General features: G+C 46.9%; 50 protein-coding genes (1 of these 50 running past the window's edge). 38 read left to right on the top strand and 12 right to left on the bottom strand.

Going from position 1 to position 57,671, the window contains the following annotated elements:
* Positions 1–260 precede the first annotated feature (260 nt).
* From VIM72_RS29180 to VIM72_RS29190, 3 genes are all read left to right on the top strand, one after another.
* Complete coding sequence (locus VIM72_RS29180) at positions 261–1,784, top strand: ArnT family glycosyltransferase (RefSeq protein WP_332006331.1); 1,524 nt, start codon at positions 261–263, stop codon at positions 1,782–1,784.
* 182 nt (positions 1,785–1,966) lie between these two features.
* Positions 1,967–2,653 (top strand): hypothetical protein, encoded by a 687-nt coding sequence (locus VIM72_RS29185; RefSeq protein WP_332006332.1) that lies wholly within the window; start codon positions 1,967–1,969, stop codon positions 2,651–2,653.
* An 11-nt stretch (positions 2,654–2,664) separates the two neighbouring features.
* Positions 2,665–3,045, top strand: coding sequence for a hypothetical protein (locus VIM72_RS29190; RefSeq protein ID WP_332006333.1), 381 nt, complete (start codon positions 2,665–2,667; stop codon positions 3,043–3,045).
* 5 nt (positions 3,046–3,050) lie between these two features.
* Here VIM72_RS29190 and VIM72_RS29195 read toward each other — a convergent pair whose 3' ends face one another.
* The 3 genes from VIM72_RS29195 to VIM72_RS29205 all read right to left on the bottom strand — a co-directional run bounded on the left by VIM72_RS29195 (position 3,051) and on the right by VIM72_RS29205 (position 6,482).
* Positions 3,051–4,109, bottom strand: a complete 1,059-nt coding sequence (locus VIM72_RS29195; protein WP_332006334.1) for a response regulator — start codon at positions 4,107–4,109, stop codon at positions 3,051–3,053.
* Entirely contained in the window at positions 4,087–5,628 is a 1,542-nt protein-coding gene (locus VIM72_RS29200; protein ID WP_332006335.1) for a PAS domain-containing sensor histidine kinase, read from the bottom strand. Before VIM72_RS29200 ends, VIM72_RS29195 begins: the two co-directional genes overlap by 23 nt.
* 140 nt (positions 5,629–5,768) lie before the next feature.
* Positions 5,769–6,482: a pirin family protein gene (locus VIM72_RS29205; RefSeq protein WP_332006336.1), complete on the bottom strand. Its 714-nt coding sequence runs from the start codon at positions 6,480–6,482 to the stop codon at positions 5,769–5,771.
* A 423-nt stretch (positions 6,483–6,905) separates the two neighbouring features.
* On the opposite strand from VIM72_RS29205, the gene VIM72_RS29210 reads away from it, so the two are divergent.
* From VIM72_RS29210 to VIM72_RS29240, 7 genes are all read left to right on the top strand, one after another.
* Positions 6,906–7,487: an RNA polymerase sigma-70 factor gene (locus VIM72_RS29210; RefSeq protein ID WP_332006337.1), complete on the top strand. Its 582-nt coding sequence runs from the start codon at positions 6,906–6,908 to the stop codon at positions 7,485–7,487.
* A gap of 111 nt (positions 7,488–7,598) precedes the next feature.
* Entirely contained in the window at positions 7,599–8,648 is a 1,050-nt protein-coding gene (locus VIM72_RS29215; protein WP_332006338.1) for a FecR family protein, read from the top strand.
* A gap of 223 nt (positions 8,649–8,871) precedes the next feature.
* Positions 8,872–12,264, top strand: a complete 3,393-nt coding sequence (locus VIM72_RS29220; RefSeq protein WP_332006339.1) for a SusC/RagA family TonB-linked outer membrane protein — start codon at positions 8,872–8,874, stop codon at positions 12,262–12,264.
* 18 nt (positions 12,265–12,282) lie between these two features.
* A complete protein-coding gene (locus VIM72_RS29225) occupies positions 12,283–13,713 on the top strand; it encodes a RagB/SusD family nutrient uptake outer membrane protein (protein WP_332006340.1) in 1,431 nt (476 codons plus the stop codon).
* Between the two features lie 30 nt (positions 13,714–13,743).
* Complete coding sequence (locus VIM72_RS29230; protein WP_332006341.1) at positions 13,744–14,442, top strand: DUF4843 domain-containing protein; 699 nt, start codon at positions 13,744–13,746, stop codon at positions 14,440–14,442.
* Positions 14,443–14,478: 36 nt separating this feature from the next.
* Positions 14,479–15,933 carry a PKD-like family lipoprotein gene (locus tag VIM72_RS29235; RefSeq protein ID WP_332006342.1) on the top strand — a complete coding sequence of 485 codons (1,455 nt, stop codon included), beginning with the start codon at positions 14,479–14,481 and terminating at the stop codon, positions 15,931–15,933.
* Between the two features lie 21 nt (positions 15,934–15,954).
* Positions 15,955–17,055: a TlpA disulfide reductase family protein gene (locus tag VIM72_RS29240; RefSeq protein WP_332006343.1), complete on the top strand. Its 1,101-nt coding sequence runs from the start codon at positions 15,955–15,957 to the stop codon at positions 17,053–17,055.
* 55 nt (positions 17,056–17,110) lie between these two features.
* Here VIM72_RS29240 and VIM72_RS29245 read toward each other — a convergent pair whose 3' ends face one another.
* Positions 17,111–18,061, bottom strand: a complete 951-nt coding sequence (locus VIM72_RS29245) for a DUF3829 domain-containing protein (RefSeq protein WP_332006344.1) — start codon at positions 18,059–18,061, stop codon at positions 17,111–17,113.
* 177 nt (positions 18,062–18,238) lie between these two features.
* Between VIM72_RS29245 and VIM72_RS29250 the strand changes: the two genes are divergently transcribed.
* Positions 18,239–19,339: a gliding motility-associated C-terminal domain-containing protein gene (locus VIM72_RS29250; protein WP_332006345.1), complete on the top strand. Its 1,101-nt coding sequence runs from the start codon at positions 18,239–18,241 to the stop codon at positions 19,337–19,339.
* Here VIM72_RS29250 and VIM72_RS29255 read toward each other — a convergent pair.
* Positions 19,336–20,052 carry a HAMP domain-containing sensor histidine kinase gene (locus VIM72_RS29255; RefSeq protein ID WP_332006346.1) on the bottom strand — a complete coding sequence of 239 codons (717 nt, stop codon included), beginning with the start codon at positions 20,050–20,052 and terminating at the stop codon, positions 19,336–19,338. The genes VIM72_RS29250 and VIM72_RS29255 overlap by 4 nt on opposite strands.
* Before the next feature lie 332 nt (positions 20,053–20,384).
* Between VIM72_RS29255 and VIM72_RS29260 the strand changes: the two genes are divergently transcribed.
* The 25 genes from VIM72_RS29260 (at position 20,385) to VIM72_RS29380 (ending at position 47,741) form a co-directional block, all read left to right on the top strand.
* A complete protein-coding gene (locus VIM72_RS29260) occupies positions 20,385–21,104 on the top strand; it encodes a response regulator transcription factor (RefSeq protein WP_332006347.1) in 720 nt (239 codons plus the stop codon).
* Between the two features lie 199 nt (positions 21,105–21,303).
* The gene (locus VIM72_RS29265; RefSeq protein ID WP_332006348.1) at positions 21,304–22,038 is read left to right on the top strand and encodes a polysaccharide biosynthesis/export family protein; all 735 of its coding nucleotides are present in this window, start codon (positions 21,304–21,306) and stop codon (positions 22,036–22,038) included.
* A gap of 3 nt (positions 22,039–22,041) precedes the next feature.
* Positions 22,042–24,393 (top strand): GumC family protein, encoded by a 2,352-nt coding sequence (locus VIM72_RS29270; RefSeq protein ID WP_332006349.1) that lies wholly within the window; start codon positions 22,042–22,044, stop codon positions 24,391–24,393.
* Between the two features lie 101 nt (positions 24,394–24,494).
* Positions 24,495–25,004, top strand: a complete 510-nt coding sequence (locus tag VIM72_RS29275; RefSeq protein ID WP_332006350.1) for a transcription termination/antitermination NusG family protein — start codon at positions 24,495–24,497, stop codon at positions 25,002–25,004.
* An 18-nt stretch (positions 25,005–25,022) separates the two neighbouring features.
* The gene (locus VIM72_RS29280) at positions 25,023–26,045 is read left to right on the top strand and encodes a mannose-1-phosphate guanylyltransferase (protein WP_332006351.1); all 1,023 of its coding nucleotides are present in this window, start codon (positions 25,023–25,025) and stop codon (positions 26,043–26,045) included.
* A 25-nt stretch (positions 26,046–26,070) separates the two neighbouring features.
* Positions 26,071–27,015, top strand: coding sequence for a GDP-L-fucose synthase (fcl, locus tag VIM72_RS29285; protein WP_332006352.1), 945 nt, complete (start codon positions 26,071–26,073; stop codon positions 27,013–27,015).
* A 12-nt stretch (positions 27,016–27,027) separates the two neighbouring features.
* Entirely contained in the window at positions 27,028–28,374 is a 1,347-nt protein-coding gene (locus VIM72_RS29290) for a UDP-glucose/GDP-mannose dehydrogenase family protein (protein WP_332006353.1), read from the top strand.
* A gap of 30 nt (positions 28,375–28,404) precedes the next feature.
* The gene (gene gmd, locus VIM72_RS29295) at positions 28,405–29,502 is read left to right on the top strand and encodes a GDP-mannose 4,6-dehydratase (protein WP_332006354.1); all 1,098 of its coding nucleotides are present in this window, start codon (positions 28,405–28,407) and stop codon (positions 29,500–29,502) included.
* Positions 29,503–29,512: 10 nt separating this feature from the next.
* Positions 29,513–31,066, top strand: a complete 1,554-nt coding sequence (locus tag VIM72_RS29300; protein WP_332006355.1) for a hypothetical protein — start codon at positions 29,513–29,515, stop codon at positions 31,064–31,066.
* Positions 31,067–31,069: 3 nt separating this feature from the next.
* Positions 31,070–32,224: a glycosyltransferase family 4 protein gene (locus VIM72_RS29305; RefSeq protein WP_332006356.1), complete on the top strand. Its 1,155-nt coding sequence runs from the start codon at positions 31,070–31,072 to the stop codon at positions 32,222–32,224.
* Positions 32,217–33,482, top strand: a complete 1,266-nt coding sequence (locus tag VIM72_RS29310) for a hypothetical protein (RefSeq protein ID WP_332006357.1) — start codon at positions 32,217–32,219, stop codon at positions 33,480–33,482. The genes VIM72_RS29305 and VIM72_RS29310 overlap by 8 nt, the downstream gene beginning before the upstream one ends.
* 19 nt (positions 33,483–33,501) lie before the next feature.
* The gene (locus tag VIM72_RS29315; protein WP_332006358.1) at positions 33,502–34,647 is read left to right on the top strand and encodes a glycosyltransferase family 4 protein; all 1,146 of its coding nucleotides are present in this window, start codon (positions 33,502–33,504) and stop codon (positions 34,645–34,647) included.
* A gap of 11 nt (positions 34,648–34,658) precedes the next feature.
* Complete coding sequence (locus tag VIM72_RS29320; RefSeq protein WP_332006359.1) at positions 34,659–35,585, top strand: polysaccharide pyruvyl transferase family protein; 927 nt, start codon at positions 34,659–34,661, stop codon at positions 35,583–35,585.
* 4 nt (positions 35,586–35,589) lie between these two features.
* Complete coding sequence (locus VIM72_RS29325) at positions 35,590–36,948, top strand: hypothetical protein (RefSeq protein ID WP_332006360.1); 1,359 nt, start codon at positions 35,590–35,592, stop codon at positions 36,946–36,948.
* Positions 36,945–38,021, top strand: a complete 1,077-nt coding sequence (locus VIM72_RS29330; protein ID WP_332006361.1) for a glycosyltransferase — start codon at positions 36,945–36,947, stop codon at positions 38,019–38,021. The genes VIM72_RS29325 and VIM72_RS29330 overlap by 4 nt, the downstream gene beginning before the upstream one ends.
* Before the next feature lie 9 nt (positions 38,022–38,030).
* Positions 38,031–39,161, top strand: a complete 1,131-nt coding sequence (locus VIM72_RS29335) for an XrtY-associated glycosyltransferase XYAG1 (RefSeq protein ID WP_332006362.1) — start codon at positions 38,031–38,033, stop codon at positions 39,159–39,161.
* Entirely contained in the window at positions 39,162–40,067 is a 906-nt protein-coding gene (locus VIM72_RS29340) for a glycosyltransferase family 2 protein (RefSeq protein WP_332006363.1), read from the top strand.
* Positions 40,068–40,073: 6 nt separating this feature from the next.
* A complete protein-coding gene (locus VIM72_RS29345; protein WP_332006364.1) occupies positions 40,074–40,655 on the top strand; it encodes a WcaF family extracellular polysaccharide biosynthesis acetyltransferase in 582 nt (193 codons plus the stop codon).
* Positions 40,652–42,085, top strand: a complete 1,434-nt coding sequence (locus VIM72_RS29350; RefSeq protein ID WP_332006365.1) for a capsule assembly Wzi family protein — start codon at positions 40,652–40,654, stop codon at positions 42,083–42,085. Before VIM72_RS29345 ends, VIM72_RS29350 begins: the two co-directional genes overlap by 4 nt.
* A gap of 16 nt (positions 42,086–42,101) precedes the next feature.
* Complete coding sequence (locus tag VIM72_RS29355; RefSeq protein ID WP_332006366.1) at positions 42,102–43,337, top strand: WcaI family glycosyltransferase; 1,236 nt, start codon at positions 42,102–42,104, stop codon at positions 43,335–43,337.
* A gap of 32 nt (positions 43,338–43,369) precedes the next feature.
* Positions 43,370–44,755: an undecaprenyl-phosphate glucose phosphotransferase gene (locus VIM72_RS29360; protein ID WP_332006367.1), complete on the top strand. Its 1,386-nt coding sequence runs from the start codon at positions 43,370–43,372 to the stop codon at positions 44,753–44,755.
* A gap of 95 nt (positions 44,756–44,850) precedes the next feature.
* Positions 44,851–45,516, top strand: coding sequence for an epimerase (locus tag VIM72_RS29365; protein WP_332006368.1), 666 nt, complete (start codon positions 44,851–44,853; stop codon positions 45,514–45,516).
* A 245-nt stretch (positions 45,517–45,761) separates the two neighbouring features.
* Complete coding sequence (locus VIM72_RS29370) at positions 45,762–46,451, top strand: NUDIX hydrolase (protein WP_332006369.1); 690 nt, start codon at positions 45,762–45,764, stop codon at positions 46,449–46,451.
* A 4-nt stretch (positions 46,452–46,455) separates the two neighbouring features.
* Entirely contained in the window at positions 46,456–47,001 is a 546-nt protein-coding gene (locus VIM72_RS29375) for a 2OG-Fe(II) oxygenase (protein WP_332006370.1), read from the top strand.
* A gap of 8 nt (positions 47,002–47,009) precedes the next feature.
* Positions 47,010–47,741, top strand: a complete 732-nt coding sequence (locus VIM72_RS29380) for a metallophosphoesterase family protein (protein ID WP_332006371.1) — start codon at positions 47,010–47,012, stop codon at positions 47,739–47,741.
* Positions 47,742–47,759: 18 nt separating this feature from the next.
* Here the strand turns inward: VIM72_RS29380 and VIM72_RS29385 are convergent, their stop codons facing one another.
* From VIM72_RS29385 to VIM72_RS29415, 7 genes are all read right to left on the bottom strand, one after another.
* Positions 47,760–48,851, bottom strand: coding sequence for a hypothetical protein (locus VIM72_RS29385; RefSeq protein ID WP_332006372.1), 1,092 nt, complete (start codon positions 48,849–48,851; stop codon positions 47,760–47,762).
* Between the two features lie 128 nt (positions 48,852–48,979).
* The gene (locus VIM72_RS29390; protein WP_332006373.1) at positions 48,980–51,487 is read right to left on the bottom strand and encodes an outer membrane beta-barrel protein; all 2,508 of its coding nucleotides are present in this window, start codon (positions 51,485–51,487) and stop codon (positions 48,980–48,982) included.
* 140 nt (positions 51,488–51,627) lie between these two features.
* Positions 51,628–52,338: a response regulator transcription factor gene (locus VIM72_RS29395; RefSeq protein WP_332006374.1), complete on the bottom strand. Its 711-nt coding sequence runs from the start codon at positions 52,336–52,338 to the stop codon at positions 51,628–51,630.
* Positions 52,338–53,378: a sensor histidine kinase gene (locus VIM72_RS29400; protein ID WP_332006375.1), complete on the bottom strand. Its 1,041-nt coding sequence runs from the start codon at positions 53,376–53,378 to the stop codon at positions 52,338–52,340. The genes VIM72_RS29395 and VIM72_RS29400 overlap by 1 nt, the downstream gene beginning before the upstream one ends.
* 121 nt (positions 53,379–53,499) lie before the next feature.
* Positions 53,500–54,831 (bottom strand): AarF/ABC1/UbiB kinase family protein, encoded by a 1,332-nt coding sequence (locus VIM72_RS29405; protein WP_332006376.1) that lies wholly within the window; start codon positions 54,829–54,831, stop codon positions 53,500–53,502.
* Between the two features lie 5 nt (positions 54,832–54,836).
* Positions 54,837–55,463 carry a TetR family transcriptional regulator C-terminal domain-containing protein gene (locus VIM72_RS29410; protein WP_332006377.1) on the bottom strand — a complete coding sequence of 209 codons (627 nt, stop codon included), beginning with the start codon at positions 55,461–55,463 and terminating at the stop codon, positions 54,837–54,839.
* Between the two features lie 452 nt (positions 55,464–55,915).
* Entirely contained in the window at positions 55,916–56,041 is a 126-nt protein-coding gene (locus tag VIM72_RS29415; protein WP_332006378.1) for a hypothetical protein, read from the bottom strand.
* Between the two features lie 14 nt (positions 56,042–56,055).
* Here VIM72_RS29415 and VIM72_RS29420 point away from each other — a divergent pair, with 14 nt between their 5' ends.
* Positions 56,056–57,456, top strand: a complete 1,401-nt coding sequence (locus tag VIM72_RS29420; protein ID WP_332006379.1) for an RtcB family protein — start codon at positions 56,056–56,058, stop codon at positions 57,454–57,456.
* Between the two features lie 5 nt (positions 57,457–57,461).
* A protein-coding gene (prfH, locus tag VIM72_RS29425; RefSeq protein ID WP_332006380.1) for a peptide chain release factor H crosses the window boundary here: on the top strand, positions 57,462–57,671 show its start. 405 nt of this gene lie beyond the right edge of the window; the window shows 210 of its 615 coding nt (coding positions 1–210); its start codon is at positions 57,462–57,464; the stop codon falls past the right edge of the window.

A 57,671-nucleotide genomic window follows, 5' to 3' on the forward strand; every position in this document is an offset into this window, starting at 1 on the left:
AATTATCAGCAGGTACCTGTTTACCATAGCGCCAGCCGGCGCATTTTTCAAAGCCTTTGCCATTACAGGTTTACACCTGCTGCGGACCGCCGGGATCAACCCGGCCGGTAACCTGATGGTCCTGTTTAAAGCTGAAAAGAAGCCGTAGAGTTGTGTTAATTATAGTTAAGCCCGCTGGTAAAATTACCAAGCGGCACAGAGATTGTGGAATACGGGGGATCTGATCACAACATCTGTTACAATTAACTGTCAGCCTATATATGCAGGATCTATCGGGGGGTAAGCGTTTTATTGCCTATATCACAGCAAATAAATGGATGGCCACTGCGGTCGGGTTCATCGTACTGTTAAGATTTTCGTTCATAGGCGTTATGGGAGCCATGCCCCAGGATGCCTATTATTATTTTTACGGGCAGCATTTTGCCTTATCTTATTTCGATCATCCCCCTGCTATTGCATGGATCCTGCGTGCGTTTACAGACCTGCTGGGCAGTCATGTGTTTGTGATCAAGCTGGCCGATACCCTGGTAACTATTGGTACGCTTCTGGCTTTTTATACCCTGGCCCGGTGTTTTCTTCCCAAAGAACGGGCCTGGAACAGCCTGTTGTTGCTGGGCGCTACGCTGATGATCACCATATTATCGCTGGTGTCCACGCCGGATGTGCCACTGCTATTGTTCTGGACCTTGTCACTGACAGCCGTGTACCGGGCGGTGTTTGAACAGCGTAAAGCTTATTGGATATGGGCGGGGATTGCCATGGGACTGGCATTCGATAGTAAATACACGGCTGTTTTCCTGCCGGCCGGTGCAGTGCTCTTCCTGTTGTTGTCCAGGCAGCACCGGAGGTATTTATGGTCACCCTGGTTCTTTACCAGCATTCTCTTTTTCTTTATTACTATTTTACCGGTAGTGATCTGGAATGTGGATAACAATTTTGCTTCGTTCAGGTTCCAGTCGTCCGAAAGAGTAGGCGGTGTGGAATTTCGCCCGCTGGATTTCTTTGGGGTAATTGGTCATCAGGCAGCTATCCTGTTGCCGGTATTATTTTTTGCCTTGTTGTACTATGTGTACAGGCTGGTGCGCAAATACGGGTGGCATATTCACCGGATCCCCGCCCGGCCGCTGTTCCTTTTATGTTTCTTTATCCCCATTTTCGGCATTTTCCTGCTGATCTCCCCGGTTTACTGGGTGAAGATCAACTGGATGATGCCCGGATACATTACAGGCATTATATGGGTAAGCACCTGGATCACTTTCAAATATGTGCGCTGGCAGTGGATCTGCTCATTGGTGATACATGTTGCACTGGCGGTGGAAATTGTTTTTTACCCGGTGCCTATTCATTCTGATGATACCATGATAGGCTGGAATGGGCTGGGGGCGGGTGTGAAAACACTGGCCAGGGAATACCCCGATGATTTTATTTTTTCTGCCGATGATTATAAAACCAGCGCAATGCTGAATCTCTACCTTGGCCGCATGGTTTATTCCCGCAATATCATCGGAGAAAACGCCCTGCAGTTCGATTTTATAGGCACTGATATACAGGCCCTGAAAGGAAAGAATGCCCTGTTTATCAATTCACTTACTGATGTGAATGATGATGTGGATGAGCGGGCGTTTGTGGAAGAGGAACTGTCGCCATATTTCAGTACCATCCGTTCGCTACCCCCCATTGTTGTTACCCGGCATGGTCGTGTGGTAAGGAAATTCCTCGTTTACCGCTGCATGGATTACCGGCCTCCGCAGGCAGATAATGATCCCGGTCATCGTAAAGAATGATGACAGTCAGCTGGAGGGGTAATGTACATCATTGTTCAATAGCAGCTCAGGTGTTAGTTTTGTTATAACATTTGGACATCCAACCGGATTCCTTATTGTAAACAAAAAGCGAGATGTGCTGTTGAGAAGGCATCACCGTTTCTGTCAGCGGTGATACTTTTACCTCTTTAAAAATGCAAATCATGTTCAGCGGATTGACTCCTACCTCCCGTCAGCGGAAATTTTGTGAAGGTTTTCTTTTTTTTCCCATCAGGCATTTACGTAAATATGGGAATTTTATTTTCAGGCAATACGGTCGCCATGCCGGTGTGAAAACATTACTGGATATGCAGCTGGGAATGGCGGGCAATAACGATCACTATGCTGGGGAAATACAGCGTTGTATTGCAGAGAAAGCCGGGCCTGAAACAGCCAGGGTACTGGAGAAGCTGGAGGATTTTTACACGCAGGTACAGGCGTCTTCAGGGAATTTACCGGGATTGTACCTCGACTTCAGCGATCTGCTTGTTCATTTTTACCGGGAAGTATCTATTTACCACAATGTGATCCTGCGTAATATGAAACAGGAATTACAGCCGGCTGCAAGATCCAGGAAAAGGGAACCGGCTGCAGAACCGGGGCAGGAGCATATCAACAAATTATATAAAGTGGTCAGGGAATTTGTTTTACAAAGTAAATCAATGATGGCTGCACTGGAAGATGTGGCAAAGAAGGAGAATTATTTGCCGGGCGAGCGGTATCTCCGGCACTTAATGGACCTGATGTCCGGCATCCGCCAGATGAATCATCATCAGCAACATCTATGTCAGCTGTTGAAGAGATGGAGTGCGGACAAGAGCCTGCAGATGCAGCAAACCTATTACAACTAGCAATTATCAATATGTCTTATGAACCTCTGACTGAAACAGCGATTGCTGCTTACAAGGAAGCATGCAGTAACTGGATCAGGATACTGAAAGCCTTAAGAGAAGATAATGCCTCGCTGATCAACCGGCTGGCGGCTGCGTTGAAAGAAACAACGCGAAGGTCGTTTATTGAGGAGGCGGAAGAATTTCAGCTTACCATGCTGGACAGGGAGGAGTCGCTTATCCTGTTAAGGCATGAAGTAGGGGAGCAGCTGGAATGGCTGAACAAGCAACCGGCAGGAGTGCCATCTCCTCACGCATATGACATACTGAAAAGTGATATGGAAGGAATGATGCAGGAATATGAACGGCTGAAAGTGGCTTTCCTTGTTTTTATTGCAACAGAAAAAGTATAGTTCCGTTAATTAACCAGTGCTGCCAGTTTTTTGACAGATAGCACGGCAATCTGTCCCTCTTTTAATGTAATCAGTTCCTCATCCCTGAAGTCGCCCAATGTCCTTATCAGCGACTCTTTTGCTACTCCTGCCACCGCGGCAAGGTTCTCCCGGCTGATATCAATCGTAAAATGTTTACTGCCTTCGGTATTATATTTCTTGTCGAGCATCAGCAGTGCTTCCGCTACTTTTTTGCGGAGCGAATTATACGCCAGCCCGATCAGTTGCTGCTCTTTCTCTGCCATTTCTTTAGATAACAGTTGTATAAATTTCCCCAGTACCTCCGGGTTGCTGCTGATCAGCTGTTCAAAGTCCTTTTGCGGGATAACCGCCAGCACCGTGTCTTCCATGGCTTCGGCATATTCCTGGTAATTACCGCCTTCGAGCAGGGCGTTATATCCCAGGAAATCGCCTTTGTTATATAAGCCAATGATCAGTTCCTTGCCTTCATCGTTGCGTTTATAGGTTTTTACTTTTCCCTGCAGCAGGTAATACAGGTGGTCAGGGCGGTTGCCCGCTGCATAAATACTTTGTTTCTTTTTGTAATGATTGGTGTTACGGTCTTCCCTGAGCATGGTCAGCGGATCTTTGCCGGTACTGGCAGAAAGCAGCACCCGCAGGCCGTGTAAACCGGTTACCGTATCCTGTTTGATCTCTGCGCATCTTTTCAGCCGGCTTTCGATGGCGCTGAGCAATTCTGTACCTTCAAAGGGCTTGGTGATATAATCATCTGCCCCCAGTTCCATTCCTTTACGCATATCTGTTCTTTCCGCTTTTGCTGTCAGGAAGATAAATGGTGTTTTTTGCAGGGCTTTATTTTTATGCAGCATGTGCAGTACGCCATAGCCATCCAGCACGGGCATCATGATATCACATACAATCAGATCAGGGAGGTGTTCCAGCGCCATCGCCACTCCTTCTTTGCCGTTGGTGGCGGTAAGCACCTGGTAGTTGGCCAGTTCCAGGATTTCCGCTACGTTCTCGCAGATAGCCGGGTTATCTTCAATCAGCAATATTTTTTCCATGATGATCAGTTTTGGGGAAAGGAATGGTAACAATAAATTCAGTGCCCATTTCAGGGTTGCTGTCACAGGAAACTGATCCGTTCATCAGTTCTGCATATTTGGCTACTATATGCAGCCCCAGCCCGGTGCCCTGGATGTTGGATACATGCTGGCTGCGGAAGAACCGCTCAAAAAGATGCTGGCGGTCTTCTGCCGAAATACCTATTCCTTTGTCTTTTACGGATAAACGGAATATGCCGTCGCTGCATTGTGAACGGATGGAAATAATGGCCCCTTCCGGGGAAAATTTGATGGCATTGGATACAAGGTTCATAACAATGTGTTTTAACAGCGTGGGGTCCATGCAGGCCTGGGCGTTACCGTGGTGGGCATAGTAAATATTCTGCCTTGATTTTTTGAGGCCGTCCATTTCGCCGAGGATGTTGCTGATATGTTTCCCTGCGTCGAAGATACTATGGCGTACCTGTATCTTTCCTTCTTCTATTTTTCCTACGGACAGGAAGTCGTTTAGTATATCCGTCAGCATATTTACCGAAGAAATAATGCGTTGGATATGTTTGCTTCGTTTAGCCACATCATCATCGGATTCATATTTGGAAACCAGGTAAATGGAAGACAGGATAGCGCTGAGTGGTGTTCTGAATTCGTGGGAGGCCAGGGATACAAACCTGGATTTAAGCTCATTGAGCTCGCGCTCTTTTTCCAGGGAGCTCCTCAGCTCAGATTCCGCTATTTTAATACGGGAGAGGTCAATGGCAATGCCAATGTAGCCGGTAATATCGCTGGCATCGCGGATGGCGGATACTGTTAGTGATACCGGCAGCCTGGTACCGTCTTTCCGGATGTACTGCCATTCATATTCATTGTACAGGTTCAGCCTGGCTTTAATGGTAAGGGTTTCCAGGCCGGGGGCAACAGGTTGGTTCAGCTGTGCGGAGAATTCTTCTGCCCGCAGGGCCACTTCTTCCGGATCGTGCAGCAGCATGGGCGTATATACATCCACTACTTCGCTGGCTTTATAGCCCAGTGTCCTTTCAGCAGCGGGATTGAACCACCTGATAAAGCCGTCGGTATTGATAACGATGATCATGGCGCCGGTGCTGGTCCACAGGCTGTTGAGGAAGCTGGTCATCCGCTGGAGGGATCTGTCTTTCACGGCTGCTTCTTTCCGTTGCTGCGACAGCTCCCGCAATGTCATCTCCGCATTGCGGCGATCGGTAGTGTCGGTGATATAGATGATAGTTAGTATTCCTTCCGGTGTGGTGTGCTCAGCCTGGCTTATTTCCACAGGGAACTGGCTGCCGTTTTTCCGTACCGCATGTTGTTCTTTACCGTTAAAGGGGAGAAGCCTGCTTACCAACTGACCGGTTAATTCTTCTTTCGTATAGCCGAACTGGTTAAGCAGGAAGGGGTTGGCCATCAGGATCCGGTGTTGCTGGTCAGCTACCAGTATACTGATGGTGGCGTGGTTAAAGAGTGCATCGAAACCTATGTAATTATTTTGAGAGGTATTAATCATACAGGTAATTGACCCTTTGGAGCGGTGCAATATAAATTTAATGATTCCCGGCGGAATAAATTACCTGTATGAAAAAATAGGAATGTTATATTTTATAAAAGCAATAATATGTTTGTATTTAATATGTATTAAGCGGGCATTTACTTTTGATTGACAGGTGTTTCGATGATCAGGAACTCTGTTTTCTCCCCGCACTGCAGTATCACTTCACCGGTTTCCCATACCCCAAACGCATCACGTGGTTGTAATACCTGTTCCTGTATTTTCAGTCCGCCGGAAATAGAAAAAATAAACAGGCATTTGTTTACCGGATTAAAAGTGTAGGTAATACTGGTGGGCTGTTCATAATATCCCAGGGATAGTTTTGCATTCTGGTTGATCCAGCAATGCTCCATTCCTTCCTCGCCCGATACCACTGTTACCAGCTTGTTCTTTCTTTTTTCCAATGGGAAGTTTCTCTGCTGGTATCGTGGCGCAATGTTTTGTTGTTTGGGAAGAATCCAAATCTGGAGGAAGTTTACTTCTTCCGTGCCTATATTATATTCTTCATGCCTTAACCCGCTGCCGGCGCTCATGATCTGCACTGCGGGCGCGGCTATTTCAGTACTGTAGCCCATGGTATCTTTATGGTTCATTTTTCCTTTCAGTAAAATGGAAATGATCTCCATATTTACATGCGGATGGATGCCAAAGCCTTTACCAGCTTCCACATAGTCATCGTTGAAAGCGAACAGGGTCCCAAAGGCGCTGCGCATGGGATTGTAAAAATCACTGAAGCTGAAAAAGAAATTACTTTTCAGCCAGCCGATGTCTTTAATGCCTCTGTCGCCCGCGGGGAAGTATTGTGTTTTCATAATTTAATGATCAGGTATTGATGTAAAATGTTTTCCTATAGTGTTGTTCCGGATCAACTAAGTTAAATGCAAATTTCCGGATCCCGTAAATAACTTTCCCAAATTGGTAAGGGCGCTTGTATTTATGCCTGTACTTTTGCATCGCAATTTCAGATAAATATTTATTCCTGTTTGCCTCAGTTAAACAGTTATTTTATTTTCTATGAAACATATTTCCATTTTAACCAGCATCACATTCCGGCTGCACAGGCAAAAACCTGGTGGCAATGGTTGTGTTATAACAATTTTCGCATAATACAATGTTGAGTTTACAACGATAAACGAGTGGATAAGAAAAGCGCCGCAGCTATTCCTGGCTGCGGTTTTTTTGTTTTGCTAAAATATTTTGAACTATTTTGTTGCGTAATCATATGTTGCGTGGCTATGCCTTCCCGGAGTAATTACGATGAGAATACAATGCTGGAGCTGCTTTCAAAGGGCAGTGAGTATGCTTTTACGGAGCTGTTTAGCCGCTACCGTACAAAGGTGTATTCTGTGGCGTTCCGGTTTCTCCGGTCGCAGGCAGCCGCTGAAGAAGTGGTGCAGGATGTGTTCCTGAAGTGCTGGCTGAAACGTGAAACCCTGCCGGGAGTAAAAAACCTGGATGCTTACCTCAAAGTTGTAACCAGGAACCTGGTACTGAACCGTTTCCGCAAACTGGCCAATGAAGCCGCCGCCCAGGAAGAGCTGGGGCGCCGGGAGGTAATGGTAAACGATACTGATCACCGGATACAGGAGCACCAATATCAGGCAATCATCCAGGCGGCCCTCGGACAGTTGTCTCCTCAGCAGCGGGAGGTATACCGGCTTGCCAAAGAAGAGGGACTAAGCCATGAGGCGATCGCCACCCGCATGCATATCTCCGCTGTTACCGTGAAATCCCATATGGCAAGGGCGCTACAATCGATCCGCCGTTACCTGAACGGCAGTATCAGTATCCTCCTGATGCTTACGCTTGTTAAATGATGAAAAAAAATATATAATTTCATCCTCCACCATTGAAATTTGCCAGGTGTCTGGTATTATATATGTTTTTGAAAGCTACCTGTAAGTTCCTGTAAAGTTATTGTAATCGTTATGACGAACGACCCTGGATTCAATGAATTAATGGATAAATACCTTGCCGGGAAAGCCAGCGAGGCGGAGTGGAATGAATTGAGGAGATTGATCAACAAAGGTAATTTTGATGAAGAAATAAGGAACCGGGTAGATGCGGAATGGGATAGCGGCGTTATGGAACCAGACGTTTCATTTGAGCGCTATCATGAGATGATCGGTAATATTATGTCGGCCGAATCGCACATTGCCAGCATTATACCGCTTAAACGAAATCGTCGTAGCGGTGTCTGGAAGCTGGCCATGGCAGCCGTTGTAACAGGCTTGCTGGTGCTCCCTTTCGCCGGCTGGTGGTGGTGGCATACAGGAGAGGCACAGCCGCCGGTAGCCAAACGCCAACCTGCAGTTGTACCGGCTGCAGAAGAAGTAGTGGAAGTACAAACGAAATTTGTGCGCCTGCCTGATGGCAGTACGGTGTTGCTCGCGGACAATAGTCGCCTGGAATACAACCGCGATTTCAAAGGGGATAAAAGAGTAGTAAAGTTATGGGGAGAAGGATATTTTGATATTAAAGAAAAGCCGGATAAGCCTTTTATCGTGAAAACCGGTAAACTCAGCACACAGGTGCTTGGTACCGCTTTTAATATAAAAGCATCGGCCGATCAGCAGCGTGTAGTGGTTACTGTTACCAGGGGGAAGGTAAAGGTGAATGATGAAAAGAACAGCTATGGCGTACTGGTAGCGGATCAGCAGCTGTCGGTAAATATGCTTACCAGTACAGTAGTAAGGGCGCAGGTGAAAAGCATGGAAGTAGTAAAATGGAAAGATGAATTCCTGGTGCTGGATGACGTAACTATGGAGGAAGCTGCGCTTATGATAGGAGATAAGTACCATGTGAAAATATTCTTTGCCAATGAGTCATTAAAAAACTGTCGTATTGCAGGAACTTTTTTTCATAACCAGTCTTTGGAGAAAGTGCTGACCATTATTTGCAGTGTAGCAAATGCAGGGTATACCATTTATCCCAACGATAAAGTAGTACTGAACGGAGAAGGATGTATCAACCAATAAGTAAACGCTTATAAACCTTAGTCAATCAAAGACCAGAATATAACATCGGTGAAGATCTTCATCCGGTAAAGCGCGTTGTGCACCGCGTGTAGCTGTTGTTTTTAAATTCTAATTATCTAAATCAACCATCAGAATTATGGATCTAATCTCCATGAGGGGCTGCTATGTTCCTATACGAATCAACCAACTATATACTAAGAAAAAGGGCAAAACAGGTTTTATTATGAAGATAATTTTCTTGTATTTCTTTCTGCTGGCATTATCCGTTCAGTTATTGACAGCCTCGCCAGCATCGGGTCAGGAGCTGGGGAAAAAGACGATTACACTGGGTCTCAGAGATGAAACGTTGTACAGCGCTATTAAGAAAATTGAGCAGGCCAGCGGGTTTCTTTTTGCCTATCCACCCACAGTGGTAGCAAAATACAGGCATATTACCCTCCCCACTGCCAGCCGCTCTGTGAGCGCCACGCTCAATGCAGTACTGGAAAATACCAACCTTGCTTACCGCGAGGTTGATAGCAGTGTGGTGTTGTATGTAAAACCTGTTGCCAATCCCGGTATCTCTGACAATGAAGCAGCAGCGGTATTCCAGCAGCAGGCAGTTATTACCGGCCGCATTCTCGATGAAAAAAGTGGCGATCACATTGTGGGCGCCACTATTATTGAAAAAGGCAATAAAGTACTGAACGGTACCACTTCCAACGAAATAGGCGCCTTCAGGATACCGGTGAATCTATCTGCCGGTAAAGCTATCCTGCTTATCAGTTATGTAGGGTATGAAACAAAAGAGGTGGAAGTGCGCAGGTCTGCTAACCTCACCATTAAACTCAACACCAGTTCCAAATCACTGAATGCGGTAGTGGTAACCGGGCTGTTTTCCAGACCGGCGGAAAACTTCACCGGTGCAGCATCTTCCTATACAAAAGAAGAACTGAACAAGGTATCGGGCAACAGTGTATTAAGTGCGCTGAGCGCGCTCGATCCCTCTTTTCAGATGCCGGAAAATATCGCAGCCGGCTCCAATCCCAACGCGCTGCCCAATGTAGTGGTAAGAGGCGGTAATAGCCTCGGCAACCTGAATGGAACTAATCAGAATAATGTATACGACTTTACCACCAGCCCCAATACCCCGCTTTTTATTATGGATGGATTTGAGGTATCACTGCAACGGGTAAACGATTTTGATATGAACCGCATTGCAAAGGTCACTATTTTAAAAGATGCGGCAGCTACTTCCATTTACGGGTCCCGTGCCGCCAACGGCGTAATTGTTATTGAAACCATAAGGCCCCGCGAAGGGAGCCTGCGTGTAACCTATACCGGTAGTGTGGTGGCTGAACTGCCCGACCTGAAAGGCTATGACCTTGTAAACTCCAGGGAGAAACTCCAGCTGGAAAAAGAGGCCGGCCTGTATAACGGCTATCCCATCCCCGTTTGGCAGGAAGAGAAAGACTTTCAGTATAACTACCGCCTTGCAGAAGTAGCCAAAGGGATCAATACCGACTGGCTCAGTGTACCCCTGCGCAATGGCATTGGCAGCACTCATAACCTCTACCTGGAAGGTGGTTCGGAATCGGTAATGTACGGTCTTAATGGTACTTATAATGTCACAGAGGGAGTTATGAAAGGCTCCAGCCGGCAGAATATTTCTGGCAACACGTATTTATCCTATCGATATAAAAACTTTTTATTCAGAAATGATCTCACGCTCAATTTCAACAAGGCAATTAACTCACCCTATGGTTCATTTTATACTTATACCAAATTAAATCCCTACTGGGCGCCATACGACGAAAACGGCAACCCTAAATACTACCTGGAAGATATCCGGTTCTTTGATGGCGCACGGCTGGCTTCACAATTGAACCCGGTTTATAATGTATCGCTGCACACGGTAGATCAGTTTACGCAACAGAATATCACCAACAACTTTTTTGCACAATGGCAGGCAAAAGAATGGCTGCGCTTTACCGGCCGCTTTGCCTATCAACGTACCAACACCGGCGGAGATAAGTTCCTCCCGGCCCAACATACAGCCTTCGACAGTATTCCCGTAGAACGCTACTATGAAAAAGGATCTTATACCAAAGGTTATGGGTTAAGGAACACAATTGATGGATCCTTTACTATAGACCTGAACAAATCCCTTGGATCAAATATGTTTTTCGGTTCATTGGGTACTACCCTGCGCCAGGATAAACTCACTTCAGAATCCTACACCATCAACGGCTTTCCGAATGATAAACTGGACCAGGTGACGTTGGGAAACGGGTATAAAACAGGTACGCGGCCATTCGGCGGAGAAGGGCTTACCCGCCTGCTGGGATATTTTGCCAACGTGAGCTACGCATACGACAACCGCTACCTCCTGGATGTTTCATACCGGTTGGACGGATCTTCCCAGTTCGGCGCCAACAAACGTTTTGCCTCTTTCTGGAGCGTAGGCGGCGGATGGAATCTTCATAAAGAAAAATTCCTGGAAAACAGTACGGCTATTAACCGGCTGAAACTCCGCTACTCATATGGGTATACCGGCTCTTCCAATTTTGCCAGTTATCTTGGTCTTACTACCAGTAACTACTATACCGACCAGGATTATTTATACCACCTCGGTACCTCCCTGATGGGTTTTGGCAATCCAAATCTTGCCTGGCAGCAAACCGCCAAAAGTAACTTAGGTATTGACGGAACCTTTTTCAGGCGACTGGATATTACCGCTAACTATTTTGAAGAGAAAACAAAGGGCTCCGTGGTATCTATCACCACCGCTCCATCTACCGGATTTTTCATGTATATGGATAACATGGGCGATGTAGTAAGCAAAGGATACGAGGTGAATTTTCGCTACACCATTTTCTCCAATACGCGTAACCGCGACAGCTGGTCCGTTTTTGCCAACGGATTTTATGTGCAGAATAAAATTGAGAAAATCTCCAATACCCTGGAGCAACTAAACAAGAGAAATACTGATTCACTCAGTACTACGCCACTGGCCCGCTTTGCAGAAGGCCGGAGCACCACTGCCATCTGGGCTGTACCTTCGCTGGGCATCGATCCTTCTACCGGAAAGGAAATTTTCCGCACCCGCAATGGTACCACTACCACAGTGTATGATCCGTTAGACCAGGTAATAGTAGGAGATGCCCGTTCCACATTGGAAGGAACCTTCGGAACTAATTTTGAGAAAAAAGGTATCGGGGTGAATCTTTACTTCCGGTATCGCTTTGGTGGCTATACCTATAATCAGACATTGGTTGACAGGGTGGAAAGCGCTGATATGAGATTTAATGTAGACCGCCGCGTATTTGAAGAGCGCTGGAAAAAGCCAGGTGATGTAACCTTTTATAAAGGCATCGTGGATAATAATGGGTATACCATTAATACCATTACTTACGCCACTTCCCGATTTGTACAGAAAGACGATTGGCTGAGCCTCGAAAGCGCTTCCCTGTACTATCGATTAAGTGACGCGCAGAACTCACGGTTACGCCTGCACGATACCAAAATTACCCTTTTTACCAACCAGCTGTTCTGGTGGTCCAGCATTAAGCGGGAAAGAGGGTTGGATTATCCTTTCAGCCGCAGCTTCACATTACAGTTACAAACTACTTTTTAATTTTAAGAGGATCTGAACATGAAACATATACGCAATATACTTTTCCTGGTAGCTTCCATCGCCTCACTTACACTTGCCTCCTGCAAGAAATGGCTGGATGTAAGGCCCAGGACCGAGATCAAGGAATCAGAACAGTTTTCCACCGAACAGGGTTTTAAAGATGCGTTGTATGGCAGCTACCAGAAAGCGGCAGACGGACAACTCTACGGCGGTAACCTGACTTTCGGTTTCCTGGAGGTACTGTCGCAGGGATATGATAATACCACAAAAATAGATCACGACTTTTTCTACGCAGCCACCTACCAGTACACTAATGCCGGTGTAACAGGTATCATTAACAGCATCTGGGGTAATATGTATGCTACCATTGCACAAACAAATTATATCCTGAAAAACATTGACAGCAAAAAGTCAATCTTTACGGCGGATAACTATAATATTATCAAAGGTGAAGCCCTGGCACTGAGGGCATTTGTACACTTTGACCTGCTGCGCTTATACGCGCCTTCTCCCAAATCAGATGCTGGTGCTACCGCTATTCCTTATATGACCACCTTTACAGTAACGCCACAGGCGCGATTAACAGTAAGCGAGGTGATTGCCTTATGTGAAAAAGATCTGAAAGAAGCGGAAACGTTACTGAAAGTATATCCGCAAATGACTAACCCCGGCGGCAACGATGACTTCCTCGCCTTCAGGAGCAACAGGATGAACTATTGGGCAGTAAAGGCATTACTGGCAAGACTTTACCTCTACAACAACAATAAAGCACAGGCGCTGGCTTATGCAAAAGAAGTAATTGCCAGCAATAACTTTCGTTTTATTACTCCCGGTGAATTAACTACTAATGTGGCTGATATCAACAGAACCTTTACACCGGAACATATTTTTGCTATCTATGTATCTAAGCTGAGAGAGCCGGTGAGCAGCTATTTCATGATGGCTACCGGCGATAAGATATATAAGAAGTTCACCATTACCGAAGAACGAAGAAAGGCAGTGTTTGAAACGGCAACAGGTGGAAGCACCGATATCCGTTTTGTGAGCAACAGCCTGTGGGGAGTAAGCAATGGTATTATTTTCCCCGCTAAGCTCTGGCAGGTAGATGAAAACAGGGAATCACTGAAGAAAAGGATACCAGTGCTTTCTCTCTCAGAAATGTATTATATCGCCGCAGAAAGTGAGCCTGATCCGGCCGCAGGGCTTAGGTGGCTGAACAGGATCCGTACTGCCAGGAACATTATAGAACTACCGGCAGGCCTGGATGCAGCTACACTGCAGAAGGAGATATTTAAAGAGTATCGCAGGGACTTCATCTGCTTAGGACAACTTTTCTACTATTACAAACGGCTGAACCTGGCCAAAATTGAAGGCGCCCTCAATGGGGTCATCAATAATGAGCAGTATGTACTGCCACTACCAAAACAGGAAATTGAGTTCGGAAAGTAATCATCTCTGCATTTCTTTAAATCGTCAAACATGAAAAATATTAACCGGCTGATAACAACAGTCATACTATACCTGATAATAAGCGCATGTGGTAAAGAAGAACGGCTGATGTACAAAGAATCGCCTGCTATTTACTTCTCCAGGGATTTTCCGCTGCCCGACAGTGTCAATTACACATTTGTGGTAAAACCCGACACCTTATTGAGAGATACCGTGTATCTCAATATCCGGATCACCGGGCTGGCTACTGATGCCGACAGAAAATTCAACCTGGTAATAGCAGACAGCTCCACCGCCATAAAAGGAACACATTTTGATATAGGCCCTGCCGTTGTAAAAGCCGGGCAGTATGCCGTAAAGTTTCCGGTGTATCTTTTCCGTACACCGGATATGAAGAACAAAGTATTCTCTGTTTATTTTCGTATAGCCTCGTCTGATGACTTTGCCGAAGGATTCGCCGGCAACCTGAAATACCAGATAAGAATAACGGATATGCTGCTGAAACCTTCCGATTGGAGCGATTTCTTTTACGGAGCCTATTCGCTTACCAAGCACCAGTTCATGGTATCACGCTTAGGTACTACCGCTATCACTATGGGAACAGGCGCACAATTTTCGGAGATCATGTCTATCCTCCAGAAGATGCGCGTAGAACTAATCAGGTACGAAAACGCAAATGGGCCACTGGTAGATGAAAACGGTAACCGGGTTACTTTTCCCGCTATTTAATCTGCATTCTTATTTCTTTATCCTAAAAGTTGCAATATGAAATTGTCGATATATAATTGGTTATGTGCTTTAATGCTGGTGATAGTCACGCTGTCGGGGTGTCTGAAAGACAAAGGCAATAAAGATATTACCCCTATTAACGTATTAAGCATCTCTGATACCACCGCTGTAGATGCTGTGCTGCAGTTTGATACATTAACCGTGAAGCCCGATATTAAAGAAGCGATACCTGCAGGTGATAATGGACTGGCATATGAATGGAGCATCCACCAGAATGATGTTGAAGATCCTTACCCGGTATATATCCTCGACAGTACCCGTTATCTCCACCAGGCTATTCGCGTGAAACCAGGTATTTACCGGCTCATTTATAAAGTAACCGTGAAAGCCTCCGGTGTGTCGTACTTTAAGTTTTTTAATTTGAAAGTAATTAACCGGTTCAGTGAAGGATGGCTGGTGATGGAAGATGTAGCCGGAAAAACAGATATGACCATCATCCTGAGAACGGATACCTTTTTCCATCATATTTTTACAGAACTGAATAAAGACTATATACTGAGAGAGCCGCTGCAGGTAACTACCACTAACTCTTACGGCGCTAAATCAGTATGGATGTTTGGTGCAGATAATGCCATTGAACTGGAGTATACAGAAATGACAAAGCTCACGGATTATACCAGTTGGTTCTGGGAAACACCGGCGGTGTTCCATCCGCAGAAGTTCAGGCAAATCAGTGACGGGATGAATATCATGGTAAACGATGGGCACCTGAATGTACGTGTTGCCGGCGGTTTCCCGGGAGATGTAAAATATCTGAACACACTTCCTTTCCCTGGTGGCAAAGGCGATGACTATTATTTTTCTTCTTATGTGGGAATAGGTCCACAGCCCTATACCGGCGAGAAGACACCCTATTCCGCTTTCTTTTTTGATACCAGGAGTAAAGGCTTTGTATATCTGTCGGGCGCTTCCCTGATCCCCTCCCTGGTTGCTTTTGGCGCGCCCGGGCCAGACAGTTACTTCGATATGCGCAACATCGGGATGGATCTCCTTGCAATGGACCGCGGAAATGCACCTTTCCTGAATAATGCCATCTTTAAGGATAACAGTAATTATTATTTATACCAGATAGATGGCAACCGCTCCGATCCTGCTGTTGGAAAAAAACTGATCACGGGCGATGCCCCCGAACTGGCAGGCTTCACTAAAATGACCAGCTCCAAAAAGCTGCAGCAGATCTATTTCCTGGTCAATGGTAACATCTACCTGTACGATATTCCCTCCGGCAAGGCAAGGGCCATTAAGGCTATTGCAGCAGGGGAGCAGGTGACTTACCTCGAGTGTACCGGCGACTATGTAATGGTAGGCACCTGGAATGGTACGGAAGGGAAATTATACCGTTATGTGATCAGTCCTTTAGGCGATTTTCAGGATGTTAAGATATTCACCGGCTTTGGCAAAATTGTAAGTATGACCTATAAGGCGGCATAATCATCAAAACCCACTATTAATATGAAGAAATCAATCGCCCTGTTGGCTGTCGTAGTTAGTATACTGTCGGCACAGGCGCAAAACGGTAAAGGCTATACGATTAATGGCGTTATCCATGGTGAAGATACCGGCAAAGTATACCTGGGTACTTTCATGCTGGGCGGTCATAAGCCTGACTCCACCATGCTGAAGAATGGCAGGTTCACGTTTAAGGGAAAGGTGAGCTCTCCACAGTTGTATTCGATATGGACAGCTGCCGGAAAGTATAATGGAATATCTCTTTTCCTGGAAAATAGCAATATTACTATTACCGCTTATAAGGATTCCATGGCAGCCGCAAAAATAACCGGCACGGTAAACCATCCTTTATATACCAGGTGGGCGGAAGCATGGGAAGCCATCCGGGAGAAGGCGGGCAAATTATATCGGCGATCAGATGCAGCAGAAAAGAGCAAAGATAGTGTGGAGAAAAAGGCGGTAGCAGCCGGATTTGCTGATCTGGAGAAAGAACTGGATAGTTCCGTTACCGCTTTTGTAAAGCGTTCTCCCGGCTCCCCGGTAGCCGCGTTTGTGATCCTGGACAGGTATATCAACTATTCATACCCGGAGAAAGCGGCGGCAGCCTATGAGCTGTTAACAGGCCCGGCACGGAAAACAGATTACGGCATGGCTATCAAAGCATCGATAGATAAGCACGCTAAAATGGGCATAGGCGCCCGCCCTGCCATCTCGCTGCCCGATAGCACTGGTAAGCTGGTGAAATTATCCGACTATAAAGGAAAAGTAGTGCTGGTTGATTTTTGGGCCAGCTGGTGCGGCCCCTGTCGTGCAGAGAATCCCAACGTAGTAAAGGCATACCAGCGCTTCCATCATCAGGGTTTTGATATTCTCGGTATTTCATTGGATACTGATAAAAAAGCGTGGTTGAAAGCCGTAAATAAAGACGGACTAACGTGGACGCATATATCAGATTTGAAAGGCTGGAAAAGTGATCCTGTATTGGAGTTCGGGATTTCCGGTATTCCTGCCAACTTCATTGTTGATGGTAGTGGAAAGATTATTGCGCAGAATTTACGGGGAGAAGAATTAGAGGCGAAGCTGGAAGAAGTATTTAAGAAATAATTGCTGCTATGATAAACGGGTAGATATCCGCAATGGATATCTACCCGTTGTTATTTTATTTTGTAAAGGTATTATACCGGCTGATCATGTTGTCGAGCGCACTGTCAAGGCTTTCGAGCTGGCTGTCGGTCATTTCGCCTTTTTCTTTGGCGTCACGCATAATTCTTTTTGCAGTGATGAGAAAGTCGTGGAAGCTATCGTAAAAGCTCTTATAATATCCTTCTTTGTTTTCTTTCGCCGCATTAGCCATATCAAGGCCGGCGTGTGCCGCCTGGTTTTTTTCCAATGCATCGTAGGCTGCCTGTGCCTTGTCGTTGATTTTTGTAAAATCCGCGCCGTTTTCTCCAAGCAGATTAATGTAATCACGCACAGCCTGCATATCGCCTTTCATAGCCAGTACATAATCTTTCAGGGGGCTGTCTTTCAGGATGATCGCTTCACTGGCGTCTGCCACTTCGTTTACTCTTTTCATCAGGATGGCTTTCTGCTCAAAAAATACCTGGGCGCCGCTGCGGATAGAATCTGCGAGTGCAAGGCCCTTTGCACCTTTATCGTCTTTATAGTCCTGTGCTCTCAGGTAGTCATCCAGTTGGGTATAAGTGGTTTTCAGTTTTTCGAACGAGCCTTTAAAGCTGGCTACCTTTTCTTTGAAGAATTGCTGGTCTTCCTTATTTAAGGCATCTACCGGCTCTTCTACTTTCACCTTTCCATGACTGATCATACCGATCATTATCGGTTTGATAATAGTGCTGAGAAAGGTAGGATTGCCTTTACCGGACAGCATTTGGGTAACGCGGTCGGCATTGTTTACCAGGCGTTCTACATAATCAGAGTTTTTGTTCGACAGGTCTACAATCAGGTTGGTGTACTCAATCACATCATTGGCTGATGATGCGGACTTATCTGCGTATGCCGTGTTGCCGTCTTTTTTGCCGGTTTCATTACATGACACAAAAGTGGTGAGCAGGGAAGCTCCCAGGGCAAAGTACAGTACGGATCTTTTCATGATAAAGACATTTTTTCGGATTAAAACAATGGCACAATGGCGTGCCGGGGTTTTTTACGTGGGCAAAGATATTTTTTCGTGCACATAAAACAAAAGAAAAGTAGCGTAACAAACTACTCTTATGAGTATATGCCATCATTTTTATAACCGGTAATTTTATCCAGGTAAATGGTTGGCATGTTTTCAGATTTCCCGATTATACACGGAATGCTGTGCTGCTGGCTGTTTCTGGCGTTGTGTGTGCCTGTGAAGGCACAGCGTATATCCCTGAATAACCCTTCGCTGGAAGGCCGTACCGGGAAAGGTCTTATCCCGGCCTACTGGTTGGTGGCAGACGGCACGCCGGATACACAGCCGGGGGTTTTTGAGATCCGGCTGGCTCCCTCAGCGGGAAACAGTTATATGGGTATGCATAGCGGGAAGGGGTTCCTGGAAGGCATTGCCCAGCAGTTACCGGGGCCCCTGAAGCAGGACAGCGCCTATGTATTGAGCCTGGATCTGGCTTATACTTCCTATTATTTGTACCCGGCCTGTTACGGCAACATGGCCATTTTCGGTGGCAATGCACCCGGTGATACCGCGGAGCTGTTGTGGATGTCAGGGAATTTTACCCATGAAAGCTGGCAGCGCTATCATGCCGTGTTGAGGCCACATCATAGCTATGCTTATATTTCCTTTTGGGCTTACCCTACCGCTCCCTGTAACAGAAGCATGTATGGCATTGCCCTGCTGATGGACAACCTTTCTGCTATAGATCCGCTTATTCCGCCGGTGATACAGGCCAGCGTGAAGCCCTGCAGCTGTGGTGATGTGGCTGATGGACGGATCATGCTGCATGTATCAGGAGGGGCGCTTCCATACCGGTATCGCCTGGACAATGGGCAATGGCAAACAGACAGTGTGTTCCCCGGGTTGGCAGCCGGTATGCACATGGCAGAAATAACAGACGCGCATGATTACAGCGCCCGTGAAAATATCAAAGTGGAATCTCCCTGGAAAAACTGTATAGTGGTAATGCCCGGTGCATTCAGCCCTAACGGCGACGGGCAAAATGATTTATTCCGGCCAAAGGTATACGATGCTATACATGACTACCGGTTACGGGTATACGACAGATGGGGCGTACTGGTTTTTGCAGCTGATACGCCGGAAGCAGGATGGGATGGAAGTTATAAAGGAATGCCGGCAGGGGTGCAGGCTTATGTATATATATGTACCTATACAGACAGCCGGGGCGGGGAGCATCTGCTTAAAGGAACAGTAACACTGATCCGTTAATAATTAAAGGTAACTATGAAAACCGAGCCGGTTGTACTGCTGTTCACAGTAATATGCCCGTTGTTGGCCACCACATAGGATTTTACAATGGCAAGCCCAAGACCTGTACCCTCTTTAGTGCGTGCATTTGCGGCACGGAAGTAAGGAGTGAACAGGAAACGTATATCCTTTTCCGGTATACCGATACCATTGTCTTTTACTTTAATACAAAGGTTGTTTTTCCGGTAATGTATACTGAGTAACGGGTTGCCGGGAGAATATTTAAAAGCATTGCTGATGAGATTGGTAAGTATACCCGCCAGGTGGCTTCTGTCGATGGCTATAGTACGGGGGCGCCCGTATATCCTGATACGAAGCTGCCGCTGGTCTGTACGGCGACTGAAATACTGTTGCCGGATCATGGTAGCGAAAGCGGACAGATCTGTTTCTTCCGGTCGTGTTACCTGGTTGCCGGCTACCATGCTGCCGGTAGTGAGTATCTCGTCTACCATATTGCTCAGGATGCCTATTTCTTCCTTGATCCGGGATAAGTTACGCTCGTAGAATGGTAACATTAATTCATCCCGCTGCATTTTTGTTTCCAGTAGTTCTATGGAAGAGGAGATGGCACTGATGGGGGTTTTGAATTCATGCGTAGCTATAGCTATAAGATCCGATCGCATTTCGGGCAATGTTTTCCGGGCTTCTGCATGCCTGTTGATATCGTTCAGCATACTCTTATTTTGGTTGATTCTGAATAAGGTTTCTATTTCGAAGGATATGGGTTAGCGGACAAATATTGGTTATATCCACAATATACGAAACTTATCTATATTTTTAAAAAAGTGAAATTTGATAGCTTTTAATTAACATAAGGTGATTAATTGTTTATATGTTGTATTTTGTAATATGAATATGTAAGCCCGTTTATTTTCTTTTTTATTGTTTGTTAATGTGAAACACATTATCAATAATTAATACTGTTCAACTATCATTTTTACAGTTATATTTACTATCGAATTAGTTTAATAAACCATATCATTCTGAACCATATCCCCTTTTCGCCATGATCAACCTTGGAATCATAGAAGACAACCATTTTCTGCTGAGTAATTACCGTGAATTCCTGGAAGATTTCCAGGAATGTAAGGTGATGTTTGCCTGTAAATCTATAGAAGAATTTATGGCCTTACCCGTTACTTATCCTGACGTGAAAGTAATCCTGCTTGATATTACCCTGCCGGGAATATCCGGTATTGAAGGGCTCCGCGAAGTGAAGCGGCTATACCCCGATACAAAGGTGATTGTATTGTCGGGCCATGAAGAACAGCAATACATCATTGAAGCCATAAAGAATGGCGCCAGCGGTTATGTTATTAAGTCCAGCCGCCTCAGTGATATTTACCAGTCGGTGATGGATACCGTAAATAGCGGGGCTTCGTTATCGCCCCGCGCTGCGCACCTGCTTATTACTCATATTAATAAAGACCCGCTGGAAAGTATAAGAGACAAACTTACCCGCAGGGAATATGAACTGGTAGCGCTTCTCAAGGAAGGTTACTCATATAAGGAAATGGCCGCGAAGTTGTTTGTAACAGTGTTTACTGTAAACCAGCATCTCAAAAAAGTATATTTTAAATTGAATGTTTCAACTAAATCTGAATTGATCTCAAAAATTTTATCTAATAATTTATTCACTACCCTCTTTTTTATCTCACTTCAAATAATTAATTCAGATTTCAATTTATTTGATATGTTCATGGCTGTGGATGGTAACTTACTATGATGAGTAACAACATCCTGCTGATCATCCTCATTTGTACTGTAGTGAGTAATTGAATACGACCCGCTTCTGAAGTAATATTGTATTGCGATGAACGGACAGTGTAAGTGATGATGCTAAATGCCATACGATGATATTGAAAACCTGCTTAACCTGGATAGGACTGGGATTGCTATGCTTAAGTTGTTTGTTTACTTCGTGCGTGTCAACCAAAAATGCTGTTTATTTCAATGATGTGAGAGATACGGTGCTATTACCATCAGATAGCAGTTTGGACCCCCGTATCCAGAAGAACGATATACTACAGATCAATGTAAGCAGTCTGAACCCGGAGGATGTGATCATCTATAATGTATCCAACATGACCTCCGCTTCCGGTGCAGGCGGCGCAAATGCAGGAGCAGGCGCAATGTTGGGAGGATTCCTTGTAGACGAGCAGGGATATATACAGTACCCGATACTCGGCTCAATAAAAGTAACCGGTCTTACAAAGAAGGCGCTCACTGTATACCTGCATGATCAGCTCGTTGAACGAAAGCTCCTGGTAGACCCGGTGGTGAGCATACGGTTCCTCAACTATCGCGTAACCATACTTGGAGAGGTGAATAAACCGACTGTAGTAAATGTAACCAACGAAAAGATATCAGTGCTGGAAGCATTGGGGATGGCGGGTGATATAACAGTGTTTGGTAAACGTAATAATATCCTGTTGATCCGGGAGATAGACGGGCAGCGGATTATACGGCGCATCGATCTGAACGACAAGCGTGTCCTTAATTCTCCCTATTATTTTCTGCAACCAAATGATATCCTGTATGTGGAGCCCAATAAATCAAAAGTAGCGACGGCTGACCGTTCCCGGCAGGTACTGCCCATTATTCTCAGCAGTCTCTCTTTGCTCGTTATTATCCTCGACCGGTTAGTTATTAATAATTAGGTTATGCAAAAAGTAAACGGACATAAAACCCAGCACGCGGAAACTCCCCAGAGTTTACTCACTATCATCCGCTCCCGCTATCTGCCTTACTGGCCCTTTTTTGCAGGAGCTGTAGTAATAGCGTTGGTGGCTGCTTTTGTTTACCTCCGTTATGCAACTCCTTTATATAAAATTTCCGGCGTGCTCCTGGTACAGGAAGCTACCAACGGTCTTGCTGCCAGCGATATGCTGCAATCGCTCGACCTGATGGGTGGCAACAAAACTGTAATGGAGAATGAGATAGAAATACTGAAATCACGCACCCTCACAAAAGAGGTGATACGTAACCTTAATCTTTATGGAGAAGTGATAGAAAAAGGAAAGATAAGGGATGTGGTGCTTTATAAAGACAGTCCGCTGAAATTCACTTTCCTGGAGCCGGAAGCAATACGGCTGGCATTTACCGGCAACTGGCCCTTTACATACGACCCGGTACAGAAACGTGTAGCCATCGACGGTAAGAGATACCCGCTGAATGATACCATACAAACCCGCTGGGGAAAAATGCTGATCAAAGCGCAGGGCAAACATGCAGATACAACGGCCAGTTATGTACTGCACATCATGAATGAAAAAACATGGATGCAGATCATTCTTGCTACTATGAAAGTAATGCCCGCTGCAAAAGCCGGCAGCGTAGTGGATCTTGAATACACGGATGCTGCACCGGAACGTGGGGAAGATATTGTGAATGAGCTGATCCGCGTGTATAGCCAGGCTGCCGTAGAGGATAAGAACAGGACCTCTGCCAATACGATGCGGTTTGTGGAAGAGCGCCTGCGTATTGTAAGCGCAGAGCTGGGACAGGCGGAAACAGAAGTGGAACACTTTAAAACCGCACAGGGGATTGTAGATATCAGTGAGCAAAGTAAAATATTCCTGGCAGGCGTGCAGGAAAATGACCGTAAGATCAGCGAAGCAAATATGCAGCTATCCGTGCTGGATGCGATTGAAAAATATGTTACCAGCCAGAATCCGGGAGGGAATATTGTTCCCGGTACACTGGGGTTATCTGATCCTGTATTGCTGGAGCTGGTGAGCAAGCTTTCTGAAACGGAACTGCAACTGGAAAGATTGCGTAAAACCACCGGAGAAAACAGCCCGTTGCTGGCCAGTTTAACCCGGCAGGTAGAGCGACTGAAACCCGCTATCATGGAGAATATCGGGAGCCTGCGCACCAATCTTCAGGCGGGCCTGGCTCGTCTCCAGGCGGAGAACAGCCGTAACATGGGCATCATCCGCAGCGTGCCCGGAAAAGAAAAGGCATTGCTGGAAGTAAGCAGGCAGCAGGTGATCAAAAATAATATCTATACTTTCCTGCTGGAGAAAAGAGAGGAAACTGCACTGGCATATGCGGCGGCGGTATCCGATAGCCGCGTGGTAGATGCGGCAGAAGCGGCAGCCTATCCTTTTAGTCCGCAGAAGCCCATGGTATTTGGTATTGCGGTACTGGCAGCACTGGCGCTGGTAGCAGGTTGCGTGTCCGTGAAGGATATGATGAACCGGGAAGTGATGTTCCGCGCAGATATTGAGAAAGTAACCACCGCGCCTATTGCAGCAGAGATCATGTACCACGAGAGCAAAGAAGCGATAGTGATGTCCAATAACAGCAGAACAGCCGTGGCGGAACAGTTCAGGGCATTGAGAACATCTTTGTCGTACATAGGGCTGAATGGCGACCGTAAAACATTACTGATCACTTCTTCCATATCAGGCGAAGGAAAAAGCTTTATATCCGTTAACCTGGCCATGAGCCTGTCGCTTGCAAAAAAGAAAGTGGTACTATTGGAGTTTGACCTGAGAAAACCAATGGTCAGCAAAATGCTGAACATGCGTGCAGAGCCCGGCATCAGCAACTACCTCGTTGGAAAGGCAACCCTGCAGCAGATATTGCAACCGGTTGGGGATAATGATTATCTCTATCTCCTTTCTGCCGGTATTATGCCGCCCAATCCCAGTGAGCTTATTCTCAACGGGGAACTGGAACGGCTGCTGAATGCACTGAAAGAACGTTTCGATTATATCATCATTGACTCGGCCCCTGTGGGACTGGTAACCGATGCCCGCCTGATATCACCTTACTGCGACGCTACGTTGTATGTGGTGCGTCATCAGCGTACCCCGAAGAATTACCTTAAGCTCATTGAAGAGTTGTATCAGAACAAGGAACTGGGAAAACTGAACATTGTGTTTAATGGTATCAAGCGACAGGGCGTAGCGGGATACGGGTATGGGTCCGGTTATGGTGATATTAACGGATACGGTTATACGGAAGTAGCAAAGAAACCCGGATTATTCAGACGCAGCGTAAAATAACGGCGCTGTAATCACTCAAAATAACCACAGGGCTCCATATGGCCCGCTCCTGCCTTTATAAATCTCCACAAAACTATCCGATCACCTAAAAACCGGTTACTATGTTTAACGAACAGCCTCCGGTCTGGTATGCGGTATATACCCGGCCCAAATGCGAAAAGAAAGTGGCAGACCTTTTTATCCGTAAAAAGGTAGAGCACTACGTTCCCTCTACACCGTTGGTGCGTGCCCGTAAGATCATCCAGGAACCTCTTTTTCCATCCTACGTATTTGTGCATATTCCTGAAAGCAGGAGCTGGGTGGTAAAGGAAACAGACAACGTGATCAATTTTGTGTACTGGCTGGGACAACCGGCAGTGATACCAGATCACGAAATAGCGTTGATCCGTCATTTTATTCGTGATTATGAAGATGTATCTGTTGAAAAGTTTCCCATACAGGCACAGGAGGAAGAGAAACGCACGCCCGTCTCAGCAAAGATCCTGCAGATCAGCCGTAACCGCGTAAAAGTGGAGCTGAGCACGCTGGGATGTATGCTGGTAGGCACGGTGCCATCCAGGGAAATGACGGTGATCACAGGGCATAAAACAGTTAACGGACATCATTTCTGACCATAAACCAATCATTCTATGATGCAGCATATTCTCCTTTGCGGTGGCTCCGGCACACGGTTATGGCCATTGTCCAACCAGCAAACGCCCAAACAGTTACTAACCCTGTTTGATGGCTACAGCCTTTTACAGCTGGCTTTCCGGCGAAATCGTTTTGCCTGTAATAAAGTAATGGCGATTGTTAATGAACAGCAGTCGGCCATTGTGCAGGAGCAACTGGAACAAGCCGGCGCTTCCGCCCCGGTGTGCCTGGCAGAACCTGTAGGCCGTAACACTGCTGCAGCCATTGCCCTGGCAGCCTTTACCACGGCGCCGGAAACCATACTGCTCATCACGCCGGCAGATCATCTTATTGGTACGCCAGACAGGTATGCCATGGCTATTGAAACAGCCAGCCTGCTGGCGGCAGGTAATCATATTGTAACCATTGGACTGGTACCTACCCGCCCGGACACAGGGTTCGGTTATATCAGTTATTCGGGCCATGATGTACTCCGCTTCGTGGAAAAACCAGAGCGACCGGTAGCGGAAGCCATGCTGGCCGCCGGCGGCTTCCTGTGGAACAGTGGTATCTTCTGCTGTAAAGCAGGCATCATGCTGCAGGAGCTGCAGAAGCATGCACCGGCTATTTATGAAGCCGCAGCCATTGCAGCAGAAGAATGGAAACAAACAGGTGTGTTGTCGAGGGAAAGTATGGAAGCCATACCGGCAGATAGCATCGACTATGCCGTGCTGGAGAAAAGCGATATCGTAAAGGTAGTGCCCAGCAAAATGGACTGGAGCGATGTGGGCAGCTATGAAGCGCTGGCAGACGCACTTTCACATCATTACCAGTACAGGAACCACCAGGCTGTGTTTATTCAGAGCGATCCGCATAAAAGTATGGTGATCGGGAAAGATAAGCTGGTGGCGCTGGTAGGAGTGGAGAATATGGTAGTAGTGAACACGGAAAGCGCGCTGCTTATCATGCAGAAAGGAAGCGGTCAGGATATTAAACAACTGCATCAATGGGTAAGGGAAAACCGCCCGGAATTGCTTTAAACATAAACACAATCAATCAATACGTATGGAGGCAAACGATCTTATATATGTAGCCGGCCACCGCGGAATGGTAGGAAGTGCTATTAAAAGAAGACTGGAAACATTGGGTTACCAGCACATTATTACCCGCTCATCCGGCAGCCTGGATTTAAGGAATGCCGCTGCGGTAGACGAATTTTTTGCAAAAGAAAAACCGGCGTATGTATTCCTGGCCGCCGCCAAGGTAGGCGGTATCCATGCGAACAATACCTATCGCGCCGAATTCCTGTACGATAACCTGATGATTGCCGCCAATGTGATCCATGCTGCATGGAAGCATAACGTTACCAAACTGCAGTTCCTGGGTAGCTCCTGCATTTACCCGCGTATGGCGCCACAACCTATCAAGGAAAGTTTCCTGTTAACCGGGTTATTGGAGCAAACCAATGAGCCTTATGCCATCGCTAAAATTGCCGGCATCAAGTTATGCGAGGCATACCGTGATCAGTATGGCTGCAACTTTATCAGTGTAATGCCCACCAACCTGTTTGGTATTGGCGACAACTACCACCCGGAGAATGCGCATGTGTTACCGGCGTTGATCCGTCGCTTTCATGAAGCCAAAGTGAACCAGAAACCCTCCGTAACGGTGTGGGGCACGGGAACGCCTAAACGGGAATTTCTTTTTGCAGATGACCTGGCAGACGCCTGTGTATATCTTATGCAGCATTACAACGACAAAGAACCGGTGAACATCGGGAAAGGAGAGGATATCACCATCAAACAACTGGCAGAATATATCCGGGAAGTAGTATGCTACGAAGGAGAGATCATTTTTGACGATACGAAACCTGATGGTACGCCCCGTAAGCTCATGGATGTATCGAAGCTGCACCGCCTGGGATGGAAACATAGCATCAGCCTGAAAGAAGGGCTGGTGATGGCTTACCGCGATTTCCTGCAGCAGGATCAGTTCAAATTACAATCTTAAAAAACCAGTGGTATGAAAGTAGTCATTGTAGGAACAGGATATGTAGGATTGGTTACCGGTGCATGCCTGGCCGAAGTAGGCACCAATGTTACCTGCGTGGATGTGGATGCAGGGAAGATAGCAAGGCTCCAGCAGGGAGTATTGCCTATCTATGAACCAGGGTTGCCTGAAATGGTGATGCGCAACCAGGCCGCCGGCCGTCTTGCTTTCACTACTTCCCTTGCCAGTGCATTACCGGGAGCAGAAGTGGTATTCATTGCCGTAGGCACACCACCGGGAGAGGATGGCAGCGCAGATCTGAAATATGTGCTGCAGGTGGCGCGTGAAGTGGGCCAGCACATGGAGCATTACCTGCTGCTGGTTACCAAAAGTACGGTGCCGGTGGGCACCGCTGCCCGTGTGAACCGCGCGGTAAAGGAAAGTCTTTCTGCCCGTGGCCTGTTTATTGAATACGACGTGGCCTCCAATCCCGAGTTCCTGAAGGAAGGCGCAGCTGTTAATGATTTCCTTAAACCGGACCGTATAGTAGCCGGCGTGAACACTACCCACGCCCGTGAAGTATTGGAGCAGTTATACCGCCCATTTGTATTAAACGGGCACCCGCTGTTGTTTATGGATATCGCATCCGCGGAGATGACCAAATACGCCGCCAACGCGATGCTGGCCACGAGGATCTCCTATATGAATGATATCGCCAACGTATGCACGCTGGTAGGTGCAGATGTTAACCAGGTGCGCAAAGGTATTGGCAGTGATCCCCGCATTGGAAAACATTTCCTGTATTCCGGTATCGGTTACGGCGGCTCCTGTTTTCCTAAAGATGTAAAAGCCCTGATCCAGACCGGCCGCGAATATGGCTACCAGCTTCGTATACTGGAAGCAGTGGAAGCAGTGAATGAAGATCAGAAGAAGATATTATCCGATAAGGTGCTGCGCCACTTCGATGGCGATATCAGGGGCCGCACATTTGCCATATGGGGATTATCGTTTAAACCCAATACCGACGATATGCGGGAAGCGCCTTCCCTGGTGCTGATCAATAGCCTGCTGGACGCCGGTGCGCAGGTGCGTGTATACGATCCCGTTGCCATGGAAGAAGCATTGCCCATGCTTGGCAACAGCGTCACCTTTGCAAAGGATATGTATACCGCCGCTGAAGGTGCTGATGCCGTGCTGTTGGTAACGGAATGGAATGCTTTCCGGATGCCCGACTGGCCCCGGCTGCGCAGCTTGCTGCAAACGCCGCTGCTGTTCGATGGCAGGAATATTTATGACGATGTACAACTGGTAAAACACGGGTTCACTTATTATGGTATCGGCAATAATGCTGCTGCCGCGGTGAATGCGCTCATGCAATAACTATTTCTTTATCACAAAAAAAATAATCGTATGAAAGTAGCCCTGATAACAGGTATTACCGGCCAGGATGGCGCTTATCTGGCAGAACTGCTGCTGGAAAAAGGATATATGGTACATGGCGTGAAACGTCGCGCTTCACTGATCAATACAGAAAGAATTGATCATCTCTACCAGGATATGCACAGCGAAAATGTACGCTTCCGTTTGCATTACGGCGATATGACCGACAGCACCAATCTCATACGCATTATACAGGAAACCCAACCCGACGAGATCTACAACCTGGCAGCCATGAGCCATGTACGCGTGAGCTTCGATACACCGGAATACACTGCCAATGCAGATGGCATCGGCACGTTGCGGTTGCTGGAAGCGCTGCGTATCCTGAAAATGGAAAAGAAAACACGCATTTACCAGGCCAGCACTTCCGAGTTGTATGGGCTTGTGCAGGAAGTGCCGCAACGCGAAACCACTCCTTTTTATCCCCGCAGTCCCTATGCCGTAGCAAAATTATACGCTTACTGGATCACGGTGAACTACCGCGAGGCATATGGGATGTATGCCTGCAACGGCATCCTCTTTAACCATGAGAGCCCGTTGCGAGGGGAAACTTTCGTAACCCGGAAGATCACCAGGGGCGCAGCTGCCATTGCACTGGGCTTACAGGATAAACTGTATCTCGGTAACCTGGATGCACAGCGCGATTGGGGCCACGCCAAAGATTACGTGGAGGCAATGTGGCGTATCCTGCAGCAGGAAACACCGGATGATTATGTGATTGCTACCGGCATCACCACCACTGTAAGGGAATTTGTACGCATGGCCTTTGCAGAACTGGGCATTGAGATCACCTTCTCCGGCAGTGGCGTAGAAGAAATCGGCACCGTAACCGCGTGCACGAATGAAGTATATGCGTTACCGTTAGGCAAAGAGGTAGTGGCTATTGACCCGCGTTATTTCCGCCCTACGGAAGTAGAACTGCTGATAGGCGATCCTACGAAATCCAAAACAGTGCTGGGATGGGAACCTGCTTATGACCTGGCAGCGCTGGTAAAGGAAATGATGGCCGGCGATGTGGCATTGTTTGCAAAAAAAGAAGTTACACAACTGGAACATTTAATCGGATAATACAGGCAACATGCAGGTAGCAAACAGGGTGATACTGAATACAGGCGCACTTTACGGACGGATGCTGATCACCGTTTTTATTTCACTGTACGCCACCAGGCTGGTGCTTAATCTCCTGGGTGCGGCGGACTATGGATTGTTTAACCTGATCAGTGGGGTTATTGCCATGTTGTCTTTCCTGAACATGGCCATGACTATCAGCACCCAGCGGTATATGTCGTTTCACCTGGGCACCAGGGATGCGCATAAACTGAGAGTGGTGTTTAATTCCAGCGTATTGCTGCACTTTGTACTGGGACTTGCCCTGGTACTGTTGTTTGAAGTAATGGGGAGTTATCTTTTTGATCATGTGCTCAACTACCCGGCATCCCGTACCGGGGCAGCCAGGCTCATCTTCCAGTTCATGGTGGTCAGCGCTTTCTTTACTATTATTTCTGTGCCATATGATGCTACGCTGATAGCCCAGGAGAATATGGTAATGGTGGCGATACTAGGTATAGTGGAATCCGTGGGTAAGTTGCTGATTGCGCTCAGCCTGCAATATACTTCCTACGACCGGCTGATTGTATATGGCGGCCTGATGGCATTGCTTACCATATTGCTGCTCGTATTCAAGCAGGTGTATTGTGCGGTGAAGTATGAAGAAAGCCGCATCCGGCTAAGGAAGTATTTTGATCGCAGCCTGCTGAAAGAAATGTTTGCCTACGCGGGATGGAATATGTTCGGTGCCGGCAGCTTTGTAGCGCGTAACCAGGGACTTGCCCTTTTGCTCAATATTTTCTTTGGCACTATTGTAAATGCCGCCTATGGTATTGCCAACCAGGTAAATGCACAGTTGAGCTACTTTTCTGTGACCATGCTACGGGCATTAAATCCGCAGATCATTAAAAGTGAAGGCAGCGGTGATCGCCCCCGGATGTTGCGCCTGGCCATGATTGCCAGTAAGTTTTCTTTTTACCTGCTGAGTTTTTTTGCCATCCCCATGATGATAGAAATGCCTTTTGTACTGCAATGCTGGTTAAAACAGGTGCCCGCCTTTACGGTAATGATGTGCCGCCTGGTGATCATCGCTACATTAATTAACCAGCTTTCATCCGGCATACAGGTAGCGGTGCAGTCGGTAGGCAAAATAAGAAAATACCAGGTGATAGTAAGCACCATGGTATTATTTAATCTGCCCATTGCCTGGGTGCTGCTAAAGGCCGGGTACCCGGCATCATCAGTGCTCATCAGCGCTATAGCGATTGAAGTGGTGAGTGGTATTTACCGCATGATAGCAGCAAAGAATATTACAGGTTTGTCGCCTGCAGTATTTACACGGCAGGTGATCATTAAAGCAATTGTGCCGGTACTGCTGGCAGCCGGACTGGCCTGTATCCCGCAGCTGTTCATGGGTGAAGGGTTTGTACGGTTGGGCGTAACCGGGATAGTAAGTGTGATCAGTATTGTATTCCTCATCCGGCTCATCGGGCTTACAACTGATGAAACCATGAAAGTGGAACAATTGCTTAACAGGATTTTTACAAAATTACAGGCGAGACTGGTGGTATTAAAAGCGAATTAAGATATGAATATTCTTTTCTTCACAGACATATCTCCCTTCCCGCAAAACGGGGGAGAAAGGATCAGGAGCTATTACCTGATCAAAGCTTTGTCGCAGCTCGGTTATGAAGTGATTGCCGTGGTACGGAACGTGGAGAAGGTAGACTTACAGAAATACCATCTCCCTAATGTTACTTTTTATACTTATGAAACAAAACCTTTCGACCTGCTTACCCGTATCACAGGTAAACAATATTTCCAGCGTTCTGCAACTGTGATGAGCATCTTTGAGGAAGTGTGCCGGGAATACCCAGTGGCGGCTGCAATACTGGACTATGGCTATGTTGGGCATTATATTTCTTATTTCCGGCAAAAGCAGATACCTGTTATTTTAGGCACCCATAATGCACAGCCCATGATCACCTGGCAGCTGCCCTCTAAGAACCTGGTAGACAAGCTGCGTAAGTGGCAGCTGTTCAGTATGGAGAAACTGCATGAGCGTATGTACTTTAATAAGGCGGCGGCGGTGCTGGTAGTTAGTGATGACGATAATGCATATCATACACGCTTCCTGCCAAAACAAAAAGTGTTTACCATTCCTAACTTCCTTGATGAAAGGGACTACCGCTTTTCGGGCAAAAAGCAGCAGCGCGTGCTGGTAATGACGGCTAACTTCGGCGTATATATGAATTTTGCCGGTCTGAAATGGTTCATCGAAAACGTATGGGATGATGAACTGGCGGGAAAGTATGACCTGTGGCTGGTTGGCAGGGGATCAAAAGAAGCGTTGAAGCAACTTACCGGCAAAGAGGAGTACCGCAACATTGTAGCTTTTGGGAAAGTGGATGATGTAAAATGGTATATATCAGTGGCCAGCGCAGTGATCATCCCGTTGGTGCATGGCAGTGGTACACGCCTGAAATGCCTGGAAGCGATGGCGCTCAGCACTCCCATTATCAGTACCCGCAAAGGCGTGGAAGGTGTGAAGAGCAGTCATTTTATTGTGTCTGATGAACCACAGGCATTTAAACAGTCATTACTGGGTTTTGATCCCGAAACAGATAAAGGCGCCCGGCTGCGGGAAGATTTTTTACAGGAGTATAGTATGGATGTAAACAGGGAGCGGCTGCAGCAAATTGTTCACTACGCCGTGCGCGGTAAAATGCCAGCCCATGTTTAACCGGATCAAAATAGCCCTGTATACATTGCTGAGTGGCGTAAATGTAGCAATGGTAGGCCAGTTGAAGCTCAACGAGATCATGGTGCTGCTATCGGCTCCCTTTGTATTTGACCTGCGGGATTTTAAAGCGTATCCTATGTTCCGCAGGATCATTGTTGCACTGGTGGCGCTCTTTGTATGCCAGGCGGTTACTGATCTGTTCGTAGTGCATAGTTCTTCCGAGAATTTTATGCGTGGATGGGCGGCTATTGTGATGTCTGTACTCTCTTTTATTTTCCTGTTTAAAACTTTGGAAGATGATAAGGCGATCTTCTTTTTCCTTTGCCTGACCCTTATTAAAAATATTATCTGGACAGATGAGAATGCGGATACGGATATGTCGTATTTCAAATTTAAGATGGTACCTATCCTTTCCTATGCAGTGTATATCTGTTCCTTCCTGTTATACCGGAGAGGCCAGTGGAAAGCCGTTCTGGCGTTGATGTTGGGTTATAGCCTGCTGTGCTTTGCAAGGGACTCCCGCTCCACAGGAATGATCTTTTTTATTGGCGCTATCATTATCTATTGCTTTAACAGCGGTATGTATCTAACGCGCGACCGGCTCCTGGTATTTGGTATTGCGGGCGCTATTCTCTTCCAGTTTGCCTATGTATGTTATGTAAATGCCGTCATGAATCATGAAATTGGCGGGGACCATGCTTCTGAACAAATAGACCGGCTTGATAATCCCTATAACCCGTTGGCATTGCTAATGACGGGAAGAGGAGAAACGTTTGCGGCCCTGGCGGCTATCAGTGATGAGCCGCTATTTGGTCACGGCTCCTGGGCAAAGGATGATAACCTGAAGTATTACCGCATCCTGTTGTTATACCAGAATGAAGAGATGAATGAACAGTTAGCTACTTCAACGGATCACCTGATTCCCAGTCACTCTATCCTGCTGGGCGCCTGGGTCAACTGCGGATTGGGTGGATTTATAGCAGTGTTGATGGTATTTATATTCCTGCTGAGAATGGGTTTTTACCTGATCCGTAATGCGGCTGATACAGCCTTGTACCCGGTACTGGTGCTTATGACGATCGGTGTTATATGGACCTTCCTCTTTTCGCCGATCCAGCAATTAAGATTTAATATACCTGCAATTGGCGCCATATTATTACGCGCGTACTATGATTTTAAGGAAGAAGTGAATACAGAAGAAATGATGATCCAAAACATGGAAACAACCGGTATGCTATCTCCCGGAGGGAAAATATAAATGGTAAAAAACATCAGCTATGAAAATATGCTTCATTACACTAGGGGATATTAAATTCATTGCCACTATGAAACGGGCCATAGGCATGGCCGAACCGCTCATAGCGCTGGGTTGGGAAGTATCCATTATTGCACAGGACAGTGAAGAGAACCGCAAGCGTATCGCCATGGAGTGCAGTGAGGCGGTGAAAGTGTACTATTATCAGCCTGGCGCTGCATCAGAGGAAGTACGCATTAAAACTGAGCTGGTAAATCAAATTGCACCAGATTATGTGTTGTTTTGTTCCTTCAGTTTCCGCAATCGTATCTCCAAAAATAAACTCAGTGTAAAACCTAAAATACTTATAGAGCATTCAGAGCTTCCTTCAGGGATCCCTGATAATAAGGGCATACGTAAACTAGCCATGCTGGCACTGGAGTATTGGTCGGTGCTGTATGCAGATGGATTACTGTGTGCCAGCAGGTATCTCTGTAACACCTATACGAAAAGAGCAGCGCAACTGTTCCGCAAACAGCTACCGGTGTTATACTCCCCTTATGCGTTCAATAATGAAGTGATTGCTTCTCCCAGAATCCGCTTAAAGGAACTGCAGGATACCTATCATGGTAAAACGATGCTGATCTATATGGGAACGCTTACGCGTAACTATGGGCTGTTCACCATGCTGCAGGCCATGGAAATGGTGAGTAAAGAAAGGAATGATGTGGTGTTGCTGTTGCTGGGCCAGGGCCGCCATATGGCGGAAGCAAAAGCTTATGTGAAAGAGAAACAGCTGGAGGAGCAGGTGGAGTTCCTGGGCTATGCTCCGGAAGAAGAGCTCAGCTCCTGGTTCACTGCTGCTCATGCTTTTATTTCCCCGTTGAATGATACGGTGCAGGATTGGGCCCGTTGCCCCAGTAAAATTTATATGTACCTGCCCTTTGAAAAACCGGTGTTTACCTGCGCTATCGGGGAGCCGCTGGAGATATTTGGTGAGCAGGGATATTATTTCAACAACAACGCACCGGCGTCGCTGGCGGTATTGATCAGCAAACTGGCTAATGGAAAGCTGGAACCGGGAACAGTGAACAGTGAAGCGCATAGCTGGGAACGGCGGGCCATAGATTTTACTACATGGATTAACAGTAATGATGCCGTAAAACTATTACGTATTGCTAACCTGTAAATGACAACAACGTGAATTATGTTTATTACAAGGATCCAAAAGGGAATTTCGGTGATGACCTGAACGGGTGGCTATGGCCCAAACTCTTTGGTGAAGGCAGCAGTAACGACCCGGAAGTGTTCCTGGGCATTGGTTCTATCCTGTTCGACGGATCCCCGTTATTCAGGGATATACCGGATAAAAACAAGATCGTGTTTGGTACAGGAGTACGGCCTTCTTATCAGACGTTTAGCCTTAACAGCAGCTGGGATATCCGTTTTCTCCGTGGACCGTTGTCGGCCTACGCTTTTAACAACCAGTTCCCGTACATCGCGGATGCTGCTTACGCCATCCGGCAGTTGCCGGAGTTCGACAAATTTACAAAGGTGCCGAAGAAACATAAAGTGAGCGTGATCCCTTATTTCAAATCAGTACCTTTTTTCGACTGGGAAGCGCTCTGTAATAAACTGGGTTTTAACTATATCTCACCAAGATCTGAAAAAGGGGTAGAGCATACGCTGCAGGAAATTGCCGCATCAGAATATGTGATTGCGGAAGCTATGCACGGCGCTATCCTGGCCGATGCGCTGCGTGTGCCCTGGCACCGTTTCATATTATCTACTCCATACACGGAAGGCAGTGGTGTGGCGGAGTTTAAATGGATGGACTGGCAGGCAGGTATCCAGCTATATAACATCAATGCCACGCAGGTGAAACTGTACCGTAAATCTTTCCTTCATCAGAAAATTAAAAGTCTTTCCGGCAACCGCATCAGCGCTGAGTTTATGGCCAGGGATGTGGTGAAAACAGACCTGCTGAAAATGCTGCAGGGCATCACCGGCTTTTATTTATCTGAAGATGATGTTATCAGGCGGATTGATAATAAAATTCATGATCAGACTTTTTTACTGAGAAAGGAAAAGTGTCTGGGTAAATCATCTTTCATTACAACACATTAACTATATGCAGCAGGAATTTATTTTATCAGCAGGAGCAGGGCATTTCTTTTTTGGGTTTCATGACCTGGTAGCCTGGAATGCCGCAGGTGATAAATTGCTCGCATTGCAAACGCCGGATATCACCGTTCCCCCGGATCCGCGCATACCCTGTGGAATTGGCTATTTTGACGCGGCGCAACAGTTCCGCAAAATGGGCGATACCTATGCCTACAATTACCCGCAGGGCGCCCGGCAGCAATGGATCGGCGATACGGATACCTTTATTGTGAATGACAGGGTGGAAGATGTATGGGGGGCAAGGATCTATGACGTCAATGCAGGTAAATGTGTAAGCGTATTGCATCAGCCGGCCCATGTGATCACGGATGAAGGCATTGCTTTTGGTATCGACTATGCCCGGTTGTACCGGGTGGGAGGATATGGATATACGGGCCTTCCTGATAAGTATGCGCATCTGCACGCCCCTGATACCTCCGGTATTGTGAAACATAATGTATACACAGGGGAGCAAACCCTGCTGCTGTCGATCGCCGCAGTGGCCAATTATAAAATGAATCCTGCACTGGGTCAGCATCACTATATCACGCACCTGTTATTGAATCCTTCCCAGCAACGGCTGGCATTTCTGCATCGCTATAAGTTGAAAGACGGTGGGGAAACTACCCGGCTCATGACCATCGGGATAGACGGGAGTGGGCTGAAGTGCCTGGCTACCGGCTTTCTTAGTCATTTCGACTGGAAAGATGATTCGCATATTGCCATCTGGGGAAGAACCGGTAGCAACATTGAAAAGCTGCGCGGATCGCTTTTATACAAAATGATGCCCTCAGGGTTGATTGCCGGTGGAAAGAAGGTATTGAAGAAATTATTATATACCAGGGAGAAAGGAGCAAAAGCAGTAGCGCCTTTTAACTGGTTATTACTGGAAGATGCGGAGAATGCGGCGCCGGCCATGCTGGCAAAAGATATAATTACAGAAGACGGGCACCCGATGTTTTGCCCCGCAAACCGTGACTGGATGATCTGTGATACTTATCCCAACCAGCAGGGTATACGCACATTGTTCCTTTTCCAGTTCAGTACACAACAGAAAATTGATTTGGGCACTTACCGTATGATTGACGATAAACCAAACCTGCAACTGTCGCACCCTTTACTGGCCGGTGTGGAAGAGGGCGTGTTAAAAGCTTTTTCATTGGAGCAGATGGCCTTTACGCGCAGCGGTTTGCACTGTGACCTGCATCCCCGCTGGAAACGGGATGGCAACGTAGTAGCATTCGACTCCATCCATGAAGGCCGCCGCATGATTTACGGTTATGATGTGAGCAGTATTGTTCATGCACATAAAAATGTATTGGTATGATTGCCATTTTGCAACCATTGGTACCACATTACCGGGAACATTTTTTTAACCTGCTTAATGAGCAGGCGCCTTTTGATTTGTATTGTTACGACCAGGCGGATGCTATTAAACAACAAAACCTGTCGGCCGGCAATACCGCAGTGAAGCAATTGCCTTCTTTTAACGTAGGCCCGTTCGTGTTATACAACCCGTTACGTTTTTTTAAGAAGGATTATAAGATACTGGTGCTGATGCTCAACTTTGCGCATCTTTCCACCTGGATGATCCTGCTGCTAAAGCCCCTGCTGAAGCGAAAAGTTATCCTCTGGGGTCATGGTATTTCTGTGAAACGATATGTACAGGAGGAGCAGCGGCCCAGCCGCCTGCTGAAATGGATGATCCGGCTGGCAGATGCCACCTGGTTCTATACACCAAAGGAAATGGCCCTCTGGCAACAGGAAATGCCCGGCTTAAAAGCAGTGGCCCTGAATAATACTATTTCGGAAGTAGAGAAGATCATGCAGCAGGAAGCACCGGATAAAGCGGCGCTTCGTGAAAAGTATAACATCCGTTCCAAACGCATACTGATCTATTGTGCGCGGTTTAATGAAACAGGCCGCCGTATTGATCTGCTGGAGAAGCTGATTCAGGAAACCGATCCGGAGCAGTATGGATTCATCATTATCGGTGCAGGCAAATATAAGCCCGACTTTAGTAGTTATCCGCATGTACATGATTTCGGCGCTGTATATGATGCTACTATTAAACAGGAATTGTTTGGTATAGCCGATCTGTACTTCCAGCCGGGATGGGTGGGCTTGTCGGTAGTAGAGGCCATGGCCTACGGTAAGCCGGTATGTACCTTCAAACGTAGCGAAGCTGTGTTGCAATGCGTGGAGTACAGCTATATCCGGGATGGTTACAACGGCCTGATCTTCGACAATATGGAAGAGTGTTTGTATGCGCTGGACCTGCTGTCTGATGAGGAGATCAACCGGCTTGGGCAGCATGCAAAGCAATTTGTAGCAACGCATCTTACCATGAAGGCTATGGTAGATAATGCTTTTCACTCTTTGGATGCAATGAATAAATAAAGCTTGTTTATGAAGATACTTTTTATTGTTCCTTCCTACAAGCCGGCCTATGTATACGGAGGGCCTATTGTAGTGATAGCGCGGCTGGCGGAGCAGCTGGTGTTGATGGGGCACCAGGTGGAAGTGTATACCACTACGGCCAACGGAGCGAAGGAACTGGATATCACAGCTAACAGCACGGTAATGATGGATGGTGTGAAAGTTACCTACTTCAAAAGGATCACCGGTGATCATACCCATGTGTCGCCTGCATTGTGGAAAGCTGTGTGGCTCAACGCCCGCAGGTTTGATAAGGTACATATACATTCCTGGTGGAATTTTCTTGTAATGGGAGCTTCGTTTATATGTAAGTGGAAAAACCTGAAACCTGTGTTGTCGCCACACGGCATGTTCTGCGACTATGTACTTACTGCCCGCAACAACCGCAAGAAGAAGTTGCTGCATACGGTGATGGGTAAACGTTTATTAAAAAGCACTTACCTGCATGTATCGTCGGAACTGGAATGGAAGGAGTGCCGTCAGGTGAACAATAGCTGGGAAGGCGGGCAGGTATTCAACCTCGTGGATTTGCCGGAGGGGAATTTTGCCAGGCACGAGAACGACGTTTTTACTATCAGCTTTCTTTCAAGAGTAGATCCCAAAAAAGGACTGGATCTGCTGATCCGTGCACTGGCCAATGTATCATTTCCTTATCGCCTGCAGATTGCCGGTAGTGGCGATGCAGCTTATGTGGCTGAACTGAAGGAATTAATTGCTTCGCTCAATATGGATAACAGCGTCGAATGGGTAGGTTGGAAAGGCAGTGAGGATAAATTTCATTTCCTCGCTGCCACCGACCTTTTTGCGCTTACCTCGAGGAATGAAAATTTTGCTATTGTGGTGATTGAGTCCCTGTATGCAGGTACGCCGGTACTGATCAGCGACCAGGTAGGGTTGGCAGCCTATGTGCAGCAGCACAACCTGGGTTGGATCACGCAGATTGACAGTGTAGAGATGATTGCCGCGAAGCTCACTACGGCTTACCGGGAGAAGGAGCAACGGCAACGCATTACCCGGGCTGCACCTGTGCAGATCAGGAGTGATTTTAATGATGCCACACTGGCATCGTCTTACGTAGCATTGTATGAAAAATGTAGTTAGATGAAGATAGCGGTAGTGATACTCACTTTTAACGAATCGTTGCACCTGGCGCGCTGCCTGGAGAACCTGCGGCAAATAACAGATGAGCTGTATGTAATAGATGCCTTTTCTACAGATGATACCGTGGCGATAGCAGAGAGGTATGGTGCAAAGGTTTTTCAGCGGAAATGGATCAATTATGCCAACCAGTTTCAATGGGCGTTGGAGCACTGTGGTATTGAGGCGCCATGGGTAATGCGCATGGATGCGGATGAATACCTGGAACCGGGGCTGATAAAAGAAATTCAACAACGTATAGATAAGGTGCCGGCAGGTATAACAGGCATATATATACGCCGCAAGGTGTTATTTAAAGGTAAATGGATCCGCTTCGGTGGTTTCTACCCGCATACCCTGTTGCGGATATGGCGCAATGGGGTAGGCAGCATCGAACAGCGCTGGATGGATGAGCATATTGTATTGTCCGACGGCGCTACGATGCTGTTTAAGGAGCATATTGTAGATGATAACCTGAACTCCATTCACTGGTGGGTGAACAAACATAATAACTATGCCATCCGTGAAATGGTAGACCTGCTGAATATCCGCTATGGTTTCTGGCAAACGGATGAACGACTGCTGCGTGCCAACGGTACACAGGCAAAGCGGAAACGCTTCCTGAAAGAAAAAGTATACGCGGCCATGTCGCCGGGTATGCGTGCCTCCCTGTACTTCCTGTTCCGCTACGTAGTGAGGGTCGGTTTCCTGGACGGGTATAAAGGTTTCCTTTTTCATTTTATGCAGGGCTACTGGTATCGTTTGCTGGTAGATGTTAACGTACAGGAATTTCAGCAGAAACTGGATGGAAATGAAAGCAGGGAAGATATTATGGCGTTGTTGAAACAAGACTATAACATTCATATCTGATATCACATGACCACTAATCTTGCTGCATTTAATACCGGCAACTATTACGCCGGGCCAAAGTGGAAGGTGCTGTTATGGTACTTTTTTAACTACTATATTTTTAACAGCGCTTTTCCCTGGCCCTATGGCTTCAAAAGCAGGCTGCTAAGACTGTTTGGCGCCCGTATAGGCAAGGGCTTCGTTATAAAAACAAAGGTACGGATCAAGTATCCGTGGCTGCTCAGTGTAGGCGATCATTGCTGGATAGGCGAGTCAGTATGGATCGATAACCTGGCTCCCGTAACACTGGGCGATCATGTTTGCCTCTCCCAGGGTGCATTGCTGCTGACAGGCAATCATGATTATAAGCAGGCCGATTTTCCTTACCGTCTTGGGGCGATCCATATTGATAACGGCGCCTGGATAGGCGCTATGGCGGTGGTTTGCGCCGGGGTAACCTGTGGAAGTCATGCAGTGCTTACAGTGAACAGTGTGGCTTCAAAGGACTTGCAGCCCTGGCAGATTTATTCCGGTAACCCTGCAATGGCGATACGGAAACGGGAAATGAAAGGTCATACGGTCACTTTACTAAACACAGCGACTATATGAAAAAGTGGTGGCTATATATCGTGTTAATGATTGGCGATGTTACTGTATGTGCGCAAAGCCGTATAGCGGATTCACTGGAGGTGCATGCCGGTATTACAGGTACCATTGCATCAAAGGATTACCAACCGCTCTGGCTTATGGCAAATCATTTCGGTACCATCACCGACCGGAAAGGCGATGTATCCACACATATAGGCTTCAGCAACCGGCACACATGGAAGGATGATTTTTATGTAAGGTATGGGCTGGATGTTTATAACAACGACCAGTTCCATCAAACATTTATAGAACAAGGGTATGTGAAAGCCGGTTACCGGCACTGGGAAATCAGGGCCGGACGGTATGAGGAGGTGATAGGGGAAACAGATAGAGATCTCAGCAGCGGCTCTATGGGCATCAGTGGAAATGCACTGCCTATCCCCAAGGTTGGCATTGCCGTAACAGATTATACCAATATTCCATACACAAACGGGTGGCTGCAGTTTAAAGGGCTTATCAGCCACGGCTGGATGGGAAACGACCAGTTTATAAAAAACGCCTGGCTGCACGAAAAGAATTTTTATCTGCGCATAGGTAAAAGAAAACTAAAGTTATTCGGAGGTATCCAGCACTATGCCGTATGGGGCGGGAACCGGAAAGATTTACCAAAGATCACCGCCGACTGGCAGGGATTTATGGATGTGCTCTTAGTGAAAACAAAGGATGATGGTACCGTAGGTACTACAGAAATACAGCCTAACCGGCCCGGCGATCACCGGGGTATTATAGAAGGTGGTATTGAATGGGAGAATGAGCGGTTATCACTCCGCATGTATAACCAAACACCGTTCGAATCGGGCCAGGGTATCGATATCCGTAACATCGACCGCCTGCTCGGTGTGGTGTATATCAACAAGCAGGCAGGTAGCTGGCTGCAGAAGATCACGGCAGAGTTTATCTACACCAAACAGATGAATGACTTTTTCCCGCTTCACCAGCGTGAAAGTTATTATAATAACGGGGTGTATCTTACCGGTTGGGATTATCATGAACGGGTGATCGGCACGCCGCTGTTTATTGACAGGGACCGGGGGCAACACTATTTTCCGTCTATGAAGCCATTCGACTGGGATGCCCCGAAAGATTCGCTGCGGGCAAAAGGCGGGAACATCATTAACAACCGTATCATGGGAGTGCATATTGGCGCACTTTATCATCTCCCAAAAAAAATTACCGGCAGAACATTAATTACTTACACGCAGAATTACGGCACCTACACCAATACACTTCTTTTCAGGCCCATGAAACGGCAATGGTATGCATTGCAGGAGCTCCAATACCAGGTAACTGCCAAAGGGCTGGCCCTGAAGGCGGCAATAGCCGTGGATCAGGGGCAATTGTCCGATAATGTGGGGTTTATGATGGGTGTATTATGGAGCTGGCGCAAATAATGTAAAAATAACGTATATGGGTAAACGAATATTACTGATAGGCGGCAATTTCTCACCGGAGCCAACGGGTATAGGAAAGTATAACGGGGAGATGATCAGCTGGCTGGCCAATAACGGGTACGACTGTACGGTAATAACTACTTATCCCTATTATCCCCAATGGCAGGTGCAGCCGCCTTATGAACGGTCTAAAAATTGGTTTAAAAAGGAAGTACATCCGCAGGGAAAGGGAACATTTACCGTATACCGCTGCCCGCAGTATGTACCGGCGGAGCCTTCGGGGAAGAAGCGGATGTTGCAGGATGCTTCTTTCGCTGCAGCTGCATTTATTAAAGTAATGCAGCTGGTGTGGAAAAAGAAGTATGATATTGTTATCACCGTAGCGCCTCCCTTTCACCTGGGCTTGCTGGCGGTCCTTTATAAAAAACTGAGGGGCGCAAGTTTTGTGTATCATGTGCAGGACCTGCAGATTGAGGCTGCGCGCGACTTACAGATGATCCGGTCGCCACGGCTGATTAATGGATTATTGAAACTGGAGAAACTGATCCTGCGGCAGGCGGATCATGTGAGCAGTATTGCAGATGGTATGATCCGGAAAATCAGCGATAAGACCGGAAGGGAAGTGCTTTATTTTCCTAACTGGGTAGATATAACACAGTTCCATCCACTAACGGATAAGGATATACTAAAGCAGTCGTTTGGCTTTTCGCCTACTGATAAAATTGTACTGTATTCCGGCGCTATCGGGGAAAAACAGGGACTGGAAGCTTTATTACATGCAGCGGCTGCATGGCAGCACCGGGAGGAAGTGAAATTCCTGATCTGTGGCTCGGGGCCTTACAAAGCGAAGCTGCAACAGCTTGCCGCACAACTGCAGTTAAAGAACACGATCTTCTTCCCTTTGCAACCCCTGGCAGAATTTAACCGCTTTCTGAATATGGCCGATGTGCATCTCGTTATTCAAAAGTCGCATGCCAGCGATCTTGTAATGCCATCAAAGTTAACCACCATACTCGCAGTGGGAGGCATTGCCCTGATCACAGCTAATGAAGGCACCGGGTTGCATGACCTGATTAGCCGGTATAAAATGGGGATCCTGGTAAATGCAGAGGATCAGGAAGCCCTGCGGGCGGGTATAGGAAAGGCAGTATGGGAAGATACTGCAGACATTGCAAGGAATGCCCGTGAGTTTGCGGCCGGGCACCTTTCTATTTCAGGAGTGATGACGCGCTTTGAAGAACAGGTGGCGTAGCGTTTTTTTATTGATCAACCATATTCTATTTTATGCTGAACCGGTATCTCAAAATTTGCAGTATCCAGTTGATTGTGCTGGACTTTATCTGGCTGAATGTATTGTTTTTTTTAACCAGCTCCTGGTTGCAGCGGTACGACCGTATGCAGGATATTGATGTGGATATTTTCCTTGTGGTATCAAATCTTTCCTGGCTGGCGGCTATGTATACTACCGGTATTTACTTTCTCAGCCAGCAGTTATCGTTTGATCGTATTGCCCGTAAAACCCTGCAGAGCATGGCATTGTACCTGTTGTTACTGTTGCTCTCGTTGTTCCTGACCAAGCAATTATATTCCCGGTTGTTTATCATTAGCTATTGCACCAGTTTCCTGTGCATGGTATTGCTGGGGCGCTGGCTGTTTTACAAAGTAACGCGGCACATCCTGCAAAGGAGTGGCGTGGAAAAAAAGGTGGTGATCCTGGGATATAATGATCTTTCTAAACAATTGGCCGACCAGTTGATAGAAGATAACAGCAACCTGAAATTTGAGGGTTATTTTGAGGAGTCCAGCAATGTGCACGAGCTGTCGTATTACCCTGTGATAGGCAACCTGGAAGCCTGTGTGCCCTATGCACAGTCTAACAACATCCGTGAAATATATTCCACGTTATCTCCCGAAAAATTTCCTTACCTGTATACTTTGGCAAGGGAAGCAGAGCTGAATTTAATTCACTTCCGTTTTGTACCGGATTTCAAACTGTTTGTGAACAGGCAGATCTTTGTGGATTACTTTAATAATATTCCTATCATTTCTTTGCGCTCAGAGCCGTTGGATGATATTGCCAACCGCATCCGTAAGCGTGTGTTTGATATTATTTTCAGCGGGCTTGTGATTGTTTTTATTCTTACCTGGCTGATCCCTTTGCTGGCACTGCTGATCAAGCTGGAATCCAAAGGACCGGTATTTTTTATACAGTACCGTACGGGCCGGAATAATATGAATTTTCCCTGTCTGAAGCTGCGGAGCATGTATGTAAATGATGAAGCAAATGCGAAGCAGGCCACGCGGCACGACAGCCGGTTTACCAGGATAGGGCGTATTCTTCGTAAAACCAATCTCGACGAGATGCCGCAGTTTCTGAATGTATTTATGGGCGATATGTCTATAGTAGGTCCCCGGCCGCATATGCTCCGGCATACGGAAGAATTTTCAAGGGTGATCCAGCAGTATATGATCCGTCATTTCCTGAAGCCCGGTATTACAGGATGGGCGCAGGTATGCGGCCTGCGTGGCGAAATTACCGAGGAATCGCACCTGCGCAGGAGAATAGAACATGATATCTGGTATATGGAGAACTGGTCGGTATACCTTGATCTGCGGATTATTTTTTTAACGATCCGGAATACGATTAAGGGAGATGAAAATGCGTTCTGAACAGGTATGGTTTATGTGAATGATAACCCGGTAGATATTTTGCAGATATCTGGCAAAGGTCTAAATTTCGGATTATCTTGATATAAATTATTCCTATGGAGATAAGAGCCATCATTACAGGAAGTACCGGGATGGTAGGAGAAGGGGTATTGCATGAATGTTTACTGCATCCTGATGTAAAGGAGGTGCTGGTCATAAACCGCAAACCCTGTGGTGTACAACATCCCAAACTCAAGGAGATCATTCATGAGAACTTTTATGACATGCTGCCCATCGCCACGAAATTGCATGGCTACAATGCCTGTTACTTCTGCCTGGGCGTTTCTTCCGTAGGGATGAAGGAAGCGGCCTATAAGCGGGTTACCTACGATCTTACAATGGAAGTGGCCAGGACATTGGCCGCCCTTAACTCCCACATGATTTTCTGTTTTGTGTCCGGCGCGGGAACAGACAGCTCAGAGAAAGGGCGGAGCATGTGGGCGCGGGTGAAGGGCAAAACGGAAAATGATTTGCAGAAACAGCCGTTTAAGGCAGTGTATATGTTCCGGCCCGGATTTATGCGGGCAACGGAAGGATTGAAGAATGCCAGCAAGTTTTACAAGTATATAGGTTGGGCCTATCCGTTTTTCAGGCGGGTATTTCCGCAATGGGTATGCACACTGGCAGAGGTAGGGCAGGCCATGATCAACGTTACCCGTTACGGGTATCGCAAGCCTGTACTGGAAGTAAAAGATATTGTGGCTTTGGCCCATCGGTCATAAAATACTGGTAACCTGGGGGATAGCGGTTCACTTTATATAGACAACGGGGTGTATATTTGCATCTTGTTACTTTAACAGTGTAACAGTTGTAGGTTATGAGATGACTGGAATATTCCTATCCCGGGTCCAAATAGAAAAGGCGGTGCTCAGGCGCCGCCTTTTTGTTTTCTACAGTTTAAGGCAAACTTTATTAGGTTATCTCCCCAAAAACTCTTTACTTCACGTTAAAATGACGCAAACAGAGTATGAAACCGTTCCACGAGTATAAAAACCCATCCCTGGCGATAGACCTGGTGGTGTTTGGTTACCACAACAATACCCTGTCGGTATTGCTGCTGAACCGTAAAGAGGAGCCTTTCAAGGATTGCTGGACCTTACCCGGCGGTTTCCTGCAAATGGAAGAAACCTTCCTGGATACCTGTTCACGTATCCTGCAAACCAAACTTGGTATGAAGGAAGTGTTCCTGGAACAGTTGTATTCTTTTGACGCGCCGGACCGGGACCCGCGCGGGCGGGTAATTGCCGTAGGATATTACGCGCTTATCAATCCCGCTAAGTTCAGCGTGGTAGCGGGTAGCATGGCCAACGATGTAAAGTGGTTCAATGTACGGAAAATGCCTGCCCTGGGCTTTGACCATAAACATATTTTCAAACAGGCGCTGCAAAGGCTGCGGTCAAAAATCCAGTACGACCCCGTTGGATTTGAGCTGCTGGATGAGTTGTTTACCATTACGGAGCTGCATGAGCTCTACGAATGCATCCTGCAAACCACCATCGACCGCCGCAATTTCCGCCGGAAAATACTGGATGCCGCTTACGTGATCAATACCGGTCTGAAACGCGAGGGATTAAAGAACAGGCATCCCGAGTTGTATAAATTCAACAAGCACCTGAAGAAAAACAGTTTCCAGATCAATGTTCCCACTGAAACCTGATGTTATGGAAAAAATCACTTATACCCCGGAGATCTTTATTATCAAAAACTTTTTCAGCCCGGAAGAATGCACCGCCCTCATAGAAAAAAGCGAGGCGCTGGGCTACGGGGAAGCCACTGTAGACGTGGGCGGAGGCGTACAACGCATGATAAAAGGTGTACGAAATAATGAACGGGTATTGCATAAAGACCAGGCTTATGCTACCTTTATCTGGGAACGGTTGAAAAGTTTTGCGCCTGAAGGAAAAGATAACAGAAACGCCTGCGGGGTAAATGAATTGTTCCGTTTTTATAAATACAGCCCTGGCCAGCGCTTTAAAATGCACAAGGACGGCAGTTTTGAGCGGAACCGTTTTGAAGCCAGCCAGTATACTTTTATGATTTACCTGAACGAAGCATATACCGGCGGGGAAACCATTTTTGCCTCCGGCGAAATTATCCGCCCGGAAACCGGCGCCGCCCTGGTATTTCATCATCCGCTGCGGCATGAAGGTTCCCTGCTTACCGCCGGTGTGAAATATGTGCTTCGTACGGATATTATGTACAAATAAAGCAAAACATGCCCGCAACCTACGTAATAGGTGATATACACGGTGCGCTGAAGGCCTTGAAACAGCTGGTAGAGCGTATCGCGCCGGAAACAACCGATACACTGATTTTTTTAGGAGATTATGTAGATGGATGGTCTGAGTCGGCCGAAGTGATTTCCTGGCTGATGGAACTGGAATCGCAATACAACTGCATTTTTATTAAGGGAAACCACGATGCCTGGTGCGAATCCTGGCTGAACGGCATCATGCCGGAAGCCTCCTGGCAACGCAACGGCGGCAAAGCCACCGTAGAGAGCTTCAATAAACTATCGCCGGAAGCACTGGAATGCCATCGTCAGTTCCTGAACCGTATGCGTATGTACTACACCGATGATCAAAACAGGCTGTACATACATGCCGGTTTTACCTCCACCCATGGCCCGGCCCATGAAAGGTTTGAGCCCATGCTTTACTGGGACCGGAGCCTGTGGGAACTGGCCCTGGCAATGGATCGCAGCATACCAAAGGATTCAAAGTTCTACCCGAAAAGACTGCTGCAGTTTAAAGAGATCTATATTGGTCATACGCCCAGCCTTAACTATGGGCAGGAACTCCCCATGATCGCCTGCAACGTCCACAACATCGACACCGGCGCGGCTTTCAAAGGTAAAATTTCCGCGATGAATGTGGATACAAAGGAGGTCTGGCAGAGCGATGCCGTGTATTTGCTGTATCCTGGGGAGAATGGCCGGAATCCATGATCCCGGCCGTTCAGGGTATTATTTGCTTAAAGCAGCGCGAACTGTTTTTAGTTCATTTGTCAATATTTTATTGGTAGCCTTTACTTCCATTATTTCTTTTTGCATGGCAATCAGATGTAAGGTAAGCTCTTCCACTTTTTTCAGGAGTATAGCGTTCATATCTCCCAGGTCCTGGCCGTTTTCAGCCACTTCTTTTGCAGAAGGCACTTCCGGTAAATGTTTGTTTTCCCTGATAAAAGCTTCAGTTTTTTGGAGAGATGGCAATGGGTAATCCTGCTCAAAAACATAATCGGGCCAGGTGGCGGCTTGTGTTACTTTAACCCTTCTGGCGGCGATAGTGCCTTCCACGGCGAGCTTATTGGTACCGGGGGCTGTAGTGCCGATGCCCACGTTGCCATTGGCTTTGATCATCAGCAACGAGGTACCATAGGAATTAACGGAAAAAACATTGGCATTGGCGAGCCTTGCATTGGTTTTACTTCTTCCGTCTAACATTACAGCTGCTGAATATGGTTCCAATGCTGAAGGGACAACATCCTCTGCCTCTCCGTTCAAAGAAATACCATATGGCCTTCCAGGGCTATAGGACCGGCCGATAATGCCCGGAATATAGGCGCCTGTCTGATAAGTAGCATTGGAAAAGCGAAGCACAGCTTCTGTTTCAGCAACATTGGTGTAAGTGAATTTAGCCAATGGTGTTGGCTCAGCTCCATCTGTTGCAGGTAAACCGGAAACATGCAGTTGAGCCGTAGGCGAAGCCGTATTAATCCCTGCAAATCCATTACTCCTCATAATAGTCAGGTACCTTGGCCTGAGGCTCCCATCATTATTATAACCAAATAATGCAAAATCACTGCCTTCGAGGTTAGTACCGCTTTCTACATTGGTGGTTCCCAGGCCCCATCGATAAACACCATTCTGCATTAACATATAGTGGCCTGAACCCAGCCCGGCGGCGGTTGTACGGGAAGTGTTGAACAGGCTGGCACGCCCAATCCCATCTATATTAAAATTAGCACCGCTTTGCAATGTTGTCTGGTTGAGGATCTGCGCATTACTCATTACTGCTGTCAAACAGCAAACGGAAGTTAACAAAAAGAATCTTTTCATGATAAGGGACAATAGTTAGGTTACAAATATATCTCTTAAAGATGTAAAAAATCCCACACAAAAAAAAGCCCGGAACGCTCAGGTGTACCCCCCTCGCATTCCGGTGCTTTACACTATAAGACAACTTCTTATTGGATAACTTCCTGCATTCCCTGCATACCGGCGCCCATATTCTTTCTCTTAAACAGGCTGGCATCAATTTTACCAAACCGGTAAGCAAAGGTCAGGCGCATCATCTGCGGGTCGCGGAGGCGGCTGTAATATTGAGTGAAATAATCGCTTTGTGAATACTGGTCAGACCAGCGCGTTCTGAAGATATCATTCACGCTGAAGGTCACAGAAGCTGCATTGTTTTTCAGGAAGCTCTTTTTGATGGCCGCATCTACACCATAAAAGGAAGCAATGTAACCCTGGGACGCATTCTGCGATTGTTGCATCGGCGGACCGCTCTGTACATTTTTGTTCTCATTCACCGGCAGGTTGGTTTTCGACTGGTAGGTACCTGTGAGCTGCACTTCAAAATTGGCAGGCAGCTTAAAGGTATTGTTAAGCTTGCCAAACCAGCTCCAGAGGGCATCCTGCGACTGTGTAACATTATCGGTATTGATCTTTGAATTATAGATATTCACATTGGCGGTTGCATTCCACCATTTGGTGAGATTATACATGGCAGTTAATTCCGCACCGGCAGAGTAGCTGGAATTCGCGTTGATATAAGTGTTCACCAGCATCTCCTGGCCGTTTGCCGGATCGGTTTCCTTGGTGAGGTAACGGGTGATCAGGTTGTTGGTATGCCGGTAATAGATAGACGCCAATATAGTATTGTTGCCCTTCAGCGTTTTCAGGTACGACATTTCCAGTGAAGTAGTGAACTCCGGTACCAGCCCCGGGTTACCTTTCGTGATATTCAGCTTGTCGGTAGAATCAGTGAAAGGGATCAGCTGGAAGAAGTTTGGCCGGTTAATACGACGGGTATAACTCACCTGCAGTTCCTGGTCATGTTTCAGCTTCTGGCTTAAAAACAGGGACGGGAACAGGCTCACCGGGTAGTTATTTGAAAAATGCTGCCCGTTGTTCAGCAGGTCGCCGGTATAATTAGAGCTTTCTGCACGTACGCCCACCTTGTAACCGAAATTACCAATGGTATTGGATACGCTGACATAAGCGGCATATACTTTATCGCTGTTCTTGTAATTATTGGAGGCGGCCGGGATCAGTACATACTTCTGTGTTTCCTGGTCCAGTATGTAGTTGTTGAAATTACTTTTCGTGTTACGGATAGCGGCTCTTAAACCTGTTTCCAGCTTCAGTTTCCCGGTAAACGGCTTTACATAATCCGTTTGAATGGTCATAAAGCTCACGGAGCCGTTGCCCAGGATCTGCTGTATATCGCTGCCGCTGATGTTGCTGCCATTGTAACGGTCGGTCCGGTAGTCGGCGTTGTTGTCGCTCTTTCCCCCGAAGTAGTTAAAGTCGGCGGTCAGTTCTTCTCCCTCTTTAGGAAAAAGGTGTTTCATTCCCAATACGAGCCCGTTCGCATTGAACTTATTGTGGGAAGTAGAGTTACGCTGACTGAAAGCCCGTATGGTACTGGATTTGTCCAGGCTGTCGGTATTAATATCGATCCTTTCAGTAGGATTCATGGAGCCATGCACCTTGATACCGGCAACAGATAAAGTAGTGCGGTTGGTTACGAACCAGTCGAGCCCCAGTTTACCAAAAATGAAACCTCCGTCTGTTTTATTGGCGTTGTACTGGTTAATAAAAGTAGGTGGCTCATCTGCGAAATTGTTACGCTCCGTAGTACCATTGGTACGGCCTTTCATCTGGTTGCCCATTACGCTGGCGGAAATATTTACCTTATCCTGGCGCAGGTTAAAGTCTGCACCGCCATTTACGGCGCCGCGTTTATCCACACCGGCGCGCAGGTTACCGTTATAACCGGTTTTGCGGTTCTTTTTCAGCACAATGTTCAGGATCCCGGCGCTTCCACCGGAAGCATCGTACTTGGCGGATGGGTTGGTGATCACTTCCACGTTTTCAATGGCATCTGCGGGGATCTGCTCCAGCGTGAGGGTGGTGGGACGCCCGTCGATATACAGTTGCGGGGCACTGTTACGCAGGGTTACATTACCATCAATATCCACATTTACAGAAGGTACGTTTTTCATCACATCCAATGCAGTACCACCGGCACTCACGATGTTTTTTTCTACATTGAACACCTTTTTGTCGATATCCATCTGCATCAGTGGTTTGGTACCAGCTACGGTAATGCCCTGGAGCTGGGTGGTGCTTACTTCCAGCTTGATATTGCCCAGGTCCTTTTCAAACGGAGGAAAGGTTACCGGCTGTTCAATGGTTTTGTAACCAGTGGCGGTGATCCGCAGTTTCAGCGGGCCTCTGCCGGGAAGGTCTTCCAGGCTGAACTCACCATTGCCTTTGGTAAGTACGCCTTTCAGCAGTTTTTCCTTCATTTTTTTTGTAGCGCTATCCATCCGGTTTCCGAGAATAATTACAGATGCGTATGGTACAGCTTTTCCATCGGGGTCAATAATTTTGCCATATACATGGCCACTCATACCCATACCCATCGGCATTTTAGCGCCTGCGGGAGGCTGAGCTACAGCACTCATTGAAAGCAAAAACAGGGTGATAAACAAATAAATCTTATACATTTTAATATAAATTCTGATGATGCAAAAGTATATCCAGCAGATGGATAAAATGAATTAAATGAGATGAGCGGGGAAAAAACAGCTACGAACTGCCGGGATTACTGACCGGCTTTGCCGGCAATGGCATATACCGCATCACGATAAGTATCGCCCACAGGGAGTTCCAGCGTATCCAAAAACACGCTGTTTTTCCGGATGGTGGTAATAGCGGCAATGGAAACAATATATGATTTGTGTACCCGTACAAACCGGGAGCCGGGTAATTGCTCCTCCAGGCCTTTAATGCTCATGCGGGTAATCACCGGTTTGGGGCTGCTGCCGAGGTGTATTTTTACATAATCTTTCAGTCCTTCCACCCAGCGGATATCGGAAAATACCACTTTCAGCAGGCTGTAATCCACATTTACAAAAAAGAAATCAGCCTCTTCCCGCGCCGTTTTTCCACCCGTTCTGAGCAGGAAAAGCTCCTGCGCTTTATTGCAGGCTTTGATGAAACGTTCCAGGGATACGGGTTTTACCAGGTAATCCGTTACTGCCAGGTTGAACCCCTCCAGGGCATATTTTTCATAAGCGGTAATAAGTATCACCAATGGCTTATTGGGAAGCGATTCCAGGAACTGTAGCCCTGTAAGCCCGGGCATCTGGATATCCAGGAAGATCAGGTCTACCTGCTGGTGCCGTAAAATCTCCATCGCTTCAAATGCGTTGTTGCATTTGCCGGTAAGCTGCAGGTAAGGCACCATGCTGATGTTATCTTCCAGCAGGTCCAGCGCTAACGGTTCATCATCTATGGCAATACATTTCATCATCAGTGGAGATTTAATTGTAAGGAAACTATAAACCAGTCATCATTCTTATCGATGTGCAAAACATGATCATCTCCATATAATAAATTTAAACGCCTTTTTACATTTGTAAGACCAATACCGCTTGTTTTATCTTTTATTTCGGAAGAATCTTTATTGAAGCGGTTACGTACAGAGAAGAATAACATACCGGAACGTGTGTATAACCGGATATCTATAGTAGCGTCGGTAATCATGCCGGTACCATGTTTAAAGGCATTTTCCACGAAAGGGATCAGCAACATAGGCTCTATTTCGTAGCTGCAGTCTGCCGTTTCCAGCGATACGAGGATGGTAACGTTCTTCCCGAACCGCTGCTGCTGCAGGTCTATATAGCTTTGGAGGTATTCTGTTTCCTTCTGCAGCGGTACTTTATCTTCATCGGCTTCGTACAGCATATAACGCATCAGCGAGGAAAGCTTGATGAGGGAAGGCTCCAGCACATCCGACTTTTTACGTGCCAGCGCCACCATGTTGTTGAGCACATTGAACATAAAATGGGGGCTTACCTGCGAGCGTAGAAGAGACAATTCCGTTTTCAGCAACTCATTTTCCCGGGCGCTGGTTTGCCGCTCCAGCTTCATTTTATCCACGATCATCTGGAAGGCGGTACTGGCCGAAAGCACCAGGAAAAAGATGAAAAAAGTGAACAGGATGACCGGTTTCATATCCATGACATGCGGTTTCAGGAATATTTTTTCAAACCCGTACCGCATGGCGCACATAAAAATAAAAACCCCTATGATGTAAAGGATATAGTCAAAAATCTTCTTTTTATATACGAGTTTTGGAATCAGTATCCAGGCGTTCAGGTAGAAGAACGCCATCAGCACCAGGTAGGAAAAGTACACATACATGGCCCAGGCCTGTTTTTCGCTCATGTGGTCCTGCTCGTACTTTTCATTGGTAGGGTGTAACAAATAGGGAAGGGAGAAGAATATAAGCCATGCAAGGATATGCCTGGCTACTACTGCCCATTTCTGCTGGTACCATTCCTGTTTCATGGCGCAAAATTAGGTCAATCGGGTAATTATCGGGAGAGAGTTGCGACCAATTGGAGTAATTCTTCGACTAACATCGAAAAAAATAAAGCTTTCCGGGGGAGATGTGACCCCGGAAAGCCTGTTAAGCAGTTTTTCCGGCAGCCATCAGCTCCTGTATCCTGGCGGGGCCGGTGATAACATTTGCCTTCAGGTCGCTGAGAATGGAGTATAATCCAAAATAGGTACGGTTAATATAAAGGCTATGCCTGGAGCCGCGCGCTACCTTTGAATCACGGATCTCTTTCATATTGTAAAGCTCATCCATGTAGGCATATATTTCATTAAAATAGGCCTCGTTGCCGAAATCGAAGCTATCCAGCGTGAAGGGAAGTGTCAGCAGGTCGATCATATGCTGGAACAGGCCGGAGAAGAATTCCACCTCTTTGGGGCTGTCTGTGGGGTGGATCATTTCCAGGTTGGTATAGATCTGGTGCCGGCGTTTTTCATCTTTCAGTACTTCTTTATCTACCAGCAGGAAGTAATTTTCATAGAAATCTTCCGGTATTTCCTTTACACAGCCAAAATCGAAGATGCCTACGGTGCCGTCGGGGCGCATCAGGAAATTGCCGGGATGCGGATCTGCATGTACCTGTTTCAGGCTATGCACCTGGAACTGGTAAAAATCCCACAGGGCCTGGCCGATTTTATCACGCACTTCCTGTGAGGGGTTGGTGAGCAGGAATTCTTTCAGATGCTGCCCCTCCAGCCAGTCCATGGTAATGATCCGATCCGACGACATTTCCGGGTAGTACCCTGGAAATTTCAGGTTGGGAATATGCGCGCATGCCCGTGACAGATCCATGGAGCGGCGTAGTTCCAGCCGGTAATCGGTTTCCTCCAGCAGCTTACTTTCTATCTCATCAAAATATTTATCCATATCCACCTCGTTCATGCCCACAATGCGGATGGCAAAAGGCTTCACAATGCGGAGATCGGATTTTACACTGTTGGCTACGCCGGGATACTGGATCTTCACCGCCAGGGTTTTACCATTTTTCATGGCTTTATGCACCTGCCCGATGGAGGCGGCGTTACAGGCCTGCAGGTCGAACTGGTCGTACAGCTGTGAGGGCGATTTCCCCAATGTCTTTACAAAAGTATTCACCACCAGCGGTCCGCTCAGCGGGGGAGCGCTGTATTGCGACATGGCGAATTTTTCGGTATAGGCTTTCGGAAGCATGCCTTTGTCCATACTCAGCATCTGCGCCACTTTCAGCGCGCTGCCTTTCAGGTTGCTCAGCGTATCGTAGATATCCGCGGCATTGTCCTGGTGGAGCTCTTCTTTCGTGGTAGAAGGATCCATCAGTTTGCGCGTGTAGTGTTTGATATAATTGGTACCTACCTTCAATCCTGTCGTAACGAATCTGCCTGCCCGTTCCACTTTGGAAGTGGGAATATTGGATTGTTCTTTCATGATGCTTATTTCCTCGTAAAAATAAATTTCCCGAAGTCCAGCAAACTATCCAGGGTATTGGATTTGATGAGCTGGAAGCTCAGGTTCACCGCTTTTTCAATAGCGGCGTCGGTCATCTCAAACTGGTTGCTGGTATCGTCCAGCCAGTATTTCAGTACAAAAAGGGCCTGTAACCAGAAACCATGTACATACTGATCGGAGATATATTTTCTTTCCTTGATTTCGCTGGACTGATAACCTTCTTTTACGAGGTCGCTTATATATTTGTTAAACGCCTGCCGGAAGGTTTCCAGCTTGTTGCGATACAGGTCTGGCAACCGGAAGTGTTTACGCTGTAACAACAGGTAGCTGCGGTCTTCCTTCAGTTTCTGCACCCAGAGGAAATAAAAGGCCAGCAATTTTTCCTGCGCATTATATTGCTGGTAAATTTCATCTGCATGCAGCTGATCCAATGTTTGTTGGAAGATAGCCAGCCAGATATCTTTTTCTACTGCTTCCAGTGAACTGTATTGTTCATAGAACTCAGTTTCAGAAACGTCCACAATTTTGCAGAGCGCGTAAACAGAAACGGGCGCTTTGCCGTTTTCCAACCAGTACACTTTATAGGCGTTGCGGATGAGCTGTTTGTCCATAAGAAAAAGTTTTATAATGTTGATGTAGCCCGTCCGGAGCGGGTTCCGGAGGTTAAATACGGGGGTACGTACAAATTTACGTCAAGCGCAGTTATAAACCCTTTTTTATCGGTACGTGAAATGTTAAAATCTTCTGCCGGAAAAAATAAAGTTATTATGTAAAAAAAATGAGGAGATGTTTGTAAAATAGATATACCTTTGCACCCGAATTCCTTATCACTCATCTTTAAAAATGCAAGGAATCATGACAGAACATACCCACATATCGCTCCTTTCGCTGCTTGCCTGATCCGGCAAACGATGCCGCTTAACTTTACATAAGCCGGGATAATACCTATATGCAGTTTATACTCATGGTATAATCATATTTCGTATACACGCGCACGTTAGTGCCACTGTTTGCTTTATCAGCCACTTCCGGCGGAAGTGATGTTCCTGTATGGAACAAAAATTTACACGTAATTTAATTCAATACTACAGGCTGCCTGGAAGAAGGGAAGCAACACCCCGGTTGCGCGACCTTTGTTCTTCAGGATCAGTCTCAGCAGCGCTATGCCCGCAAGGGCAGCGCGTTGCAAACACCTCATCTTTTATGGGCAGTATAAAAACAAAAGAACTTAGTAAAATAGGTTATACAAATGACCAGGCAAGAAGCCTCGTCATCAATATTATTTCAAAACATTTTAAACACACGGCCAAGGTAGATATCATGGCCATGTTAACCGCCATCAAAGCGGATCCTGCCGGTTACGGTTCACATGAGGTGCTTGGAAAAATAGCCGAAACTTTTATGGACAAACCGGTGGAGTGCAACTTTCAGTCGTACGACCTGTTAGAAAAAACCGGGCAGCTGAAAATATACGGCGGCAAGGAAATAGAACGTTCTGCCAAGCAGCAAATGGAAACGGCCATGTCTTTACCTGTTACGGTACAGGGGGCGCTTATGCCCGACGCACATACCGGCTACGGCCTGCCTATTGGCGGAGTACTGGCTACCAGCAATGCGGTACTGCCGTTTGCAGTGGGGGTGGATATTGGTTGCCGTATGGCGCTTAGCATTTTTGATGAAGCGGAAAGTTTCCTGAAACGTTTTTCCCACCAGGTAAAAGTGGCGTTGAAAGAACATACCCACTTTGGTATGGAAGGCGGACTGGAATTGCCACAGGAGCATGAAGTGCTGGACAGCCCTACATTCCAGGCAACAGAACTGTTGCGGAAACTGCAGGTGAAAGCTGCCCGGCAACTGGGATCTTCCGGTAGTGGTAACCACTTCGTGGAGTTTGGTATCATTGAATTGAAAGAAGACAATGCACTGCAGCTGCCTCCCAAAAAATACCTGGCCCTGTTGTCGCATTCCGGCAGCCGTGGGCTGGGGGCTAACATTGCGCAGCATTATACCCGTATTGCCATGGATACCTGTAAGCTGCCAAAATCGGCACAGCAGCTGGCCTGGCTGGATCTTAACAGTGAAGCAGGGCAGGAGTACTGGTTGTCTATGAACCTGGCGGGTGATTATGCAAAGGCATGTCACGACCGTATCCATATCAACCTGGCGAAAGCACTGGGTTTACAGCCGCTTGCCAAAGTGGAGAATCATCACAACTTTGCCTGGGAAGATACCCTGGCGAACGGGCAACGGGTGATCATTCACCGCAAAGGCGCTACCCCGGCTCATGCCGGCGAAATGGGCATCATTCCCGGCAGCATGTGCACTGCTGCTTACCTGGTGATGGGCAAAGGGGTGGATAACGCCTTGTATTCCGCATCGCACGGTGCAGGCCGAGCCATGAGCCGCAAAAGGGCAAAAGAAAACATGACCGTGTCCGGGATGAAAAAAATGCTGGCAGCCGCAGGGGTAACCCTTATCGGTGGCAGTGTGGAAGAAAACCCGCTGGCGTATAAAGACATTGAAAATGTGATCAGCGCACAGCAGGAATTAGTAGATGTACAAGGCCGGTTTATGCCCGCCATTGTAAGAATGAATAAAGACTAACAATTATGGAACAGATGATAGTACAGATCACCTCCGGCCGCGGCCCTGCAGAATGTAGCAGGGTTGTAGCAAAGGTGCAGGAAATAATGATCAGGGAAGCCCGCGCAGCTGGCATCAGCATACAGGTACTGGAAAATGTAAAAGGAGATCTTAAAGGTACCCTGCTCTCCGCTACCTTATTGCTTAAAGGAAAAAATGCGGCGGCGTTTTGCCAG

Origin of the sequence: Chitinophaga sp. (assembly GCF_036569185.1) — a bacterium.
Lineage (GTDB): Bacteria > Bacteroidota > Bacteroidia > Chitinophagales > Chitinophagaceae > Chitinophaga.

Coding starts and splice junctions, on each gene's coding strand:
- VIM72_RS29180 (WP_332006331.1), top strand. CDS start 261: ATGCAGGATCTATCGGGGGGTAAGCGTTTTATTGCCTATATCACAGCA.
- VIM72_RS29185 (WP_332006332.1), top strand. CDS start 1,967: ATGTTCAGCGGATTGACTCCTACCTCCCGTCAGCGGAAATTTTGTGAA.
- VIM72_RS29190 (WP_332006333.1), top strand. CDS start 2,665: ATGTCTTATGAACCTCTGACTGAAACAGCGATTGCTGCTTACAAGGAA.
- VIM72_RS29195 (WP_332006334.1), bottom strand. CDS start 4,109: ATGGAAAAAATATTGCTGATTGAAGATAACCCGGCTATCTGCGAGAAC.
- VIM72_RS29200 (WP_332006335.1), bottom strand. CDS start 5,628: ATGATTAATACCTCTCAAAATAATTACATAGGTTTCGATGCACTCTTT.
- VIM72_RS29205 (WP_332006336.1), bottom strand. CDS start 6,482: ATGAAAACACAATACTTCCCCGCGGGCGACAGAGGCATTAAAGACATC.
- VIM72_RS29210 (WP_332006337.1), top strand. CDS start 6,906: ATGCCTTCCCGGAGTAATTACGATGAGAATACAATGCTGGAGCTGCTT.
- VIM72_RS29215 (WP_332006338.1), top strand. CDS start 7,599: ATGACGAACGACCCTGGATTCAATGAATTAATGGATAAATACCTTGCC.
- VIM72_RS29220 (WP_332006339.1), top strand. CDS start 8,872: ATGAAGATAATTTTCTTGTATTTCTTTCTGCTGGCATTATCCGTTCAG.
- VIM72_RS29225 (WP_332006340.1), top strand. CDS start 12,283: ATGAAACATATACGCAATATACTTTTCCTGGTAGCTTCCATCGCCTCA.
- VIM72_RS29230 (WP_332006341.1), top strand. CDS start 13,744: ATGAAAAATATTAACCGGCTGATAACAACAGTCATACTATACCTGATA.
- VIM72_RS29235 (WP_332006342.1), top strand. CDS start 14,479: ATGAAATTGTCGATATATAATTGGTTATGTGCTTTAATGCTGGTGATA.
- VIM72_RS29240 (WP_332006343.1), top strand. CDS start 15,955: ATGAAGAAATCAATCGCCCTGTTGGCTGTCGTAGTTAGTATACTGTCG.
- VIM72_RS29245 (WP_332006344.1), bottom strand. CDS start 18,061: ATGAAAAGATCCGTACTGTACTTTGCCCTGGGAGCTTCCCTGCTCACC.
- VIM72_RS29250 (WP_332006345.1), top strand. CDS start 18,239: ATGTTTTCAGATTTCCCGATTATACACGGAATGCTGTGCTGCTGGCTG.
- VIM72_RS29255 (WP_332006346.1), bottom strand. CDS start 20,052: ATGCTGAACGATATCAACAGGCATGCAGAAGCCCGGAAAACATTGCCC.
- VIM72_RS29260 (WP_332006347.1), top strand. CDS start 20,385: ATGATCAACCTTGGAATCATAGAAGACAACCATTTTCTGCTGAGTAAT.
- VIM72_RS29270 (WP_332006349.1), top strand. CDS start 22,042: ATGCAAAAAGTAAACGGACATAAAACCCAGCACGCGGAAACTCCCCAG.
- VIM72_RS29275 (WP_332006350.1), top strand. CDS start 24,495: ATGTTTAACGAACAGCCTCCGGTCTGGTATGCGGTATATACCCGGCCC.
- VIM72_RS29280 (WP_332006351.1), top strand. CDS start 25,023: ATGATGCAGCATATTCTCCTTTGCGGTGGCTCCGGCACACGGTTATGG.
- fcl (WP_332006352.1), top strand. CDS start 26,071: ATGGAGGCAAACGATCTTATATATGTAGCCGGCCACCGCGGAATGGTA.
- VIM72_RS29290 (WP_332006353.1), top strand. CDS start 27,028: ATGAAAGTAGTCATTGTAGGAACAGGATATGTAGGATTGGTTACCGGT.
- gmd (WP_332006354.1), top strand. CDS start 28,405: ATGAAAGTAGCCCTGATAACAGGTATTACCGGCCAGGATGGCGCTTAT.
- VIM72_RS29300 (WP_332006355.1), top strand. CDS start 29,513: ATGCAGGTAGCAAACAGGGTGATACTGAATACAGGCGCACTTTACGGA.
- VIM72_RS29305 (WP_332006356.1), top strand. CDS start 31,070: ATGAATATTCTTTTCTTCACAGACATATCTCCCTTCCCGCAAAACGGG.
- VIM72_RS29310 (WP_332006357.1), top strand. CDS start 32,217: ATGTTTAACCGGATCAAAATAGCCCTGTATACATTGCTGAGTGGCGTA.
- VIM72_RS29315 (WP_332006358.1), top strand. CDS start 33,502: ATGAAAATATGCTTCATTACACTAGGGGATATTAAATTCATTGCCACT.
- VIM72_RS29325 (WP_332006360.1), top strand. CDS start 35,590: ATGCAGCAGGAATTTATTTTATCAGCAGGAGCAGGGCATTTCTTTTTT.
- VIM72_RS29330 (WP_332006361.1), top strand. CDS start 36,945: ATGATTGCCATTTTGCAACCATTGGTACCACATTACCGGGAACATTTT.
- VIM72_RS29335 (WP_332006362.1), top strand. CDS start 38,031: ATGAAGATACTTTTTATTGTTCCTTCCTACAAGCCGGCCTATGTATAC.
- VIM72_RS29340 (WP_332006363.1), top strand. CDS start 39,162: ATGAAGATAGCGGTAGTGATACTCACTTTTAACGAATCGTTGCACCTG.
- VIM72_RS29345 (WP_332006364.1), top strand. CDS start 40,074: ATGACCACTAATCTTGCTGCATTTAATACCGGCAACTATTACGCCGGG.
- VIM72_RS29350 (WP_332006365.1), top strand. CDS start 40,652: ATGAAAAAGTGGTGGCTATATATCGTGTTAATGATTGGCGATGTTACT.
- VIM72_RS29355 (WP_332006366.1), top strand. CDS start 42,102: ATGGGTAAACGAATATTACTGATAGGCGGCAATTTCTCACCGGAGCCA.
- VIM72_RS29360 (WP_332006367.1), top strand. CDS start 43,370: ATGCTGAACCGGTATCTCAAAATTTGCAGTATCCAGTTGATTGTGCTG.
- VIM72_RS29365 (WP_332006368.1), top strand. CDS start 44,851: ATGGAGATAAGAGCCATCATTACAGGAAGTACCGGGATGGTAGGAGAA.
- VIM72_RS29370 (WP_332006369.1), top strand. CDS start 45,762: ATGAAACCGTTCCACGAGTATAAAAACCCATCCCTGGCGATAGACCTG.
- VIM72_RS29375 (WP_332006370.1), top strand. CDS start 46,456: ATGGAAAAAATCACTTATACCCCGGAGATCTTTATTATCAAAAACTTT.
- VIM72_RS29380 (WP_332006371.1), top strand. CDS start 47,010: ATGCCCGCAACCTACGTAATAGGTGATATACACGGTGCGCTGAAGGCC.
- VIM72_RS29385 (WP_332006372.1), bottom strand. CDS start 48,851: ATGAAAAGATTCTTTTTGTTAACTTCCGTTTGCTGTTTGACAGCAGTA.
- VIM72_RS29390 (WP_332006373.1), bottom strand. CDS start 51,487: ATGAGTGCTGTAGCTCAGCCTCCCGCAGGCGCTAAAATGCCGATGGGT.
- VIM72_RS29395 (WP_332006374.1), bottom strand. CDS start 52,338: ATGATGAAATGTATTGCCATAGATGATGAACCGTTAGCGCTGGACCTG.
- VIM72_RS29400 (WP_332006375.1), bottom strand. CDS start 53,378: ATGAAACAGGAATGGTACCAGCAGAAATGGGCAGTAGTAGCCAGGCAT.
- VIM72_RS29405 (WP_332006376.1), bottom strand. CDS start 54,831: ATGAAAGAACAATCCAATATTCCCACTTCCAAAGTGGAACGGGCAGGC.
- VIM72_RS29410 (WP_332006377.1), bottom strand. CDS start 55,463: ATGGACAAACAGCTCATCCGCAACGCCTATAAAGTGTACTGGTTGGAA.
- VIM72_RS29420 (WP_332006379.1), top strand. CDS start 56,056: ATGGGCAGTATAAAAACAAAAGAACTTAGTAAAATAGGTTATACAAAT.